Origin of the sequence: Psychrobacillus sp. FSL K6-2836 (assembly GCF_038003085.1) — a bacterium.
Taxonomy (GTDB): Bacteria; Bacillota; Bacilli; order Bacillales_A; family Planococcaceae; genus Psychrobacillus.
In genome coordinates this window covers 173,015-230,685 of the sequence record NZ_JBBOOM010000001.1, presented here as the reverse complement: position 1 = coordinate 230,685, position 57,671 = coordinate 173,015, and the positions used below count along the sequence as shown (strand labels likewise).

Here is a 57,671-nt window from a genome sequence, read left to right as displayed (position 1 = left end):
CGACAGATTTACCCTTGATCTCTTCACTGTAAAAGTCTAATGCCGCAACAGATAGGGCTCCAGCTGGTTCTGCTATAATTGCATGTTTGTTGTATAAATCTAAAATAGTCGTGCAAACTTTTCCTTCAGGTACAGGGACAAGATCATCCACGTATTTTTTACTTAGCTCATAGGATAGATTTCCAACACATTTTACTGCTGCACCATCAACAAATTTATCTATCGAATCTAATATAATAGGTCCATCGTTATTAAAAGCGGCTTTCATACTAGCGGCTCCAGCTGGCTCTACACCAATCACTTTGGTAAAAGGAGAGACATTCTTAACATAAGTAGAAAGTCCAGATATTAACCCGCCACCCCCAATGCTACCAAACAAATAATCTATAGGCTCTTCGATGTCATTCATAATTTCGACCGCAACAGTAGCTTGACCCGCAATGATTTCAGGATCATCAAATGGATGAATGAAAATTCGATCCTCTGCCTCTGCGTAAGCAGTCGCACTTTCCGCTGAATCATCAAAAGTATCCCCGGCTAGAATGATTTCAACAAATTCACGTCCAAACATTCTCACTTGATCAATCTTTTGGGAAGGAGTGGTTAATGGCATAAAAATTTTTGCAATGATTCCTAGTTGTGCACATGCGTATGCCACTCCTTGTGCGTGGTTACCTGCACTAGCACAGACAACTCCTTTTAACTTTGCATCTTCCTCGATTGTTTTGATCTTATAGTATGCTCCACGTAATTTAAACGAGCGGACATATTGTAAGTCCTCCCGTTTGAAATAAATAGATGCTCCATATTTTTCAGATAAATATTCATTTTTTTGTAAGGGAGTATGGTAGACGACATCTTTTAAAAACTGATGTGCAATAAGTACATTTTCGACTTGAATAGATTTCGTATCTGTTAATTGCATAATAGGGACGGTACCTCCATTTTTCTAATTGAAAAGATTACTATATTTTAACACACTACATCGCTAAATTGCCAGGATTTTCATAGATAATTCAAAATTATATAACAACTAATCAAAAGAAAATGTTCATTTCAAACATAAAATATTTAAAATGAACAAAATATATTGACTTAAACGATAATAACGAACATAATATGTTCATAGTAAACTTTTTTTATAAAAAGGAGAATTGTATGACTCCGGTATTAAGAAAGAAACGCATCATAGAAGAGCTTTCCGCAAAAGGTAAAGTAGAAATTTTAGATTTAGTGAATTTACTTGAGGTTTCTGCTATGACAATTCGTCGAGATTTAGATGAATTAGAAAAGCAAAAGAAACTTATAAGAACTCATGGGGGAGCTGCAATTCCCGAAGCTATTATTGCCGAACAAAGTTATCTACAAAAAATTTCAGAAGCTCACCCACAAAAGATGGAAATTGCTGAGGTAGCAACTAGATTAGTTAAAGATGGCATGAAAGTATTCCTCGATTCTGGGACAACAAATTTTGAAATTGCTAAACGTTTAAAACAGAAAGTAGATCTTACGATTGTTACAAATGATATCAAAATCGCTGCAGAATTAATGGATAGTAAAGTGGAAGTTATAATGCTAGGCGGAAAAATACAAAATGGTGTTGGAGCAGTTTTTGGAGCATATGCAGAAAAAATGTTAAAAGAAATTCATGTAGATATATTGTTTTTGGGTGCTCATGCGGTTCATTCTACACTAGGAATTACTTCTGCCACTTTGGAAAAAGCATCGATTAAGAGAGAGATGATTAATAGTAGTGAAATAGTTTATTTAGTTGTTGACTCACAGAAGTTTGGAAAGAAAGCGTTTGCGAAAATAGCAAATATTGACTCTGTGACGGCAATAATAACGGATCAATCCCTTCCAAAAGAAGTGGAAGAAATATACTGTGAAATGACTACCTTTATAAAGGGTGTGACAAAATGAAAGTTGGAATTATTGCAGACGATTTAACTGGAGCTAATGCGACAGGAGTGCTACTTTCTAAAAACGGTTTTAACAGTGCAACGGTAGTATTTGAAGGAAAGGTTCCAACAATTGGTGGATTTACCTCTATTAGTATAGATACAGATAGCAGATACTGTGCGCCCAGTTCGGCACAAACAAGAGTTTTAAAAGCGTACGAGCAGCTTTCAACATGGGGGGCAAGTGTGTTTTGCAAGCGTATCGATAGTACTGTACGTGGAAACCTAGGGGTAGAAACAGACATATTATTAGATGCCCTAGGAGAAAATAGTGTGGCAGTGGTCGTTACGTCTTATCCAGATTCAGGGCGTATCGTATCTGGTGGATACCTATTGGTAGATGGTGTACCTGTGGAAGCTACCGATGTTGCAAAGGATCCTATGAATCCGATTACAATATCCCATGTGCCAACTATTATGAGTGAACAAAGTCAGTATCCAGTTTCCCACATAGGACTAGGAAGAGTCTTAAAAGGGAAAAATAGTATTCAGTTAGAAATGATGAAACAAATAGAGGCTGGAAATCGGATTATTGTCGTGGATGCCGTGACCAATGAGGAAATCGATCATATAGCAGAATCGATGGCTGCAATCGAGGGTGTCGTTTTTGTACCAGTGGATCCAGGTCCATTATCCGCATCTTATAGTCGTTTGATGGCCAATCAGCATGTTTTGACGAATAAATTCATCGTGACAGTAGGTAGCATAACACCATTAACTGGAAGACAGTTAAATTATCTAATTGACAAGAAAAATGCTCATCCTGTTTATGTCAATACGGAGGCGTTGGCTTCAACTACTAGTACGTGGGAAGAGGAAATAGAACGTGCTGTGAAGGAAGCGATTATTAAATTAGAGGATCAAGAAGTTTTAATCATTACTACTTATGCACCAGGTGCGGGTAAATTAAATTTAACAGATATAGCCACTAAAGAAGGGGTAACGGAAGAAAGGCTTGCCAAACGCTTAACGGAAGGTTTGGCTAGGGTTACTCATAGTGTTATTGACCAAACAGAACATATAATTGATGGAATGTTTTCAAGTGGTGGAGATGTTACAGCTGCTTTATGTTCTGTCAGTGATGCGCAGGCTATCGGTTTGCAGGATGAAGTACTTCCTTTAGCTGCGTATGGTCATTTTATAGGAGGAGCTTTCGATGGCATTCCTGTAATCACTAAAGGTGGCATGGTAGGGGATAAATACTCTATCTATAAATGTGTAAGATTCTTAACAAACAAAAAAGAAGAAGGAAGTGTTTAGGAAATGACTACAGTAAGAGAAATTATCGCGATTCCTATGGGAGATGCGGCCGGTATTGGTCCTGAAATTACAGTGAAATCCTTAGCAAAAGAAGAACTTTACACTATGTGTAAACCGCTAGTAGTAGGGGATGCGAATATACTTCGTAAAGCAATCGAAGTAACTGGAGTAAATTTAAAAGTTAGTGTAGTTACGTCACCTTCTGAAGGTTCTTATGAATTTGGTACTATCGATGTTATTGATCTAGCTAATATCGATATGAATATTTTCGAGCCTGGTCAAGTTTCGGCACAAAATGGACAAGCAGCATTTGAATTTATCAAACGTTCAGTAGAGCTTGCGATGGCTGGGGAAGTTAAAGCAATTGCAACTACACCGATCAATAAAGAATCATTAAAAGCAGCAAAAGTTCCTTATATCGGTCATACAGAAATGCTGGAAGATTTAGGTGGTGCACCTGATCCACTAACAATGTTCCAAGTAAATGGGATGCGTATTTTCTTCTTAACTCGTCATGTGTCAGTAGCAGAAGCAATCACACAAATGACAAAAGAAAGAGTTCGTGATTATTTAAATAGATGCGATAAAGCTCTGCAACGTCTTGGTGTTGAAAATCGTAAGCTTGCAGTTGCAGGATTAAACCCACATGCAGGTGAGGGTGGACTATTCGGTATGGAAGAAGTAGAAGAAATTAAACCAGGTGTTGAGCTTGCAAAAGCAGATGGAATCGATGCTTATGGTCCTGTTCCCGCGGATTCAGTTTTCTTCCAAGCACTTAATGGTAAATATGATGCGGTTCTTTCTCTATACCACGATCAAGGTCATATCGCTGCGAAGATGACGGATTTCCACCGTACGATTTCTATTACAAATGGTCTTCCTTTCCTACGTACATCTGTTGACCATGGTACAGCATTTGATATTGCTTGGAAAAACATTGCTTCAGAAGTAAGTATGTACGAATGTATCAAACTTGCTGCTGAATATGCACCAAAATTTACTCGTGAATCATTGTAAGTAATTTAACAGAAGGAAAGTATTATACTTTCCTTCTCTTATAAATAGAAGATTGAAAGGGGTTACATGAGAATGACTTTAGAGATGCAAATGTTAATAGGCCTAGCAATTGGTATTACAGTTCTTATTTTACTCGTGTTAAAAACAAAAATTCATGCATTTTTAGCTTTAATCATTGCGGCATCCATTACTGGATTAATTGGTGGGATGGAGCCACTAAATGTTGTAAATTCGATTACATCTGGTTTTGGTAATACGCTTGCCTCCATAGGGATAGTAGTAGGTTTAGGAGTAATGATGGGTCGTATTTTAGAAGTTACTGGTGCAGCAGAAAAACTTGCTTATTCATTAATACGTTTAGTTGGAAAGAAAAAAGAAGAATGGGCAATGGCTATTGCCGGTTATATCGTTTCGATTCCAATTTTTGTAGATTCGGCCTTTGTTATTTTAAATCCTTTAGTTAAATCTTTATCACGTAAAACTGGAAAATCCGTTGTAACTCTTGGAGTTGCACTTGCTATTGGCTTGGTGGCAACTCACCATGCAGTTCCGCCAACACCAGGACCATTAGGGGTTGCCGGTATTTTTGGAGTAGACATTGGACAAATGATTTTTTGGGGTCTTATTTTTGCGGTTCCTATCATTATTGTAGGAGTGTTGTATGCCAAGTGGCTTGGTAAAAAAATCTATCAATTACCAGAAGAAGATGGAGAAGGTTTTGTTCGTAAAGATTCATCTGAAATGGTATATAATGATTTCTTAGCAGCAACGCGTGATCGTGAAAAAGAACTTCCTTCATTATTTAAATCTTTTCTACCGATATTATTGCCGATCATTTTAATATTCCTAAACACAACTTTAACTGCTTTAGAGATCACTGGTGGAGCATGGGACTATGTGTTGTTCTTAGGGCAACCGATTATTGCCTTGGCTTTAGGGTTAGTGGCAGCAATTTACGGCTTAGCGAATCATATGAAGCGTGAAGAAGCGTTGGAAAGAATGGAAGAAGGAATGACAACAGCAGGTATTATCTTACTTGTTACTGGTGCCGGTGGTGCTTTAGGTACAGTATTACGTGAAAGTGGTACTGGTGATTATCTAGCGGAAATCATTGCAGGATTACCTTTACCTGCAATATTAGTGCCATTTTTCATTGCCTCGATTGTACGTTTGATACAAGGTAGTGGTACAGTTGCAATGATTACAGCAGCTTCAATTTCCGCACCAATTCTAGCAAATTTAGATGTCAACTTAGCACTTGCTGCACAAGCAGCTGCTTTAGGTGCAATGTTATTTTCTTACTTTAACGATTCTATGTTCTGGGTAGTTAACCGTATGCTCGGTATTACTAAATTGAAAGAGCAAATTTTAGTATGGTCGGTTCCAACTACTTTAGCTTGGTTTACAGCATTAATCATGTTAGTAATTGCCAATGCAATCGTGAGTTAACAAATATTACTAATGAAGTGGGATCGCTAAACTATTAGCGATCCCATTTTTGATATCAAATGAATGAGCATACTCTCAGCATAATTTTAAACTATGGTGATATACTAACAATTGTGAGTAATATTAGATAATTTATAAAATAACAAAGAAATAGGAGATGTGCAGATGGCCATTAAAGTAGCAGCAATCATAGGAAGTAATAGAAAAGGCTCTTACAACTTAAAATTAGTAGAATATATGAAAAAACGTTATACGGAACAGTTGGACATACAAATCGTTTCTATTAATGATGTAGAAATGTTCAGTGCTGATATAGAAGATAACCCTCCTAAAGGAGCAATGGATTTTAAAATGAAAGTTCGTAATGCATCAGCAGTGCTTTTTGCAGTTCCAGAATATAACTTCTCTATTCCAGGTGCATTGAAAAATGCGATTGATTGGATGTCACGCAGTGGACATGATCTAAAAGACAAACCAACATTTATCGTAGGCTCTTCTATGGGCGTTTTAGGTAGCGTTCGTGCGCAAATGCATTTAAGAGAAATTATTTCTAATCCAACGCTCCAACCAAAATTACTTCCAGGCAACGAAGTATATATTGGTGCCATTCATACAAAGATAAATGAACAAAATGAAATCACAGATCAAGCGACAAGTGATTTCTTAGATCAGGTCGTAAATAACTTTGTAGAATTCTTTAACAAAGTTAAATAAGATTATACAGTCTGAAAAGAAAGACCTTTCAGTATGTAAGTTTCAAAAAGCATGAAAATCAATGAAAAGATTTTCGTGTTTTTTTGTTTTGATAAATTGTCACAAGATGATATTTAGAAGAAAACTATTTTAATAGATGGTTTGCTTGTAAAGGTGTATAGTGATGAGAGTATTTTATAGACTTGAAGTATTAACTGAAAGGAAGTAATAGGTTTGAATAACGTTTTAAAAAAGTCAACGATGCTTCTCTTGTTTTTAATTTTTGTTTGGGGAGCAAGTTGGCCGATATATAAACTAGCATTACCATATACACCACCTATATTATTTGCTGGAATGAGAGCAACAATTGGTGGGCTTTTGTTAGCAATAATTTTATTTAACAATAGAGAAAAAATAAAATGGCGAGAAAATTGGCGCTTTTATTGTATTTCCGCATTATTAAACACAACTTTATTTTTTGGAATTCAAACAGTTGGGTTAAATTATTTACCTGGCGGATTATTTTCCATCCTTGTTTACTTTCAACCAGTGTTGCTAGGTCTCTTTGCATGGATTTGGTTAGGGGAATTTATGACTCCTGCTAAGATTATTGGATTGTTTATTGGGTTTATCGGAATTGTCATTGTTAGCCTGGATGGGTTAACTTTTCATGTCTCAGTAATTGGTGTAATCCTGGGGCTACTTACTGCACTTTTCTGGGCATTAGGTGTTATATATGTCAAGAGAGTAAGTCATATGGTTAATGCATTCTGGATGGTTTCCATGCAATGTATGATAGGTGGATTCGTTTTGATAATATTCGGTGGTTTTTTCGAGGACTTTTCCGATATCGTTTGGAATATTAAATATGTCGGGGCATTAATTTATGGTTCAATTTTAGGGATTCCTCTTGCACAAATTGTATATTACAAGCTTATTAAGGAAGGTGAAGCTAGTAAGGTAGGATCTTTCACTTTTATGGTGCCAATTATTGCGGTCATCTTAGGAGCAGTATTCCTAGATGAACCAATTACTTATTTGCTCTTAATCGGCTTAGTTATGGTTGGTATTAGCATATTTATCGTAAATTATAGAAGTAAGAAGAAATTGCTAGATTATAGAAGCGTGGAAAATTCCTAGACTTATGTTCGGCTTTTTGTAAAACTAGTATAATTCCAGTGAAGTAATAAAGGATATAAAATATCCCGTGAATACTGGGTTTGCGAGACTTGAGAGAATGTTGAATACTACTGATTTCCGTTTCAGGTGGAGTATAATGGCTAAGTGCGCCACGTCGCGATCGCAACGCCTTCGTGACCAACATCCTGTTGGCCTCCGCAGGGTGAGCGATGAACCATCACCTACGCTTGCGCGTCCGCCTGTGATGTTACATCTGTCTCACTCATCCTGCTAGAGTCGCCACCTTTCACTACAATAAATATTGTGTGTAGTACTCAAGATAGGCTTTAACATAGCTCATCGCTATGATAATAGAATTGTTTCAGTAAATGTAATAAGAAAAGTTTTCTGAAATTGCTGTTGAATTAGGAATGCTATTTTTAACGAGGGAAGTAGAGTTTCTTTAATACTAGTGAAAATGAAGAGATAGTAAGTGTTTACTCAATAAAGAAGCGAAATAGCGCCAGAAATTGTATCTTCTGGCGCTTACACTATGAATAGAAAGTTTCTTTTTTCTAGTTATCCAAAAACGTACTAACCTGTTTCTAAAAGTTGTAGAAGTGCGACGGGGAGATAAAGTGAAACTTCAAACAGTGGGGCTTCTTCCCCCACTGATTGAAAAATTGAACTCAGCCAAATAACGCCGCGTCGTGCGGCAATGCCTGAGTGACCAACATCCTGTTGGCCCGAACCAAACGGGCTTTTACGGGCAGTTTTCTACTGCCCGTTAATGCTGGTCAAACGCCATAAGATAACCGAGAAAATAGAGGCTGATCGTGACTGACGTCACGATCAGCCTCTATAAAAAATCAATCGGTAATAATATAGCGACAAGTCTATCCAAAGCCTACTTAAAATGCTAGAAATAGGTTTTGAATTTAAAGGGCCGGTTTTTCTTAATTTAATAATATATCCACCGTCTTCAAACAGCCATTTTTAGGAGAATTTTTGTGCATACTTCCATTCAATGAAATCCTATTGATACTGCCCAAGTAGTGAGAAAAATTGAATGACAAAATCATGAAAAACCTTTTCTGAAGGGGAAAGATTCCGTGTAGCTGGGCTTATAATTCCAACAGTTCTTCGTATATTAGGTAACTCAATTGGAATTTTTTTCGTGAATCTTGGGGTAGAATCATAAAAAGTACTTTCAGGTAAGAGTGTAAGTCCTATCCCTGCGGCGACTAATCCTTTAATGGCATCCATATCTTCACCCTCAGAAGAAACTTTAGGTTTGAAGCCGACTGAATTACAAGCTTCAATTACTAACTTTTGCATGATGTAGCCTTCAGGAAAAAGTACAAAATTCTCATTTCGGAGATCAATGAGCGGTATTTTATCTTTTTTAGCAAAGGGATGGTTTGCATTCACTAGAATAGAAAAATTCTCCGTAAAAAGAATAGTGTTATTTAAACTACTCTCCTTAGGAGGTAGAGGACCTAAAAATGCCAAGTTAAGCTCACGCTGCTTCACAGCATCTATTAAATAGCTGTATGATCCCTGACGTAAATGAAAAGCAACATTTGGATGCTCTTTCTTAAATGCGGAAATTACTGTTGGTAATAAGTGACCGGCCAAACTTGTTGGAAATCCAATTTTAATAGTTCCTTTTTCAGGGTCTAAATATTCATCAATTTGTTTTTTCGCAAAGTCGATAGCTTGTATGGCAGAGACACTATGCTCCAAGAAGATCTTACCAATTGGTGTTAACTTTACATTTCTACCAATCCGTTCGAATAATTGAACCCCTAGTTCATCTTCCAAATTAGCTATTTGTCTACTAACTGCGGACTGTGCAACATGTAAATGGACCGCAGCCTCCGAAATATGCTCTCTTTCTGCAACTTCTATAAAGTACCTCAGTTGACGTAGTTCCATCGAATTCCCCTTATCTATCTCGATATTAGATGATTTATATCCAAATTATATATTGTTTATATTATTTTGAAAACATACAATATTCCTAACGAACTTTTTAGTTTAAAAGGAGGTATAAACATGACATTTCACCAATTACCACAAGCACAAGGTATGTATGACCCGTCTTTTGAACATGACGCGTGTGGGATAGGTTTATACGCACATATAAAAGGTAATGCAACACATGATATTGTAAAAAAAGGACTTGAGATGTTATGTCGATTAGAGCATCGTGCTGGCAGAGGCGGCGATGGCAAAACAGGTGACGGAGCTGGATTGATGGTTCAAATACCTGATATATTTTTTCGGGTTGTATGTAATGAATGGGATTTACCCGAAAAAGGCAAATACGGAGTCGGTATGTTGTTTTTTACAAACGACTCTAATGAACGTAAACTAATTGAACAAAAAATAAACGATTTGATAGTTGCCGAAGGGCAAGCGCTTATAGGCTGGAGAACAGTACCAATCGATGCAAGTGGATTAAGTGAAAAAGCGAAGGAAACGGCACCCTTTATTCGCCAAGTTTTTATAAAAGCAAATAATGAAATGGAATCATTAGCTTTTGAACGCAAATTATATATTATTCGGAAACAAGCAGAGCATTGGGCTGAAAGTCAAAGTCTTAAATTCTATTGTCCGAGTCTTTCCAGTCAAACGATTGTTTATAAAGGATTATTAACTCCAGAAGAAGTCGATTTGTTTTATGTCGATTTACAGGACGAATTATTCACTTCTGCATTTTCACTTGTACATTCCCGTTATAGTACCAATACTTTTCCGAGTTGGGAGCGAGCACATCCCAACCGTTATATTGTTCACAATGGTGAAATCAACACATTACGTGGCAATATCAACTGGATGAAGGCCAGAGAAAAACAATTTGTTTCAAAAGCTTTTGGAGATGACTTAACGAAGCTACTGCCAATAATCGATACAAATGGTAGTGATTCCTCTATGCTCGACAATGCATTTGAATTATTTGTTTTAGCTGGCAGAACGCCTGCCCATACCGCTATGATGCTTATTCCAGAGCCCTGGACAGAGAATCCGCATATATCGGAAGAAAAGAAAGCTTTCTATGCATATCATAGCAGTTTGATGGAGCCATGGGATGGTCCTACGGCTATTTCTTTTACAAACGGCAAACAGATTGGTGCTATTTTAGATCGAAATGGGTTGCGTCCTGCACGTTATCTAGTTACGAAAGATGACTATATTGTTTTCTCGTCCGAAGTTGGAGTAGTGGACATAGACGAAGAGAATATTTTATATAAAGAACGTCTAAGCCCTGGAAGAATGCTGTTAGTTGATTTGGAAAAAGGAAGAATAATTTCTGATGAAGAAATAAAAACAGAAATGGCAAAAGCACAGCCTTATCAACAATGGTTAACAGAAAATATGTATAAGCTTCCCGTTATGGAAGAAAAAGCAGAAGAGCTTGTTGATTTATTATTCCGTCAAAAAGTATTTGGTTATACATTTGAAGATGTGCATAAGTATATGATTCCGATAGCAGTGGATGGGAAAGATCCGATTGGGTCAATGGGGAATGATACGCCGTTAGCGGTCTTATCTGATCGGCCGCAGTCATTGTTCAATTATTTTAAACAGCTTTTTGCACAAGTTACAAATCCACCTATTGATTCGATAAGGGAACATATTGTAACTTCTACGATGACACTGCTTGGTTCAGAAGGAGATTTGCTACATCCTAATGCCTCTAACGCAAAACGGATTTTCTTAGACACACCTATCTTAACAAATGGCCAACTAGCACATTTAAAAGAGAATACTATAAAATATTTTACACCTGCAGTCCTTCAATTAAATATGTCTGAAGATTTAAAATTGGATTTAGAAATTCTATCTGAAAAAGTAGACGTTCTGATCGAACAAGGAACTTCACTATTTATACTTTCGGATAGACATATTTCAGAACAACAGCAAACAATTCCGGTATTACTAGCAGCAAGTCATGTTCACCAGCATTTACTGCGTAATGGAAATCGCACAAAAGTAAGTATTATTGTGGAATCTGGTGAAGCCAGAGAGGTTCATCAATTTGCTGCGCTTATTGGATTTGGTGTAGATGCTATCAATCCTTATCTTGCCTATGCAACGATTGGAGAAGCAATACAAGATGGTCATATAACTAGTACTTATTCAGAGGCAGTTGCAAAATATAGTAAAGGTATTGCGGATGGTGTAGTAAAAGTAATGTCCAAAATGGGGATTTCCACTGTTCAAAGTTACCGTGGCGCTCAAATTTTTGAAGCTGTTGGTATTAGTAAAGATGTAATTGAGCGTTATTTTACTGGTACAGTTTCACAACTTAGTGGAATCGATTTAGCTACAATTGCGAGGGAAGCTATTAATAGGCATGAACAAGCAGTTGTTGCATCAGGTAATTCATTAGAATCAGGTAGTGATTTCCAGTGGAGAAGTACGGGAGAACATCATGCATTTAATCCTAAAACGATCCATACGCTGCAATGGGCAACTAGAAGAGGCGATTATGGTTTATATAGACAATATGCAGAAATGGCAAACGAAGAACGCATTGGATTTTTAAGGAATCTACTAACGTTCGATAAAAAAGTTAAAAGTATTCCGCTTGAGGAAGTAGAATCCGTTGAGAAAATAGTTAAACGCTTTAAAACTGGTGCAATGTCATATGGTTCGCTAAGTCAAGAAGCACATGAAACACTAGCGATTGCGATGAATCGCATAGGTGGTAAAAGTAATAGTGGAGAAGGTGGCGAACATCCGAGTCGTTATGAACTAGATGCTAATGGTGATAACAGAAGAAGTGCTATTAAACAGATTGCATCTGGTAGATTTGGAGTAAAAAGTCATTATCTCGTTCAAGCAAATGAATTACAGATCAAAATGGCACAAGGTGCAAAACCAGGAGAAGGCGGGCAATTACCAGGCAACAAAGTATATCCTTGGGTTGCAGATGTACGTGGGTCTACAACTGGAGTAGGCTTAATCTCTCCACCGCCGCATCATGATATCTATTCCATTGAGGATATGGCTCAACTGATTCATGATTTAAAAAATGCCAATAGAGCAGCTAGAATTAGTGTTAAACTTGTTGCAAAAACAGGAGTAGGCACAATTGCAGCTGGTGTAGCTAAAGGCGCAGCTGATGTAATTGTAATTAGTGGATATGATGGTGGAACTGGGGCATCACCTAAAACGAGCATTAAACATACTGGTCTTCCTTGGGAGCTAGGACTTGCTGAAGCACATCAAACATTAATGTTAAATGGTTTACGTGAGAGGGTAGTATTAGAAACTGACGGGAAATTAATGACAGGTAAAGATGTTGTAATGGCAGCTCTACTAGGAGCAGAAGAATATGGATTTGCAACTGCACCACTAATTGTAATGGGATGTATTATGATGCGAGCTTGTCACCTAGATACTTGTCCAGTTGGAATTGCCACACAAAATCCAGACCTCCGTGATAAATTTACGGGAACTGCAGATTACGTAGTTAACTTCATGAAATTCGTAGCAGAAGAAGTAAGAGAATACATGGCATTATTAGGCTTTAGAACAGTCGAAGAAATGGTTGGTCGTACAGATGTGTTAGAGGTTAGTGAGCGAGCTAAAGCTCATTGGAAAGCAAAACAGCTAAATCTAGATGCCCTATTATATCAACCAGAAGGAACGAGAACATGGAGAACTCAGCAGGATCATAAAATTGATGATTCATTTGATATGAAAGTGTTACTGCCTAAGTTGAAAAAGGTGATTGATAGTCAGTCAAAAGCTGAAATGTACTTTCCAATATCCAACAGAGATCGTGTTGTAGGAACAATAATTGGAAGTGAAATCTCTAAACAATATGGTGCAAGAGGATTAACTGATGATTCTATAGTTTTAAGATTTACAGGCGCAGCTGGTCAAAGCTTTGGTGCATTTATACCAAAAGGGATGACGATGTATATTACAGGCGATGTAAATGACTATTTTGGAAAAGGATTATCTGGTGGGAAACTAATTGTAACAGCTCCTATTCAAGGTAAAGCGGAACAAAATGTTATTGCTGGGAATGTTGCTCTCTATGGAGCAACGAGCGGAACTGCATTTATAAATGGACGTGCTGGGGAGCGCTTTGCAGTTCGAAATAGTGGAGTAGATGTTGTTGTTGAAGGTATTGGTGACCACGGCTGTGAATACATGACAGGTGGCCGTGCTGTCATTTTAGGGGATGTAGGGAAAAATTTCGGGGCAGGAATGTCTGGCGGAATTGCGTATGTACTTGTAGATGACGTGAGCGGTTTTAAAGAAAAATGTAATACAGAAATGATTGGGTTTGAACAGATTCAAACTGCAGATGAACTACATGCTGTACGCCAATTAATAATGGATCATTATTATTATACGAAGAGTACAAAAGCAATGAATTTATTGGATAACTGGGATGAAGCATCTGGTCGATTTGTGAAAGTTGTACCGAATGATTATAAAATAATGTTGGAAAAAATCCAGTCGTTTAAATTACAGGGGCTAACAGATGATGCTGCTGCAATGCAGGCATTTCTGGGAACTTCAATCGTGAAGGATAAAAAAACAGAAGAACTAGCAAAAAAATAAGGAGAGGGGAGATACTCATGGGAAAACCTACAGGATTTATGGAATATACACGTGAAAAAGGTAAAGAGGTGGCCCCTCTCAAACGTATAAGCAATTGGAAAGAATATTCTTCCAAGCTAACGGATAAATCTTTACAAAAACAAGGGGCAAGATGTATGGACTGCGGAACTCCATTTTGCCATATGGGAATAGAAGTTAGGGGTGCTACTTCAGGCTGCCCTATAAATAACCTTATCCCAGAATGGAATGATCTTGTCTACAAAGGGAAATGGGAGGAAGCGCTAGAAAGATTGCTTATGACTAATAATTTTCCCGAGTTTACAGGTAGAGTTTGTCCTGCACCATGTGAAGGTTCGTGTACACTGGCTATTTCAGATCCAGCAGTTTCTATTAAAAATATTGAGCGGACTATTATCGATAAAGGCTTTGAAAACGGCTGGATAGTTCCACGAATTCCATTATCAAGAACTGGTAAGAAAATAGCTATTATTGGCTCTGGTCCTGCTGGACTTGCAAGTGCTGATGACCTTAATCAGGCAGGTCATTCCGTGACCGTTTTTGAGCGTTCAGATCGAGCAGGTGGTCTTCTAATGTATGGAATACCAAATATGAAACTAGAAAAAGATATTGTTGAACGTCGAATTCATTTACTCCAGCAGGAGGGTATTGAATTTATCCTGAATACTGAGGTTGGAGTGGATATTTCAGCGGAGCATTTAAAGGAACAATACGACGCTGTCATTTTATGTATAGGAGCGCAAAAACAACGAGTTCTTCATATGGAAGGCAGTGAATCTAAAGGGATACATCTTGCGATGGATTATCTAACTACAACTACAAAAAGTTTGTTAGATTCCAATTTCAAGGATGATCAGTTTATTAATACTAAAGGAAAAGATGTAATTGTCATTGGAGGTGGGGATACAGGTGCTGATTGTGTAGCAACCGCAGTTCGCCAAAAATGTCGAAGTGTTGTCCAATTTGGTAAGCATCCACAGCTTCCAGTAACTCGAGCAGACGATAATCAATGGCCGACTGACCCAACTATTTTTAAACTAGAATATGCTTATGAAGAAGCAGATGCAAAGTATGGAAAAGATCCAAGAGAATATTTAATCCAAACGAAGAAAATTATCTCAGATGACGATGGAAATGTAAAAGAACTGCATACGATCCAAATGGAAAAAATTCTTGGAGAAGATGGGTTTTACTTTTTTAAAGAAGTTCCAGGAACAGAGAAAGTATGGCCAGCTCAATTTGTATTTATAGCTATTGGTTTTGAAGGACCAGAAACAACTTTAGCAGATCAATTTGGTGTTCGGGTTACGAATAAAAAAATTGCTGCATCTTCAAAAGATTACTTAACAAACGTTGAGGGAGTCTTTACAGCTGGTGATGCTAGAAGAGGTCAAAGTTTAATCGTATGGGCTATTAAAGAAGGGCAAGAAGTAGCAAAACGTGTAAATGAATATGTAAGTAATAAACCGGTCATAGTCTCATGACCGGTTTTACTATGCTAGTGTACTAAAGTTTTTGTTTTATTTTTCTTCAATAGATGTCATAATAGTTACATAATGAATTTGGAGGCAATGACATGATTGGAATTATTGATTATGGAGCTGGAAATTTACATAGTGTATTAAAAGCGATTAAACAGTTAGGGTATAACACGAAACTCATTACGTGTGCAAGTGATCATACCGATGAGATTACTAAGCTAATCCTACCAGGGGTTGGAAACGCAAAAGTTGCTATGGATGTTTTGGATAGCACCGGTCTAAGTGATTATTTAAAAGCGAGAGTTTCAGAAGGGACGCCACTATTGGGTATTTGCCTTGGTATGCAGCTTTTATTGGAAACGAGCGAGGAAGGGAATGTGCCTTGTCTAGGGTTACTAAAAGGGTCAGTACCTGAATTTACCGATGAATCGGAGAAAATACCACATATGGGCTGGAACCAAGTGAAGGATGTTCAAAATCATTTTCTATTTAAAAATATTCCAGATGAAACGGATTTTTATTTTGTTCATTCCTTTTTTGCAAAACCTGAGAATCAGGAAGATATTTTAGGTGAAACAAATTATGGTTTAAATTTTGCATCGGTTATTGGTAATTTACAAGTAATGGGCGTACAATTTCACCCAGAAAAAAGTGGTAAGTACGGGGTTCAGCTTTTAGATAATTACTGTAAACAAGGAGATAAATAATATGCTAAGAAAACGAATTGTTCCAGCTATTGATGTATTAAATGATCAAGCAGTTAAATACGTTCAATTTAGAAATCCTACTATTATAGGTGATCCTGCCGAGCTTGGTAAAAAATATACAGAAGATGGTGCAGATGAGTTAATCTATCTTGACACTACGGCATCCTTGAAAAACCAAGATTTAAAACTAGAATGGATTCAACGAGTTGCTGAACAAGTAAATATTCCATTTTCTGTAATCGGTGGCGTACGGACAGTAGAGGACTTCAAAAATTTACTTAGAGCAGGAGCGGACAAGGTTGGAGTCAACTCGGCAGCTGTTCTACGTCCACAATTACTCAAAGAAGCAGCGGATATTTACGGTAAGCAATGCGTCGTTTTAGGTTTAGATGCCATGCCAATTTATAATGACAACGAAGAAATTATTAGATGGGAAGTTTACACACATTCTGGTCATGAGAAAACGGGACTGGATGTTGTTGAATGGGCACAGCAAGCCGCTGACCTAGGTGCCGGAGAAATAATTTGTACAAGTATCCACAAAGACGGCATGAAAAACGGTTATGATGTAGCGCTGATCAAGCTGTTATCTGAAAAAGTAAATATCCCAATAATCGCTTCGGGTGGAGCAGGAAAAATCGAACATATAGAAGAAGTCTTCACAGAGGGGAAAGCCGATGCAGCTCTTGTCGCATCAATGATTCACTACGGAGATTATACAATAGGAGAGATTAAATCTTACTTGCAAACTAAAAATGTAAATGTACGCCTTACTTAACCGAGTGACCTAGTCTTTTAGTGGCTAGGTCACTTTTTCTGATCGGTTGGCAATTAAGTAGAAAGTGTGCGATAGTCTAAAACTGTTAAACCGGTAGAATGTTTGTAAAAATCGGTAGAATATAAGTGTGAATCGCCAGAATATGTGAAAGAATCACTAGAATGTGTGAAAGAATCGCTAGAATCCGCGGAAGAATCGGTTGAATACAAGGAATAATTGATCAATCTTGAAATGCAATTGATCAATACTCATTAATAAACGATCAATGAGTCAAGGAGATTCCAATGATACCGTAGCCTAGTCCATAATCTCCCAGCCACGCTCTCTAGCTAGTTTTCGAAGCTTTTCCTCAGGTCTAACTGCAACAGGATTTCCCACTAACTTTAAAACGGGCAAGTCTGAAAAACTATCTCCGTATGCATAACTATTCTCCCAGTCAATCTGATGCCCATTCAAAGCTTCTTGAACCTTCAACGTTTTTTGTTCACCATTTACATGGGTAAGTACATTCTTGGTAAAGACTTTATCGTCCTTATAACATATATCCGTTCCAATTATATGATTAAACACAATTCCATCTGTCACACGCTCTAAAAATTGTGTATAAGCACCAGATACAAGTAAAACATGAATGTTATCATGCTGATGAAGCTTCAGTCTTTCTATCACTTTTTTGTTAAAATCTTGTTGCATTGTTGCTTTAATCTCCTCAAAGTATAAGTCCATTTCATGTTTTGTACGACCTTCAAATGCTTCTAAATATAATTGCATGGATCTTTTTTTCATTTTGCTAGCAGGATATATTTTAAGCTTGTTTGCTATGTACGGTGGGACAATTGCACGATAAAAGCGTTTATATGAGGATTGATAGATTGGATGTTCTTTTAGGTGTTTCATTAGTAATGTAAATGTTTCTTCTGCATAGATAGTTCCATCAAAATCAAAAATTGCTACTCGCATAAATTCCACCCATTTCTTCATTAATAACTAATATAGCTATTATACGTTATTAACAGAGAGAAACAATTGAATAAAAAATATCTCGCCCAAATGAATGGGACGAGATATAAAATTTAACTCATCATTTTTCCTTGAGCAGGAGCAAAGGAATTTAACAAAGCTTGCATACTTTGCTGATCCAGCTGTGGAACTTGATAATAATGATGTTTGTTTTGATAAATGGCAAGTTCATAAGCCATTTCGATACAGTTTGGAATTGAGTCGGCTAGCACTCGGCGAACAACGGGATTCGTTGTTTCTAATGCAGCGGAGGTTTTAATAGTAGCGGAGGCTTTTGCAGCGCCAAGAAGATATCCTGAAATGATTTCATCCGAAAGTTCATTGGCAGATTGGATCGGTTTTTTAGGTTGTGAAGGTTTAATGCCATATATAAAATCATTTCCAGTTTGCATTTTGTAGCTGGTAGTAGCGTGGGATGGATCTGTACCAGTTTTAAAGGATTCTACAGTAATATTATATTCATCTAACGCAAAAGCATATTGACGATCCAAAATATTTAGCAATTCTTGGTCTTTCACATGTGGACGGAGTAGCGTTTTTAAATTTAAACCAGATACTACTGTCGATAGAACTTCATGCACGTCAAAAAGTTCATGTCCACCATGATTCATATTTTGTGGGATATTACCTGTTTGCATATTTTGATGCGTTTGCCCTTGTCCTTGACCGAATGGGTTTTGTGTCATTCCAATTTTTCCTCCTTGTAGAAAATGTGATGAAACATCCTTTGTAGTTTGAGCAAAAGAATATAAAATATGCAAGCTATAAAAATAAAAACAATCCCAACTTATTTATATTGGGATTGTTTGTCGTTTATTTAATAGTCGAAACTAATTTAAAGATTAATGAGTATAATAATTGATAAACTTCTTCAATAGTAAAGGAATCATCGAAACCTTTTAAATAATTTATAGGTAAATTAATTTCCCATAAACCTTCATTACCAGCAAACATCATACTATATTGCATTTTCTCTGAGTTGTAGTGGTCATCTAAAAACGCTCTAATTTCTGATGAATATTTTTTTTGGATAAATAGACCGAACATTGCAGTGTAAACTTCAAATACTTCATCGTATTCAACTGCAATTGCATCAACGCTAACAACGTCCAAAACCTTAGTTTCTAAAAAAACATATTCTTGAATATTGTCTTTAAAATAGGAAACAGGTGTTTGTAAAAAAACTGTAGATTCTTTAGATATTAACTCATCCGTTTCTTTGATGTATCTTTCGATAATTGCATCGCTAAATAAGTTTTGTTCCATAACATTTAATCCTTCAGGTAGTAATTGATTTCTTTCTGCAAAATCTTTTTCCTCCATAGTTAACGCTATTTCATTGTTTGTTGCTTCTTCGATTTTTTTTGAGAGTTTGTTTGTAATCATAGAAATTGATTCCTTCCTTCTTCAGCTATTTCTTCTGCCACTACTTGGAGGTCATATGCATTAATGACGATTAATCGATAATCATTTTTTTCGGCATATTGCTCGGCTAATTTTTTGATGAACTTCGGTGAGCCTTCATTTTCCTCGTCGTATACGATTAACATTCCATCCGAATTACGAACAACGAATTTATTTCTCTCTATAAACTGCCAGGGTGCTTCATACGGCTTTTTAGTGACACTTGTATGGTAATCAGCTTGCATTAATAGTCGCTCATACTTTTCTTTCTTTTGCTCATTCCAATTTTTTTCTTGCTCTAAAAATGGAGTAATAATGGCATACTTCACATGTGGATACTCATCCTTAAGCTCTAAAATTAGTTCGGCAGTCCAAGTTTCTACACCTTGCCCGCCGCCTAATATTACCCACTCTAATCCTTCATCCAATAAAACACGTAGTTGAGTTTCTATTGCTTTTTTGATGATAGGAATTCCTTCATGGGATTCATTAAATATTCCTAATTCATGCGCCTTATAACCTGTTATTAAGAGTCTTTTAATCATTATATCACCCTACTTATCATAGCATGTTATTTGCCCTTATAAAATCATATCTCAAACGATAGAGAAATTTTTTGTAGGAAGAGGGAACTCCCTAATACTTATTTTTCTTTAACAATTTACAATTACCTTGTAGCCAACTAAGAAGGGAATGAAGTAACATGACTCAGTTATCCATAGAAACAAATGTTTCAGAAATTGTAAAAGAAGTACCACAAACCGGTGATTTGTTTAGAAAGCTTCGAATAGATTTTTGTTGCGGAGGGAAAGTACCTCTTAGAACTGCGGCGATAGATCAACAGTTAGATCCAAATGTGGTTCTGGAAAAAGTGAAAGTTATCCAATCGAAACAAACAGAATATCAGCAATTATTACCAACTTCTTTAGATGAGAAAGAGTTGATCGAGCATATACAAACAAAGCATCATGCTTATTTATGTGAAGAATTACCTGCTTTAACACCGTATATAACTAAAGTATCAAAAGTTCATGGAGAAAATCATCCTTATCTAATCAGAGTTAAAGAGATTTTCACCGTTTTAAAACGAGAATTAATCGATCATACGGATGACGAGGATAATGTTGTATTTCCATTAATAAATCAATTTATAGCAAACCCAACAGAAGAACATGCCAAACATCTAAAACCACATGTACTAGAATTAGAAGAGGAACATGAAAATGCAGGTAATCTACTGAAAGAACTGCGAGAAATTACAGATAATTTTACACCTCCAGAAAGTGCTTGCGGTACATTTAGATTGGTATATAAACGACTAGAACAACTTGAAAAAGACACGTTTGAACATATTCATCTAGAGAATAATATATTATTTGAAAATGTAAGGAAAGCAATCTAATAGAAAGGTCGCTATTTAGTCGAAATTACTTTGACAAACATAGCGACTATTTTTATTTAGATGTTTAGAAGCTATAATGATAGATAAGTAGGTAAGTTGGGAGGATATTATGAACAAATTTAGTAAAATAATCATCATGTGCTTATTAATCATTTCAGTTCTTGTAGCCTGCTCTAATACAAATGGAGAAGATTCAAAAACTGAATTAGTAATTTCTACCGCTTCTAGCCTAAAGGAAGCGATGGTGGATATACAGCATACATATGAAAAAGAAAACCCGCATATTAAACTACGATTTAACTTTGGAGGTTCTGGTTCTTTACAACAACAAATTTCACAGGGGGCTCCAGCAGATCTTTTTTTCTCTGCGGCTGAGGATAAGCTTCATTTGTTAGTGGAAGAGGGATTAATAGATGAAAAAAATGTTACTGATTTGTTAGGAAATGAGTTAGTATTGATCGTTCCGAATAGTACAGAAACTTATATTAGTACCTTTCAAGACCTCGACAGACAAGAAGTGAAGAAAATTTCAATTGGAATCCCCGAAACAGTACCTGCAGGGAAATATGCAAAAGAGACTTTGCAAAATTTGGGAATATGGAATGATATAGAACATAAAGTAGTGTTTGCTAAAGATGTTAGACAAGTACTATCATACGTGGAGACAGGGAATGTAGCAGCTGGAATCGTCTATCAAACAGATGTAATTTCCTCTGAAAAGGTAAAGATTATTACTTCAGTGGAGGAGCAAATACATTCCTCGATTATATACCCGCTTGGAATCATTAAAGACACCAAACACTATGAAGAAGCAAAAGATTTTTATGATTATCTTCAGAGTGAGAAAGGGTTAAAGGTTTTGGAAGATTATGGATTTATTATTAACTAATATTTCAATAACAGACTTTTTTAATCCTATTTGGTTATCCTTGAAAATTACGATTATCGCCAGCGTTATCGTAATTATTTCAGGAATATTAATAGGCAGGCTTTTAGCAAGAAATTCGTTCAAGGGTAAATCGATTTTGGAAACGGTGCTATTGCTACCAATGGTGCTTTCCCCTACTGTTGTCGGATTTTTGTTAATTGTCATATTTGGTCGAAATAGTATTTTTGGACAAGGGATCGAATGGTTGTTTAACCAACCAGTAATCTTTACATGGTGGGCGGCAGTCATTGCTTCAGTTGTAGTAGCTTTTCCCTTAATGTATCAATCGGCGAAGTCAGGATTTCAAGCAATCGATACAACAATAGAAGAAGCCGCGAGAGTGGATGGGGCAGGTGAATGGAATATTTTGTATTATTTATCGATCCCACTTGCTTCTAAATCGATTATATCTGGTGCTATTTTAAGTTTTGCGCGGGCGCTCGGTGAATTTGGAGCCACATTAATGTTCGCAGGGAATATCCCTGGTCAAACACAAACCCTTCCAACAGCAATTTATACTGCAATCGATTCAGGGAATATGGAACTTGCTTGGCTCTGGGTTATTTCTATTATATTTATTTCATTTATCATGTTGATGATTATTCAGCGAAAAGAGAATATTTGAATTTTAGACTTAAGCAAATTTGCTTAAGTCTTTTTTTGAAAGAAAAATACTGCTTGATAGCCCATATGTTTATGAATATTGCTCATAACCATATGGGATAAAAACTAGATTGAAAGCCCATTAGTTTTCAGAAATAGACCATAACTAAGCTCTCGTTTTCTCTATTAACCCCTTAAAATTTAGTTCTCTAGGGAAATCCCAGTAGTGATTAGGACTTTCCCTAATGTCGATTAATGTCACAGTCTTTCATAATAATAGTATAAGAATGAACAAGTAATTGATTCCCGTCATGCTAGTCATTCGAATAGGAAGGGTGATCGATACTAATGAAACGTAAATTTGGATTGAAGTATTTTAAGCCTACAGAAAAATATTCAGGAAGCTGGTCGATTCTTGAGCAAAAAAACCGAGACTGGGAAAATATGTACCGTGAACGTTGGTCTCATGACAAAGTAGTTCGTACAACACACGGAGTTAACTGTACTGGATCATGTAGTTGGAAAGTATTTGTGAAAAATGGAATTATAACATGGGAAAATCAGCAAATTGATTACCCATCCTGCGGCCCAGATATGCCGGAATTTGAACCAAGGGGATGCCCTCGTGGAGCGTCATTTTCATGGTATGAATATAGCCCTTTAAGAGTGAAGTATCCTTATATGCGAGGAAGACTATGGAGACTATGGAAATCAGCTTTACATGAACATCAAAATCCAGTGGATGCATGGGCAAGTATCGTAGAAGATCCAGAAAAATCATTTACGTACAAACGTGCTAGAGGTAAAGGTGGACATGTTCGAGTTTCCTGGCAGGATGCAATGGAATTGATATGTGCACAGCTAATTTATACAATTCGTACGTATGGTCCGGATAGAATAGCTGGATTTACACCGATCCCGGCAATGTCAATGATTAGCTATGCCGCCGGTTCGAGATTCATCAGCTTACTTGGCGGGGAAATGCTAAGTTTCTATGATTGGTATGCTGATTTACCACCTGCTTCTCCGCAAATTTGGGGGGAGCAAACGGATGTACCGGAATCATCTGATTGGTATAATTCAGGTTATTTAATAATGTGGGGTTCAAATGTACCGCTAACTCGTACACCGGATGCCCATTTCATGACAGAAGTTCGTTATAAAGGAACGAAAGTTGTTTCGGTTGCTCCTGACCATGCGGAAAATGTGAAATTTGCAGATAACTGGCTGGCTCCACATCCTGGAACGGATGCAGCTGTTGCTCAGGCAATGACACATGTTATTTTAGATGAGTTTTATGTTCAACGAAAAGAAGAAATGTTCATTAACTATGCAAAACAATATACAGATATGCCATTTTTAATCTTACTGGATGAACACGAAGGAATCCACAAAGCTGGACGCTTCTTACGTGCAAGTGATTTTGGAGATACTACGGAGAATTCTGAGTGGAAACCAGTAATTATTGATGAAATTACAGCTAAAATAATCGTTCCAAATGGAACAATGGGTCAACGCTGGGAAGAAGATAAAAACTGGAATTTGATATTAGAAAATGAAGACGGTACTAAAATTGACCCTGCTATGAGTGTTGAAAACTATGAAGCAAGTCAAACAGAAATAGTTTTCCCATTCTTTGATAATGTTGCAAATGGAACATTTAATAGACATATTCCAGCTAAACAAGTGACGTTGGCAGATGGAAGTACTCGTCTAGCAGTTACTGTGTATGATTTAATGTTAAGTCAGTATGGTATTAATCGTGGAGAAAGTGAATATAACGCAAATGGATATGATGATGCGGAATCATTCTATACACCTGCTTGGCAGGAAAAAGTAACTGGTGTTAAATCCTCAGTAGTCGTACAAGTAGCTAGAGAATTTGCACAAAATGCTATTGATACAGAAGGTAGATCAATGATTATTATGGGAGCTGGTATTAACCATTGGTTTAATAGTGATACAATCTATCGTTCTATTTTAAACTTAGTTATTTTGACAGCATCCCAAGGTGTTAACGGAGGTGGATGGGCCCATTATGTTGGACAAGAAAAAGTTCGTCCAATTGAAGGCTGGAGCACAATTGCGTTTGCCAAAGATTGGCAGGCACAACCACGTCTTCAAAATGCAACTTCCTTCTTCTATTTCGCTACCGATCAATGGAAATATGAAGAAATGGGCAATGATTCACTAAAATCTCCACTTGCCGGAGAGCTGAAGTACCAACATCCTGCAGATTATAATGTGTTAGCTGCACGTCTTGGTTGGTTACCATCCTATCCACAATTCAATAAAAATAGTTTACTTTTCGCAGAAGAAGCAGCTGCTAAAGGACAAACAACAAATGAAGAAATTATTAAAACGGCATATGATCAAGTTGTTTCAGGTGAAGTAAAAGCTGCAATCGAAGATCCAGATTCACCAGAAAACTTCCCGAAATCACTTTTTGTATGGCGATCAAATTTAATTTCAAGTTCTGCTAAAGGCCAAGAATATTTTATGAAGCATTTACTAGGTGCAAGTGATGGATTATTAGCGACTCCAAATGAAGATGAAAAACCAGAAGAAATCAAGTGGAGAGATGATGTAGAGGGTAAATTAGACCTTTTAGTGTCAATCGATTTTAGAATGACAACTACTCCATTATATTCAGATATTGTATTACCAGCTGCAACTTGGTATGAAAAAACGGATATTTCATCTACCGATATGCATCCATTTGTTCATCCGTTCAATCCAGCTGTAGATCCATTATGGGAATCGCGTTCAGATTGGGATGTATATCGTTCTTTAGCCGAAACTTTTTCAAAAATGGCAGAAGTGAATTTACCTGGAGTCTATAAAGATGTAGTTACATCTCCACTAGCTCATGATTCGAAAAGTGAAATTTCTCAACCAATGGGATTAGTGAAGGATTGGAAAAAAGGAGAGGTTGAACCGATCATTGGTAAAACAATGCCAAACTTTACAGTCGTGGAAAGAGATTATACAAAAGTTTATGACAAGTATATTTCTCTAGGACCTTTAACTGCAAAAGGAAAGATCGGAGCACATGGTGTAAGCTTCTCCGTATCCGAAGAATATGAAGATATGAAAAAAATAAATGGAGCACACTTTGACGACACGATAAAAAATGGACTTCCAATGATTCACTCAGCAAGACAGGCAGTAAATGCTGTACTTCACTTATCATCAGCAACAAATGGTAAAGTTTCGCAAAAAGCGTTTGAATCTGCAGAAAAAGATACAGGTGTGCAGCTGAAGGATATTTCTGCAGACCGTGCAGCAGAAAAAATTACGTTCCAAAATATAACCGTTCAACCAAGGGAAGTAATTCCAACACCAGTGTTTAGTGGTTCGAACAAATTAGGCCGAAGATATTCACCATTTACAACAAATATCGAACGACTTGTTCCATTTAGAACATTAACCGGTCGTCAACATTTTTATATAGATCATGAGATATTTTTACAATACGGAGAATCGTTGCCAGTTTACAAACCAACATTGCCACCTATGGTATTTGGTACAAAGGATAAACCTATTGTTGGTGGGAAAGATGCATTAGTTCTACGTTATTTAACGCCACATGGAAAATGGAATATCCATAGTACTTATCAGGATAATTTGCATATGCTCACATTATTTAGAGGTGGGCCAGTAGTTTGGATTAATAATGATGATGCAGCGGAGCATGACATTGAGGATAACGCATGGTTAGAAGTTTATAACCGAAATGGTGTAGTAACAGCTAGAGCGGTTGTTAGTCATCGTATGCCAAAAGGAACTATGTTCATGTACCATGCACAGGATAAGCATATCAACGTTCCTGGTTCTGAAATAACAGAGGAACGTGGTGGAAGTCATAATGCACCTACAAAAATTCATGTTAAACCAACGCAAATGGTCGGAGGTTACGCACAATTGAGCTATGGATTTAACTATTATGGTCCAATAGGAAACCAAAGAGATGGGTACGTAGCTGTTCGTAAGATGAAGGAGGTAAATTGGCTTGAAGATTAAAGCGCAAATAGCAATGGTGATGAACTTAGACAAATGTATTGGGTGCCATACCTGTAGTGTAACATGTAAAAGTACTTGGACAAATCGTGAGGGTGCCGAATACATGTGGTTTAACAACGTAGAAACTAAACCAGGTATTGGATATCCGAAACGCTGGGAAGACCAAGAAGTATACAAAGGTGGATGGCAAATGCGAAATGGAAAGTTGGAACTGAAATCTGGTTCCAAGCTTTCTAAAATAGCATTAGGGAAGATCTTCTATAATCCCGACATGCCGGAGATGAAAGATTACTATGAACCATGGACTTATGACTATGAAAAACTGACTAATTCACCAGAAGTGAAACATTCACCAGTTGCTCGTCCAAAATCAGTAGTTACTGGAGAATATATGGATTTAGAATGGGGACCAAACTGGGAGGATGATTTGGCAGGAGCACATATTACCGGACCAACTGATCCGAATATCCAAAAAATTGAGGAAGAAATTAAATTCAATTTTGAACAATCATTTATGATGTACCTACCAAGACTCTGTGAACACTGTTTAAATCCAAGTTGTGTGGCATCTTGTCCATCTGGAGCAATGTATAAGCGTGAAGAAGATGGTATCGTTCTAGTTGACCAAGAAGCATGTCGTGGATGGCGCTATTGTATGACTGGATGTCCGTACAAAAAAGTATATTTCAACTGGAAAACAAATAAAGCAGAGAAATGTACATTCTGTTATCCACGTATTGAATCTGGACTTCCGACTGTTTGTTCCGAAACATGCACAGGTCGTATTCGTTATTTAGGCGTACTTTTATATGATGCAGATCGTGTACTGGAAGTAGCTTCAACTCCAGATGAAAAAGATTTGTACAAAGCACAGTGTGGAATATTCTTAAATCCAAATGATCCAGAAGTCATTGAGCAAGCGAGAAAAGATGGAATAGCAGAAGAATGGATTGAAGGAGCACAAAATTCACCAGTATATAAACTAGCAATAGAATATCAGTTGGCATTCCCATTGCATCCAGAATATAGAACATTACCAATGGTATGGTATGTTCCACCTTTAAGTCCAATTATGAACTATTTCGAAGGGAAGGATTCTATCAAAAATCCTGATATGATTTTCCCAGCAATTGAAGAGATGCGTACGCCAATTCAATATTTAGCGAATATGCTAACTGCAGGAGATGCTCCAGCAGTTAAAGGTGCTCTTCAACGAATGGCAATGATGCGTTCTTATATGCGTGCTATGTCTTCTGGTAAAGAGTTTGATGAAAGTCGTTTGGAACGTGTGGGATTAACAGCTCATCAAACACAGCAAATGTATAGATTATTAGCAATAGCTAAATATGAAGATCGTTTTGTTGTTCCTACATCTCATCGAGAAGGATATATGGATCCTTACCGTGCACAGGGCTCAATGGGCTACGATATGGGTTGTGACGGATGTGGACCAGCATCTCCAAATCCAACACCAACTAAAACTGGTAAGGAAATTTATGAAGAGAATTTCTACGGGGGTATTTGGCGTGATTGATTTAGAAAAGCTATATAAACATAAACCGGCTTTCGGCTTTTTTGCGCAGCAGTTAACTTATCCAGAAAAACTAACCTTTCATCCAACTGCAATAGAAGAGTCATTTTCAACTGAGGACCCTGCTTACGAGTTAGTGAAAGGATACTGGGATGAAATTCATACGTATAGTTTAGATGATATACAGGAACTATATGTACAAACATTTGATTTTCAAAAAAGTGCAACCTTATATATGACTTATTTTAAATTTGAGGATGCAAAAGAAAGAGGTCAAATGCTTGCAAAGTTAAAAGTGATGTATGAAATGTTTGGTTTAGATATGCCAGCAGAGGAGCTTTCTGATTATCTTCCACTTATCTGTGAATTTTTATACGCAGCAGAATGGTTAGGTGATCCAAGAGCAAAAGATAGCTTTAATATACTATTCGCTGTACTTGAAGATGGGACATATCATTTGATTGAAGCATTGGAAAAATTTAATAGCCCATATCTCCGACTTGTAAGAGGTTTACGTGAGACCTTTAAAGCATGTATAGAAAGGGAGGCTGTAAATCATGAACATGATTGATCAGTTTTTATGGGTTATATTTCCTTATATTTGTATAGCAGTTTTTATTGTTGGTCATGTTTTTCGATACAGAACAGATCAGTTTAGCTGGACGGCAAAATCAAGTGAATTTATAGAGAAAAAACAATTAATGATCGGAAGCTTACTTTTCCACATTGGTATAATTCCAGTTATCATGGGTCATATCTCTGGATTAGCTATTCCAAAATCCTGGCTTCAAGCAGTTGGTGTAAATGATCATCTTTACCATATTGGAGCGATATACATTGGCGGATTCTTTGGATTTGTAACATTAGCAGGGATGATTATTTTAACTTCTCGCCGATTTACAAAGTCCACTGTTCGAAAATTGAGCAGTACTTCAGATTTAATAGTAAATGTGATATTATTATTTATCGTATTTATGGGAATGTATGCAACACTTGTTACAAATGCGGTTCAACCTGATTTTGACTATAGAACCTCCATTTCAGTATGGTTTAGAAACTTATTTATCCTACAGCCAGATGCATCCTATATGTTAAATGTTCCTATGTCATTTAAAATCCATGTAGTAACAGGATTTTTAATATTTGCACTATGGCCATTTACTAGATTAGTTCACGTATGGAGTGTACCATTAAATTACGTAGGTAGAAGTTACATCCTATATAGAAAGAATCGTTCAGAATAAAAAAAAGGAGACCTCGGTCTTCTTTTTTATCCATAAGGGGTATTTATATGAATAATGATATTGATTTTCAAAAAGTAATAACTGCGATTAAAGAGAAATACGAAGTCGATTTAGTGACATTAGCATTTATCCAACCCGCACAATTCGAGTATGCGCTTACATGGCAGTACGCGATCGGAAATATAAACAATCGATTGAAAAGAATTGTTCTACAATCTGGTAAAGGTATTGCAGGTCAAGTTTTTAAGTCTGGAAAACCTATGATTGTCCGAAATGTTTTTACTGAATATCCCGCAAATGATTTATTTAATTATCCAATAATTGTTTCGGAAAAGATTAAAAGCTTTTGTGCTCTGCCACTTTATAAAAAAAATAAAGTTCAAGGAGTAATACTATTGGGGTATAGAGAAGAGAATAAAATGACAGATGAGTTATTTGAAAAAATACTCTATAATATTCATATAGATTTTCCAAAATATTACGGTAGGGAGATGGCTAAGAGTTGACAAATAATATGCATTCAAATTTAGTTGATAGCTTAATAGGAATGTACGAAAACAGTTCTGAAGCCTTCTTCTTTTTTAACAAAGAAAATAAATTATTACATTTAAACCCTATTGCGAAAGAAATTTTGGATATAGATGCGATAAATGCAATGCTAGAAGGTCAGGAAAGATCGATGTGTCAAACTTGTAAAGGCTATACGAATACAACAGACTTAGTTTCCTGTGAAAATTGCTATTTCACCAATCCAGAACAAGATTTTAGTTCCTTTCAAGTATATTTAGATACAAAAGATAAAGGGGTTCTTCCCTATGTAGCAAGTTTTCATACTATTGATAGTGAAAAAGGAACAAAAGTTCTGATCTTGAGAAATTTAACAAAGTTACTTGAAACAAGAGAATTATTATTTAAAAATACAACGATTAAACAAATAATTAAAGCACAAGAAGACGAACGCAAAAGAATTTCAAGAGAACTTCATGATAGTGTAGCACAGGAAATATTAAGTTCATTAGTAGATTTAAGACTTATGAAATATTTGAAAAGTCCTGAGGAAGTCTCCCAGAAAGTTCAGCATATGGAAGCATCTTTAACAAGACTGCTAGATGAAATAAGGAATATGTCTGTAGAATTACGGCCTTCGTCATTAGATGATCTAGGAATTGAAGCAGCACTTAGATCACATTTTAAATGGATTGAAAAAAACTATGGATTAGTTGTCCATTATACTTCTGAAATCAGAGGGAAACGTTTTCTTAACGAAATGGAAACGGTTGTCTATCGAATATGCCAGGAATCAATTTTAAATGCACTAAAATATGCCGATGTAGACGAGGTCATGGTCGAACTGTATGAGAAAGATGATAATTTAATCTTAAAAATAGTTGATGACGGTATTGGCTTTGATACTTCACAAAGAGTGTTTAAGGGTACTGGTCTAGGATTGTTTGGTATGAAGGAAAGAGCTGAACTAGTAGGTGGTAAATTGTCTATAATGTCATCTATGGGTAAAGGGACTGAAATTCTACTATACATCCCACTAAAGGAGCGCTAATCGAATGAAAATTGTTATTGCAGATGACCATGCAGTTGTGAGAAGTGGATTTTCAATGATACTAAACTATCAAGAGGATATGGAAGTTGTTGCAACTGCGGCCGACGGAATAGAAGCACATTTGATGGTCGCAAAACATCAACCAGACATTCTTCTTCTCGACTTAAGTATGCCACCTGGAGAGAGTGGGTTAATAGCGACTGGGAAAATTAGTGAAGACTTTCCGGATACAAAAATTCTTATACTAACAATGTATGACGATCAGGAGTATATGTTCCATGTATTGAAAAATGGTGCTTCCGGATACATATTAAAGAATGCACCTGATGAGGAACTTTTGAGCGCCATACGTATGGTTTATAAAGGCGGAACCTATATACATCCCAAAATGGCAACTTCTCTCGTAAAGGAATTCATAAAGAAAGATCAAAATATTATAGACGACGATCCATTTAGAGTTCTTTCCAAAAGAGAAATAGAGATTCTGCCGTTAGTTGCAAAAGGGTATGGCAATAAAGACATTGCAGCAAAACTATTTATATCTGTAAAAACCGTAGAAGCACATAAAGCAAAAATAATGGAAAAATTAGATTTAAAAAGTCGTCCAGAGTTAGTAGAGTATGCATTGAAAAAGAAATTATTAGAATTTTAAAAAGTGAGGTCTTTAATAATGGTTAATGCTAATTTCCAAAGTCCAGTTCCTGCTATGAGAATATTAGAAAACGAACACCAATATTTAATGCATTTGATGAATGAATGGCATGCGATCGTTTTAAACTTTGAAAATGATGTCTATGAGGAAAAAGGGGCACATGAAGAGTTTTCGAGATTGCGAAAGTTATTAATCGATTTCTTAGAGCCTCTTAAAAATCATACTGATAAAGAAGAAAAGTTCTTTTTCCCGTTATTAGGGCATTATATTGGAACAGAACAAGGTCCAATAGTAACTATCGAAGCAGAGCATGAGGAAATAGATGCATATATCGGACATTTTTTACATCATACTAGGGCAGATATGGATAAATTGAGTCTAGATGATATGAAGCATATAGCAAAGGATGCAGGTGAAGCTTTCGAAGTGCTAATGGTTCATTTTGTAAAAGAAGAATCGGTTCTGTTTCCTATGACGGATAGAGTAATGAAAGCAGTCGACCAGGATAAGTTATTAGAACAACTGAATACGTTAATTATCTAAAATAACCTACTTATATTATAGGTTATTTTTTTTTATGCTCTAGGAAATTTTTAAAATTATATTGTGTGTATACCTTCCCAAACAATAGGAATCCACTTTTTATTAATAAACTCAATATAGATATACTTCGCCGTAAAGATCTCTAGAGGGTGACCGCTGGGATTTTCGCTGCAGTCGTACGCTTTCCGCCGGGTGAGCGATGAGCCATCCCCGCCGCTTTGGCGTACGTTGGGATGTCTCATTTGCCCACTCATCCGGCAGGAGTCGACGCCTGCAGCGAAAATCCAAAGAAATTGCTTGCTTATTTAGTATCGACTTGCTAAGAACAAAATCTTATACAGTTTTTCGACTGTGTGAATCTAGCAAATGGCTTAGGGTCATAAATCGTTCATTGAGAGCTATCAATTCGACAAGAAAGTAACTAGATTCCTGGTAAAAGCAACCGATTATTTAAATAGTATGTTTATTACTTGATGTGAAACGACTTTGATTTCGAACCTATACCGGGAACAATATGTCTTAAAGCTATGAACTCGCTAGCTAGCATCTGCTAGACCCTTTTGTAGCGTTCGGATGTACTTTATTACATTCGTAGGTTAATATTTAATTTCGATAAGGATAAGTAAGTATTTTTTCATTGATTTTCGCTGCAGGCGGCGACTCCAGTGGGATCAAGTGAGTAAGATGAGACTTCACAACGTACGTGCAAGCGGCGGTGAAGGCTCATCACTCACCCCACGGAAAGCGTCCGTCCTGCGGCGAAAATCTTAGCGGACACTTCATTCAACACACTACGACGCAGTATCCCTATAATGCACTTTAGGAGGCTTTGGAAATCAAGATACATTTACTGACCGTTAATTATTTTTTTCTTAATATTGTAGTCGAAAAACTACATGGAAATAATCTTAGGGAATCCCCCTAGCTATAAAGGGGAGTCCCCTATTAGAAACTATTTAAAATTTAGTTAAACTAATAGTAGGGAATCAATACGTGAATCATTCAATACCAAAAAGAAAAGGTGATATGAATGATAAAGAAAGTCCAATTGCCGTTACAGACAATGAACTTAGTATTAGGATTTATGATCTGGGTAATTATTTCTTCTTTACTTCCATTTATTAAAGAAGATATTGATATACCTGCAGACAAAATAGCTATTTTAACTGCTATACCTGTAGTATTAGGTTCAATATTGCGAATTCCACTCGGCTATTATGCCAATGTAATAGGTGCAAGACTTGTATTTCTTATTAGTTTTGTGTTATTAATGTTCCCCGTATTTTATATCAGTGAAGCTTCTAGTTATATAGATCTAATGATTGGGGGACTGTTTTTAGGAGTTGGGGGAGCGGTTTTTTCTGTAGGTGTTACATCATTACCAAAATATTATCCTAAAGAAAAGCATGGGTTTGTAAATGGTATATACGGAGCTGGTAATATTGGTACTGCGATTTCAACATTTGCAGCTCCAATGATTGCAACTCAAATTGGTTGGTCTTTAACGATAAAATTATATTTAGTTTTACTATTGGTGTTTATCGTTATTAATATCTTTTTAGGGGATAAACACGAAGTAAAAGTAAAAACACCTATTATTGAACAGATTAAAGGTGTTTGGAAAAATGATAAACTATGGTTTTTCTCATTATTCTATTTCATTACATTTGGCTCGTTTGTAGCGTTTACTGTTTATCTACCAAACTTTCTAGTTAGTAACTTCGAATTAGATAAAGTCGATGCAGGGTTAAGAACAGCTGGGTTTATAGCTGTTGCAACAATTTTCAGACCAGTTGGTGGTTGGTTAGGGGATAAATTTCAGCCGCTATTCCTTTTGATGGGTGTATTTTCGATCTATACAATAGCTGCAATATTATTAGCTTTCTCCCCATCCATAATGCTCTACACAATTGGATGTATAGTTATTGGTATAAGTGCAGGGATAGGAAATGGTGTAATATTTAAATTAGTTCCATTCTATTTCAATAAACAAGCAGGTATTGCTAATGGTATTGTTTCAATGATGGGTGGTTTAGGAGGCTTTTTCCCACCCCTATTATTAGCATCTATTTTCTCTATAACTGGACAGTATTCAATTGGATTTATGTTACTATCTTCTGTTTCCTTGGCAAGTTTGGTTTTAGTTGTATTCATGTACTATCAAGATAGATTAAAATTAGCACAGGAAGTATTTAAATCAACAGGGCAAGGAATTATGGTAACAAATACAGCAGGTACAATAGTTACAGTTAACCCATCGTTCACACAATTGACAGGATTTAGCGAGGATGAAGCTATAGGGAAAACTCCTAGAATCTTAAAATCTAATCGTCAGGAAAAAGCATTTTACGATGAGATGTGGGAAAGTATTCAAAAAAATGGAATGTGGCAGGGCGAGATTTGGAATACAAAAAAAAATGGGGAAGTATTTTTGGAATGGTTAAATATTAGTGCAGTTAAAGATGAAACAGGTGAAGATGTTAGATATGTTGGAACCTTTACTGATATAACTGAACACCGGACCAACGAAGGCAACCAATCGTAAAGATAGGGGGCCTTCCCCTATTTTAGAAGATAAGAAAGTATATGCTTTTTTCTCAGTATCTATCTAGCTCCTGCGCCTAGCCCCTCGAGTCGCTTCAGGATTTTAGAAAAGGCAAAGAACGCCTTTGCGTAAAATCCTTCCATCGCTAGTCGGGGCTTACATAGGCGCATGCGCTTTTCTTAAAAGGATGTGTTTAAATGGATTCGCGTTATTCAAGACAACTATTATTTAAAAAAATAGGAGCAACAGGTCAGAATCATTTAGGAGCTGCTGCTGTAGCAATTATTGGCTGTGGAGCACTTGGTTCAGCAATTTCTGAAACATTGGTAAGGGCAGGTGTTGGAACTATACATATAGCCGATCGGGATTATGTGGAGTTATCTAATATTCAAAGACAACAACTATTTACAGAGGAAGATGCAGAGGAAATGCTTCCAAAAGTAGTTGCAGCTGAGAAAAGATTAAAATCGATAAACTCTAGTGTCGTTTTGCATACTTATTTACAAAATGTAGATCATTTGCTAATAGAATACTTTGCAACTAGAGTGGATGTAATAATAGATGCAACCGATAACTTTGAAACAAGATTATTAATCAATGATGCAGCATATAAGCATAATATTCCCTGGATCTATGGTGCATGTGTTGGTAGCTCAGGAGTGGTTTTTCCCTTTATACCAAAACAAACGGCCTGTTTCAGATGCTTACTTCCAGTTTTACCCACTGTAAATGAAACATGTGATACTGTTGGAATAATATCTCCTGCAGTACAAATTACAGCAGCAACACAGTCTTCAGAAGTTCTAAAACTTTTAACAGGAAACCTTAAAGCTGTTCGTACTAAGGTTCATCATTTTGACTGTTGGAATAATACGTTTTTAGATATTGGTATTTCGAAGGTGAAAAATGAAACATGTGAAACATGTAGTGAACATGCGACTTTTCCTTCACTAGAAAGAGATCAACAATCACAATATGCCGTGTTATGTGGAAGAGATGCGGTGCAAGTTTTACCAAGTCCGGGTAGGAAAGTTACGTTACAAGACGCAGAAAAAATAGCGAAAAATATAAAAGCTTTCAAAAAAAGAACTCCTTACTTTGTAGAATTCCAGCGAGAACAATATAGAATGGTATTATTCGGAGATGGAAGATTACTAATACATGGTATTAAAGATGTAAACCTAGGTAGAAGACTATACACAGAAATTTTTGGATAAAATGATGGGAGACTGGAACGATTGTCAACTCAATTTGCATTAAATCGCACAATACACGCTGTAATTTTAACAGTAAGCGATACTAGAACAGAAGAAACAGATAAAGGCGGATTATTAATTTCTCAATTATTGGAGCAGGCATCTGTACATGTAGTGGAGAAGTTAATATGTAAGGATGAAATAAATGAAATTCAAGCTATACTCAAAGCCTGGACAAAAAAAGACAATATAGATGTCATTATTACAACTGGTGGGACAGGCATCGCGATAAGGGATTGTACAATTGAAGCGATACAACCTAGCTTTACTAAAGAGATTAGTGGTTTTGGAGAATTATTTCGGTTTCTAAGTTTTACAGAGGATGTAGGAACTAAAGCAATGCTTAGTCGTTCGGTTGCCGGAGTGGTAAATGATAAAGCTGTATTTGTTCTACCGGGTTCGGTCGGAGCTATCAAGTTAGCGATGAACAAGCTGATTCTCCCAGAACTTGAACATATCGTATTCGAATTAACGAAATAAAAACGAGAAACTAGAGACTAGTTTCCCCGTTGATAATCGCCATTTTTGCCACCAGTTTTGGATAATAGCATAGTAGATCCGATAACCATATCTTTGCCACCCGCCTTACACATATCGTAAATAGTTAAAGCTGCTGCGGATGCAGCTACAAGTGCTTCCATTTCAACACCAGTAGAACCAATAGTTTTTACTTCTGATTGAATATTAATGACATTTGAATCATTACTAGACCATTCGAATGTAATATTTATTCCTGACAAGAGAATTGGATGACACATTGGTATTATTGAAGAAGTATTTTTTGCAGCCATTATACCTGCTACTTGTGCAACTGCAAATACATCTCCTTTTTTATTGGTACCTTCGGTGATTTGGCTTTTAATAGTATCATTTACAGTGACAGAGGAAACGGCAACAGCGGTTCTAGTTGTTTCGTTTTTATCCGAAATATCTACCATCTTTGCTCGCCCTTGTTCATTAAAGTGTGTAAGTTCTGACATTATTTACATCCTTTCAAGTGGGATAAAGTGAAACTTCCATCAGTGGGGGGGTCTTCATCCCACACTGATGGAAAATGGAACTCAGGCAAATAACGCCGCATCGTGCGGCAATGCCTGAGTGACCAACATCATGTTGGCCCGAACCAATCGGGGATTTACAGGCTGTTTATCCCCCTCCAATTTTTCATTTTCTCTAAAAAAGTTGAGGGGTGTATTACAGCCTGTTAAACCGGGATAAACAAATTATAGCATGTGTAGTAGAAGGAGTTGTTAAAAATGGTAGAAATCAGAAAGCCAATTACGGTGAGGGATGCCATCGAACGAGTAATGGACAAGGCAAATGCTTTGCCAATAATCGAAATTACCCTTTCGGATAGTTATGGATACATTTTGGCAGAACCAATTATTGCAAAGCATGATGTACCTTCATTTAATAATTCTCCATATGATGGCTTTGCAATCCGTTCGGAAGATTCGATTGGTGCAAGCGGAGATAATCGTATTCAATTTAGAGTGAAAGATCATATTGGAGCTGGACAAGTTTCTAATCATGCTCTTGGCAAGTCAGAAGCAGTACGTATTATGACTGGAGCTCCTATTCCAAAAGGGGCAGATGCAGTTGTAATGTTAGAGCAAACGGTGGAAAGCGAAGAATCCTTTACTATTCGCAAGGCATTTAAACCGCTTGAAAACGTTTCTTTACAGGGTGAAGACTCGAAAAAGGGAGAAATGTTGATACCATCTGGAACTTTTATCCATCCAGGAATAATTGCACTTTTAGCAACTTTTGGGTATGCAAAAGTGAAAGTTAGGAAAAAACCTGTTGTTGGTATTCTTTGCACGGGGACTGAACTTCTAGGAGTTGAAGATGAACTAGAACCAGGAAAAATTCGTAATAGCAATGGACCGATGATTGAAGCTCAGTTAAAAAGACGGGGTATTGAATCTCGATATTATGGAATTCTTTCGGATGATTTAGAAAGCTGTTATCGACTAGTGAAAACTGCATTGGAAGAAACTGACTGTGTTATAACAACAGGAGGGGTTTCTGTAGGTGATTTCGATCATTTGCCAGAAATTTATCATAGACTACAGGCGGAAGTATTATTTAACAAAGTAGCGATGCGACCTGGTAGTGTGACAACTGCAGCATTTGCGAATGGTAAATTACTGTTTGGACTTTCGGGTAACCCTTCTGCTTGCTTTACTGGGTATGAATTGTTTGCAAAACCAGCCATTGAAAATATGATGCTAAATAATTCGCCCTATACTCCTCATACAAAGGCAAAATTGACAGAGGACTTTTTGAAGCCTAATCCGTTCACTCGATTTGTTCGAAGTGTGTATAGGTTCGAAGGGAATGAGGCAATTATAACTCCCGCAGGCTTTAACAAATCTAACGCAGTGTCTTCTATTGCAAGAGGAAATGCGTTGATAGTACTCCCAGGTGGGACCCGAAACTTTGTAGCAGGTGACTTAGTAGATGTTCTGTTATTGGGAAATGAAAATGGTATTTCAACATGGATGCCGTGAGTATTTTACAAGTTGTAGGGTATAAAAATAGTAGAAAGACAACTTTAATCGAAAATTGGGTAAAGGAACTCGTTTCAATAGAGAAAGAGGTTTCTGTTATTAAGCATCATGGACATGCTAATGGTTTAGACTTTCCAAGCGATAAAACAGATAGCATGAAGTTTTTTCATTCTGGAGCAACTTGCTCAATTGCAGTTGATGACCAATCAATTCAAATGCATCAATTAAAGAATAATTGGACGCTGAAGCAATTAGTACAATTAGCCGCGATTAGTAATCCCGAAATAATTATTATTGAAGGATACAAACAGGAAGACTACGACAAAGTAGTTATTATTAAAGAGCTAAAAGATTGGGAGACACTTCAACATCTAACGAATATCGTTTGTGTAATCGTACATGGCGAACTGAAAATTGATAATTATCCTATGATACATATAGAAAATACAGTTCTATTAAACGAATGGTTAATAGATTGGATTGGTGGAGATAAGCTTGAAACTATTTGAAATCGTTGAAACGGAGATAGATCCAGAACCTTATAGAAAAGCTGTGCTCCATGCTTCTGCAGGAGCAGTAACCGTATTTACAGGTCATGTTCGGGAATGGACAAAGGGAGTAAGAACTATTTATCTTTCTTATGAGGCATATATACCGATGGCCGAAAAAAAACTAGCACAAATTGGGAAAGAAATTGAAGAACAATGGCCAAACACAAAAGTAGCGATAGCACATCGAATTGGAAAATTAGAAATTTCGGATATTGCAGTCGTTATCGCAGTTTCATCACCACATCGGAAGGTCGCATATGAAGCAAATGAATATGCCATTGAGCGTATAAAAGAAATTGTACCAATATGGAAGAAAGAAATTTGGGAGAACGGACAGGAATGGATAGGAGACCAAAAACAAATGCCAGTAGTGGAAGGAGAATTGAAATGATTACAGTATTGTATTTTGCAGGTTTGAAGGAAAAGACAGGCGTAGATAAAGAAGAGTTTACATTTGCAGGAAAAACAGTGAAACAATTATTAGAGGAACTTCGACGTAAATATGAAGGACTGGCAGATGGAATAATTCAAGTAGCTATCAATGAAGAATATGCCTTATTAGATGATATTATTGAAGAAAAAGACATCATTGCCTTAATTCCACCAGTTAGTGGCGGATGATGGAAACGGTTGGAATTTTACTTGCGGGAGGTAGGTCCCGGAGATTTGGTTCACCAAAAGCATTTGCAAAATTGAAGGATCAGTATTTTTATGAATGGGCTTATGCAGCATTAGATAAAGTATGTGATGACGTAATTATCATTACGAGGGAAGAGTTATTGCCTTTATTTCCAAAGAATCTTTTTTTATCTACTGATGATCATAGGTTTTCTGGGGATGGACCTCTAGCCGGTATCTATACAGGTATGGACATTATAAATGCAGATCAATATGTAGTACTTCCGTGCGACATGCCATTTATAACAAGAAAAGAGTTAAAGCAGTTAACTCTTTTTCCATCTACTGGAGACATAAAAGCCGTAAAACAAGATGAAATATTTCATCCGCTTGTAAGTATATGGAATAGCAGTTTAAAAGAAAAAATATATCAAACTTTAATGAATAAAAACCTAAGTGTAATGCAGTTTATGTCAGCTGTAGATACAGAATGGATTTTAGCAAATCAGATTAGTGATAAACCAGCGACAGTGTTCCAAAATATAAATAAACCTCTATGAAAAGGAAGTGAAATGTATGTCGGTTAATATATTGCGAGATCAATTAAATAGGCCAATGAGAGATCTGCGAATTTCAGTAACCGATCGCTGTAATTTCCGTTGTTCATATTGCATGCCTAAAGAAATTTTCGGTGATGACTATGTATTTTTACCTCGAGAAGAATTATTAACGTTTGAAGAAATGGAAAGATTGGCAAAAATCTTTGAAAGTTTTGGTGTGAAAAAAATCCGCTTAACGGGTGGAGAGCCATTAATGCGAAGAAATATAGATGAGTTGGTTAAAAAATTACTCACTTTGAACAATATTAAAGACGTAGGTCTAACAACAAACGGAGTACTATTGAAGCAATATGGTCAAAAATTGAAAGAGGCTGGATTAACTAGACTCAATATTAGTCTGGATGCATTAGATGAAAACTTATTTGGAAATCTCAATGGAAGAGGTATAAAACCTTCCTTCATTTTAGAAAATATACAATTTGCCAAGAATCTTGGTTTTGAAATCAAAGTAAATATGGTCGTACAAAAAAATGTGAATGATCAAGAGATTATTCCAATGGCTAAGTATTTTAAAGAACAAGGAATTACACTCCGCTTTATCGAATTTATGGATGTAGGGAATGATAATGCCTGGAGTTTTGAAAAAGTGATAACGAAAAAACAAATTTTAACAATGCTTCAAGAAGAATTTGATTTGAAGCCTGTTGATAAAGACTATTTTGGTGAAGTTGCAGAACGTTATCAATATGCAGGAACTGAATCTCAAGTAGGTTTTATCACTTCTGTTTCAGAATCTTTTTGTTCGTCCTGTACTAGAGCAAGACTTTCATCGGATGGAAAGTTTTATACATGTTTATTTGCTACTAATGGATTTGACTTACGAGAGCTCATCCGAAGTGGAGCTACAGATGATGAGTTAGCGAAAGCTATCAAAAATGTGTGGGAGCGTAGAACAGATCGGTATTCTGATGAAAGAACAGAAGAAACCGCTAAAAATCGTACGAAAATAAATATGTCCTATATTGGGGGATAAAAAGGAGGATGAACATGACTAAACCAGGGCCAGCATTGAAACAACTACATTCACATCATGCAATTCATGAGGGTGGACTTTCTGGGGCAATACAAAAAACGAATAATTTTTTAGAATTATTGAAATCACGTGAGCTAGAAGCGGCAAATTTAGCTGCGGATGACTTATTAGATTATTGGGAGACAAGAGTTATTAGTCATGCAGATGCTGAGGAGTCAGGATTCTATCAAGAAAAAGTGGAAGAAAATCCTGCTCTAAGAGATGTTGTTATAAAACTAGAAAGAGACCATGATTTACTCCGAATTATTGCAAAAGATATTAAGGAAATTCGAAGTGAGCATGGTTTAAATGAGGCAGTGATTCAACGATTTTACGCACTTCTGACAGTCAATGAAATTCATAGTAGAGACGAAGAACGACTATTATTTTAATGTTGTAACGGCTTGAAAGTATAGTTCGATGTAAAGGAGATTAACAAATGACTGGTAGAAATGACCCTTGTCCATGTAATAGTGGGAAAAAATATAAAGCTTGCTGTTTAAATAAAGAAAATATCATTTCAATAGATGAAGAAGTAAATAAAGAATTAGAACAAGTGCTACTAAACTTTTTTCATGCTCACCCAACTAAACAGGAAACAAATGAAATTTATAGGTGGATTGGCGACAGAGAGGAATATTTATCAGATCGATTCGAAAATGATAAAGTGAGTGCGATTATGGGAGACTGTTATTACTTTAATCGTCGTGTAGATATTTGGGAATTGCATTTAGAACGAGAATCGGCTAAATCGAAAAGACCGAGAGTTCAAACTGTATTAGAAGGTTGGATGAAACCTCATGTAATACTTGGAACTATTTCACAAATCAATAATAATAGTGCAGAAGTTGTTGATGTATTTTCGGAAGAAAAGGTAGTAATAGAAATTCCAAATCCATTCGAGGGTGGTGTTGGAGACTTTATTTTCGGACATTTTCTTTTAGATTCCAGGCAACAAGAAAGATACTATAAGCTATTAAATTCTTTAATCGTATTCCCTGCGAAAGATGAAGCGCTAGTTGAGCGTGTGAAACTTTTGTATAACAACAGTAATAGTGAATCAGTCGCTGATTTTTACAATAAATATATAATAGAGTGTTATGTAATATTAGGAGATAAAGAATCTGCCATCGAGGAGTTATTTAATGAAGAAGAGCTAGAGCTTATTTCTATTTTACATACTAGTTTAGTAGAAATGGATATTAAAAGTGATAAGCTAATGTATATCTTTATCGAATATATCCAAAGAAGAGGAATTCCGAGGAGCATGCTGAAACCTACTGCATTAGTGGCAGGAGCATTGCAATTTGGTATGCTGAATTCAATCATTCCATATAGTTGGACAAAAAAAGAAATCTCATCGTTTTTAGATGTATCACCTAGTACAGCAAACAAATATGAAGGATTATTCACGGAGTTTTATGAGAATGAAATATCAAAAGAAAATTTAAACCCGAATCCTGTTTTTGCGTTTGAAGTTGGAACAAATGCAAACCTAGTAGAATTTTCAAACTGGAAAATGGGTATGCATCTCAGCAAAGTTTCGGTTAAAAACGAGAAAGAGATGAGTAGATATATTGATATTTATAAAGACAAAGAATTTAACCCAGCAAATGATAAAGAAGCATCGCAAAAGTATGCGTATGAAGCGTATATATCTACTGATTTGATAGAAAAGAGACGACTAGCTTCTCTTGCTTATGAGCTTGATCCACAAAATGTTGATGCGATATTGTTAAAAATAGATTATATAGAAGAAACAGAACAGTCTGCCCATTTCGAAGAAGCGATACGTATTGGAGAAAAGCAATTTGATCCAAATTTTGAAGTTGTATGGGGTTATTTGCCGAACAGACCTTATTTAAGAGCCTTGTTTAAATACGGAATATCGTGTTTTGAGCAGAAAAAATTCAAAGAGGCGTTTAATCTATTAAATAAAATTCTACAATTAAATCCATCTGATCATCAAGGCGCACGTTATCCTGCAGTTGCTACATTAATTGCATTAAACAAAATAGAGGAAGCAGAGAGTTTAATGAGTCATTACCAGGATTCAGATAATGCTTTTTTTAGCTGGTTCCGTTGGACAATAGAAAAAAAGAAAAGCTTCTTCTCGAAAGAAACACAGGATGCTTATGAAATGGCAATGGATGATAATTCATATGTAGCAAACTATTATCGTATAAAAGCACCCGTTTTACCATATCCAAATTCTATCGCTATAACTCCAGATAGTCCCGAAGAAGGAAAAGTAATTTGGACATTATTGCAGCCAATAATTTAGAGGCTGGGACAGAACCCCAAAACAGCATTTTTCTCTGTGAGAAAAATGCTGTTTTTTTTGCTGTGCACAAAATTGATTTCCATTCCAGGGACGCTTTCCACGGGCGTGGCCTGAGCCTGTAGTCTCAGGCGTCACGCTATTCCCGTAGGAGTCGCCCCTCCATTTCAATCAATTTTATTAAATATCCATTATTTAGTAAAGGTTTCTCCTTATCCAATAAAATTTCTACTTCTGTCCCAGTCTCTTTTTTTGTATAACCCATAAAGTGTTGAAAATAACCCATAAATATCTCTAAATAGTCCTTAAATTAAGCAAGATAGCCCATAAAAACTGCTTTAAGCGCCCATCAATTATCCATTCAAAACTTTATCAGACATGAATGTATGTACTTCGTCTTCTGTGTATCCAAGCTCCGTAAGTATTTCTTTGTTATGCTGACCAAGAAGTGGGGCGGCATATTTGAATTGTCCGGGTGTTTCGGAGAATTTAGCCGGAAACCCTAGAGTTTTCATTGCTCCTGCTACAGGATGCTCGTAATCTAATATCATATCTCTCGATAAAATATGTTCATCATTCAGTGTTTGATCATACGAATAGATAGGTCCAGAAGGGACGCCGCCAGCATCTAATAACTCTAGCCAGAATGAGGAGGGATGTTCTCCGAAAACTTCCTCTATTTCAACCTCAAGTTGACTAGCATTTTTTGCTCGAATACTATTTGTTAAAAATCGTTCATCTGTAAGCCATTCTGGTTTTTGGACAACATGTAGGCAAAACTTTTCCCAAAGCCTCTGATTTCCTGCACCAATAAGGATAAATCCATCCTTTGTTTTATAGCCTTGGTAGGGTGCAGAAACACGATGTGCCGTGCCATTTCTTTGGGGTACTTCACCTTTACCAAAATAAGCTGCAGCTTCCCACACAGTCCATGCTAGACCCGAATCTACTAAAGAGACATCAATATATTGTCCCGTGCCTTTTTTGAGGCGATAAATATAGGCGGATAAAATAGATTGGATGGCCGTTTGTGCTGCTGCAATATCATGTATAGCAATACCAACTTTGACAGGTTTTCCTCCTTTTTCTCCAGTCATATCGATCAGCCCAGAAAGCCCTTGGGCCATAATATCATACCCACCCTTATCTTTATAAGGGCCTGTTTGACCATAGCCGGAAATAGAACAATATATCAAAGCCGGGTTTAAAGCTTTCAACGTATCATAATCAATTCCAAGTTTCTTCGTAACACCTGGACGATAATTTTCGATAAAAACATCTGCCTCTTTAATAAGTTTATATAATACCTCTAAACCTTGTTCTGTTTTTAAATTTAGACAGATTCCGCGTTTGTTACGATTTACCATCATATACATATAGCTTTCTTCATTTATATACGGCCCCATGCTTCTAGTGTCGTCACCATTTGGGTATTTTTCTACTTTGATAACATCCGCACCCATATCTGCTAAAACCATCGTGCAATAGGGTCCAGCGAGAACCTGTGATAAATCCAGTACTTTCATACCTTTTAATGCTTGTTCCATCGTCTATCTACCACCTTATTTTTCCCTTAATCTTTTAATAGCTGAAGTTTCTTTACTTCCTCTAAATTACGAGCACCACTCAAGGAAATGGAAACTCTGGTCTCTTGTAGGAAATTCTCTAAAACACGTTCTACACCTTCTTGACCTCCAGCAGCTAAACCCCAAATTACTGGACGGCCTATACAGACTGCAGTTGCACCAAGTGCTAAAGCCTTTACTGCGTCAGAACCTCTTCTTATTCCACTATCAAATAAAACAGGAATTCGACCATTTACAACTCGAACTACTTCTGGAAGGGCATCGATGCTCGCAATTACACCATCTAATTGACGACCTCCGTGGTTAGAAACGATTACTCCATCTAATCCTTTTTCTATGGCAAGTTTAGCGTCCTCAGGATGAAGTATACCCTTTATCAAAATCGGTAAAGTTGTATGCTCGCGTAACTCTGAAATATTCGACCAATTTAAAGTAGGATGGTATATATTTTCTATAATATTATTAACGATGGTTTCTTGAGAATGATCGCTAAGCGATGCCATGAATACTGGATCTGATGCATAGTTTCCTTGTCCAAATCCTTGTTTTAATGGAGAGTATTGATTACGAACATCTTCCTCTCGCCAACCAAGCATCGTTGTATCAACGGTTACTACAATTGCTTCATAGCCAGCAGCCTCAGCTCTTTTTACCATACTAAAGGAGATTTCTTTATTTTGAGAGGACCAATATAATTGGAACCATTTTGAACTACCTTTTGTTTCTGCAGCAATTTCTTCAATAGAATAGCTAGACACCGTGCTTTGGATATAAGGAAATTCAAATTTTGCAGCTGCTTTAGATACCGCTAATTCGCCATCTTCATGGGCGATTTTATTTACCCCAACAGGAGCTATGAAAAGGGGATGGGGATATGTATGTCCTAAAATTGTTACTTCTGTATTTAAAGTCGATACATCCGTTAAAAAACGGGGGATAATCGAATACTTTAAAAAAGAATCTGTATTTTTTTTATAGGTTTCTTCACCACCAGCAGAAGAACGAATATACCCAAACGGACCAGGTTGTAATGCTCGTTTCGCCGTTCCTTCTAATTCGGCAAAATTAATTGGATAATGGACGTTTGACTCAATATTTTTTAATAATAAATCATTAGTGGACATATAGAACACCTCTTATGAGAAATTTGGTTTTCTTTTTTCTAAAAATGCTTGGATGCCTTCTTTATAGTCATCGGAGCTAAAGGACTCTAAGATAAGCTCCTCAATTTCTTTTGTTTCTTCATTATCGCCATCAATAATTGCTTGAATTACTTGTTTAATACCGTTATTAGCAACGGAAGACTTACGAATAATTTTATTGGCAAACTCGAGACATTTTTTCTCTAAATCTTCCATGGGATAAATATAGTCGATTAAGCCGATTTCTTGTCCTTCTTCAGCAGTGATTAGTTTTGCTGTATATAATAACTCTTTTGCTTTTGTAGTTCCGATGAGATTTACTAACCGTTTTGTACTAACAAGATTATAAATAATGCCTATGTTTGCAGCGGTGATACCAAGTTTACTACCCGAAGATGCGAATCGGAAGTCGCAGGAATTAGCAAGCTCCAATCCACCCCCAATAGCTAACGTCTTAATAAGAGCAATGGTAGGTTTAGGGAAACGATATAATTTTTCAATAGATTCAAGTGTTGCATCGTTATAATCCTTTGCTTTTTGGGAAGAGAAGCGATTTTCTAGAAACTCTGTTATATCGGCACCAGAGGAGAATGCAGTTTCATCCGCTCCTTTAAGTATTAAAAGTTTAACTTGCTGATCTTTCTCCAGTTCACTTAATAATTCACCTAATTGCTTAAACATAGCCAGGGAGAATGAATTCTTCTTATCCGCTCGATTAAAGACAAGCGTCGCAATAGAACCATTGCGCTCTACATATAATAGATTTGTCATTTTGGAGCCTCCTATTAATCTTTTTTAATACTAGCTGCGATACGGTTTCCGATAGATTGGATACTTTGTACAAGGATGATCAATATAAATACAGTCGCATACATCACGTCTACTTCGTATCTTAAGTGACCGAAACGATATGCTACGTCACCTAAACCACCTGCTCCAACCATACCAGCCATTGCTGTAGCACCGATTAAACTGACTGTTGAAATGGTTAATCCTAAAATAATAGAAGGGCGAGCTTCTCGAAGTAATACATTCCAAATGATGGCGCGTGTACTAATACCCATTGCGGTATATGCCTCAATTACTCCATTTTCCACTTCTAGTAAAGCTGACTCCATTAGACGTGCGATATAAGGTGCAGAATAAATTACTAATGGAACAATAACACCTTTTACACCAATAGATGTTCCAACTATCAACTTTGTAAAGGGTAGTATGAAAAAAAGTAAAATGATGAAAGGAACTGAGCGTACAATATTAATGATTAAATTACTAAATTGATAAATAATTTTGTTATCAAATGCCTGCCCAGGTCTAGTTAGTACGATTAAAATACCTAATGGAATCCCTATTAATACTGAGAAAAAGAGAGAAATACCAACCATTTGAAATGTTTGTACAACAGATTCGCCGATAATCGGCAGCCATTGTTCGATAAATTGATCAATTCTACTCATGTGATTGTCCCTCCAGTTCTTCTGTTGCTACACCTTGTGATTCTAAATAGTGGATAGCATTTCTAACCTGTTCTTTGTCGCCTATTAAGTGAACGACTATATTTCCAACAATGCCATTTTTCAATTCAATAATATTGGCAGTTAAAATATTAGGCTGGACATTAAATTTCTGACTAACTTCAGCTAATAATGGTTTTCCAGTGCTTTCCCCGACAAATGTTAAGCGAGTAACCGCACCCGTAACATTTAGTTGAGAAATCAATGAGGAAGATAAATTACGCTGACTAATTGTATTTAAAAACTTTTTAGTAGTAGGGTGGTTAGGTTTTGTGAAAAGATTAATGGCTGTATTTTGTTCAACAATTTCTCCATTTTCCATGACATATACATGATCACAAATTTTTTGAATGACATTCATTTCATGGGTGATTAATAGAATAGTGATTCCTAATTCCCGATTTATCTTTAGAAGCAAATCCAAGATGGAATCAGTTGTTTCCGGGTCAAGTGCGCTTGTTGCTTCATCACTAAGCAAAACTTCTGGTTCCTGCGCTAGTGCACGGGCAATGGCGACACGCTGCTTTTGACCACCAGATAACTGGTTAGGGTAGTTCGTATGTTTGTCAGTCAATCCAACTATTTCCAAATATTGTTCCACACGTTTTTTTACTTGCTCTTTATTATAGCCAAGTAGCTTTAGTGGAATGGCGATATTATCATAAACAGTAGCCGTTTTTAATAGATTAAATCCTTGAAATATCATGCCGATTTTATTGCGGGTTTCACGCAGTTTAGGAAAGGGAAGGGAAGTAAGTTCTACTCCGTTTATGAAAACTTTCCCTTCCGTTGGCTGTTCAAGTAAATTTACGCATCGAATCAGGGTACTTTTACCAGCACCACTATATCCAATGACACCGTGGATTTCTCCTTTATTTACCTGAATGTTCACTTGCTTTACTGCTTTTACTGTTCCACTTTTGCTATTAAACTCTTTCGAGACATTTTCTAATATAATCATTTACTATCTTCCTTTCTAAAGAAAACGCTACCGAAGTCGGTAACGTTTTCAAGTCCATTATTCGTCCCAGCTTGCTAATACAGAACCTTTAAACTCTTCTTCGATGAATTTTCTTACTTCTTCAGATTGATATGCTTTTACCAACTTTTGAATCGTTGGATCATCTTTGTTTTCCGCACGAACTACAATATAGTTCACATAAGGAGAGTTTGATGATTCAAGTAAAATAGAATCATCTTTTGGACTGATTCCAGCAGCCAGTGCAAAGTTTGTATTGATAGCAGCTGCATCTACTTCACTAAGTTGTTTTGGTATTTGAGCAGCTTCTAATTCAATGAATTCTAGGTTTTTTGGATTCTCTTCAATGTCATAAATACTAGCTGTCTCTCTTTTGTCTTCTTTAATTTTGATATAACCAGCTTCTTCTAAGATATATAAAGCACGAGCACCGTTTGTTGGGTCATTAGGTAAACCAAAAGTTGCACCGTCTGGCAGATCATCAATTGACTTGTATTTTTCTGAATATACACCCATCGGATTTAGTATTGTTTTTCCTACTGGTACTAAGTCAGTATTGTGATCCTCGTTAAACGTGTCTAGGAAAGGTTCGTGTTGATAGCTATTCGCATCTAAATCACCTTCTGATAATGCTGTGTTAGGTAGAATATAATCTGAGAATACTTGAAGTTTGACTTCTAATCCGTCTTTAGCTGCAACTTCTGCAGCCACTTCCACAATTTGTTCATGTGGTCCTGCAGTTACACCTACTACTATTTTGTCCTCGTTAATCGCTTTTGTTTGTGAATCTGCGTCGCTTCCACAAGCAGCAAGAGTACCAGTTAAAAGTACAGTTGATAACAATAGTCCTAATTTCTTCATTTTTCATTCCTCCGAATAATTATTAAGAACGTTGTATAAATATAAAAGCCTCTCTTCCATTAGAAAGAGAGGCGCAAATATACGTTTGTCCTCTCTTATCTATCAAAACAAAATGTTTTGCAGGATTTAGCACCTTTCCACATACTGTTAGTATGTGGATGGTTGCCGAGCTTCATCGGGCCAGTCCCTCAGCTACTCTTGATAAGAGATATCAGCTATTAAGTTTTCCAACAGTTCATAAAATATAATTTACTACATCAACTTATGAAAGTCAACACACTTTTTTTATTGTTGCATATAACATTCGAAATAGTTTATGTTTAATAACAATAAATAATTATACATTAGGAGTGTGTAAGCGTTGTCAAAAATTAGAGTAAATTTTGCGGTAGGACAGCTAGGGAAGGTTGTAGGTGCACGTTTGGTTTATGGAACTGACCTACTAGAAGGGATAGAGGAGTTGTGTAAAACAAATGGAATTAGTTCCGCTACTATTCTTAGCTGCTTTGGTAGTTTTCAAAGAAGTGGATTTGTTTATTTGATCCCAAACGAAGATTCGCCTATAGGTGTAGGCTACAATAATCTTATTGTAAAAGAGGGACCAATTGAATTTTTGCAAGGAACAGGGGTTGTATGCCAAAGAGATGGGCAGTTTGAAACACATTTTCACGGCTCGATATGTGACCAAAATGGTAATATTTTTGGTGGTCATTTTATAAAAGGCGAAAATCCTGTTATTACAGTAGACCTAGTATTAGCTGAAACTATGGAAATGGAGTTTCGAAGACAGTTTGACGAAGAAACAGGTGCGAATCAGTTTTACCCAGTAGAAACAAATAAAGAAACACCTAACCAGCTACTTAAGTGAATAAATGACAGAGACTGGGACAGAAGTAGAAATTTTATTGGATTAGGAGAAACCTTTACTAAATAATGGATAATTAATAAAATTGATTGAAATGGAGGGGCAACTCCTACTGGAATAGGGTGACGCTTGAGACTAAAGGCTCAGGCCGCGCCAGTGGAAAGCGTCCCTGGAATGGAAATCAATTTTGTGCACAGCAAAAAAACAGCATTTTTCTCACAGAGAAAAATGCTGTTTTGGGGTTCTGTCCCAGCCTCTTTTAAAATAAATTCAGTTTTCCAATACGTGTAATTGCTTCTTTCAAACGTTCTTCATCGACTAAAAGACCAACTCGAACATATCCTTCGCCGTAAGTACCAAATCCATTACCGGCAGCAACAGCTACGTCTGCTTCTTTCAAGAGTAAATCTGCAAAAGCTTCACTTGTATAATTATTGGGTACAGGTAACCATGCGAAGAAGGAACCTTTGGGTGCCTTTACCCGCCAGCCAATACTGTTGCAAGATTCGATTAGGGCATTTCTTCTACCTTCATATAAATTCACTAATTCTTCTACACATTCCTGACTTTCATTTAACGCAGCAGTGGCAGCGTCTTGAATAGCAGGGAAAAGACTAACAAATAAATGGTCTTGAATTATATTAATAGCTTCAATAATTTTAGCATTTCCTACAGCAAAACCAACTCTCCAGCCGGCCATATTATACGTTTTGGATAGAGTATACATCTCTATGCCAACTTCTTTCGCACCTTCTGCCTGTAAAAAACTTACTGGCTTCACGTCATCAAATCCGATTCCTCCATATGCAAAATCATGAACAATAGCAATATCAGTCTCTTTCGCTAACGTAACAGTCTCTTGGAAAAAGTCTAAAGTAGCAATTGCCCCAGTAGGGTTATTAGGATAATTCAAATACATCAGTTTGGCTTTTTGTTTTTGCTCCTCCGTTAAAGAGCTGTAATCAGGTAGGAAATTATTTTCCTCGATTAATGGCATCGTGTTAAACTCAACATTTGCAAGTCCCACCCCTGACAAATAATCAGGATAGCCAGGGTCTGGAAGAAGCATTAAATCATTTTCATTCATCAGTGCTAACGGAAGCTCGACTAAACCAATTTTAGTTCCAAATAAAATTGCCACTTCCGTTTCAGGATCAATGTCCACATTATATTCTCGTTTATAGAAATTGGCTGCAGCTTTTTTAAAATCCCCAGTTCCACGAAATGGACTATACTTATGATTTAGTGGATTAGCAGCAGCTTCTTGCAGTGCTTGTACAATATGAGGGGGGGTAGGCTGATCAGGATTACCCTGTCCTAAATTAATCACATCTCTACCTTCTAGAACTGCTTCTCCTACTTTTTTTACTAGTGTAGCAAAAAACTGCGAAGGTAGACTTTTTAAACGGTTTGAAAATTCCATATACGTAACCTCGTTTTCTAATTAGTTGCATTTGTTAGTCAAATCTTATAATCTTTTTATAATTATGTCTATAGGGGTGTCAAAATGAGGATTGCTTGTGTCCAGTTAAATATAGCTTTTGGGAATCCAAAAGAAAATTTTAGAAAAGTGGAAGAGAAGATTCGAAAAGCGGCGATGTTAAATGCAGAAATCGTTGTACTGCCTGAAATGTGGAATACTGGTTATGATTTAACACATCTTGAAGAAATAGCTGATATAAACGGGGAAGAAACCAAAAATCTCTTGACGGGGTTAGCAAAAGAGTTACAGATTCATATTATTGGTGGATCAGTTTCAACGAAAAAAGATAATCATTTCTTTAATACAATGTACATCGTAAATAATACTGGAGAGCTGATTGCAGAATATGACAAAGCTCATTTATTTAAATTAATGGATGAACATCTTTATTTAGCAGCAGGATCGAACAAAAATATATTCACCCTGAATGATGTCGAAATGGGTGGCGTTATTTGTTATGATTTACGCTTTCCAGAGTGGTTCCGGATGCATTCATTGGCTGGAGCGAAAGTAATTTTTGTACCTGCACAATGGCCAGCAACTAGAGTTGATCATTGGAAAATCTTATTACAGGCTCGAGCAATTGAAAATCAATGCTTCATCGTTGCAGTTAACCGAGTTGGAGACGATCCTAATAATTCATTTAACGGAAACTCAATGGTAATTGCACCATGGGGAGAGGTTCTTTGGATTGGAGCCGATGAAGAAACAATCGGATTAGTAGATATCAATATAGAGGAAGTGGAAGAAGTAAGAAAGAGAATTCCTATATTTAAAGACCGTAGAGTAGATATATATTAAAAGTTATATTGCTATCTGTATTGACGTACAGATAGCTTTTTTGTATGGTTTTCTAAAGGGGGAATTATAAATGGTAGAAAAAATTCACGCTATTCAAGATGAATACCCAGAGGATTTCGCATGGTGCTACGGTTGCGGGAGAATGAACAAGGAAGGACATCGCTTTCGTACGGCATGGGATGAGGAACAAACAGTGACGATTTACGAACCAAAGGAAGAACATATCGCTATACCTGGTTTCGTATATGGTGGGCTAATTGGGGCATTAGTCGACTGTCATGGCACAGGGTCTGCGTCACTTGCACTACACCGAAAGAATGGGTTTGAACCAGGTAGTGGAGAAATACCGCCACGCTTTGTGACAGGTTCTTTACATGTAGATTTCCTAAAACCAACACCGCAAAAAGTTACGCTAAAAGCAATTGGCAAAGTGGAGGAGATCCATCCTAAGAAATTCAAAGTCACTACTGAAGTCTTTGCAGGAGAAGAGCTCTGTGCTCGAGGTGAAGTTATCGCTGTATTAATGCCTGCAACTTTTGGAAAACAATAAAATATCTTGAGAACCTGCTAATAAAACATATTTTTTAATAGCAGGTTCTTTTTATTTTGGTTATGTTAATTGGTATTATGATACCAATCCTCTCCTTAATAGCTAAGAATCACCTAATGTTGAAATACGGATAAATTAGTCTCCCATGAAAATTAATAAACACTCAAATCCTATAAAATGTAAACGACCCATGCTTAGGATACTGGAATTTTCTGTTTAATTGTCCGCATTTTTTTCTTTGAAATATATATAAAGATGTTACTCTTGCAAGAAACATATATCCCTAAATCTACAGATTTTATGTCGCAATAGCATTAAACAATGTTTAATTTCTTTTCTTACAATTTTGTTAAATTATGCTATCATATCACTACATGACACTAGGAGAGGTTATATGAAATATGAAAAGGTTTTTAAAACCACGCTTGCAATCATTGGATTTCCATTAATGTTAGCAAATATGTACTCTAATAAGAAACATAAAGTAAGTGGATTAGGTAGTCTAGTGAAAATAAATGATAGATTAATCCATACTATTGATACTGGAAGAAATGATTCGAAATATACAGTAATTTTAGATGCTGGATTAAGTTGTTGTTCAATTGATTGGTATTATATTCAACCAAAAGTTTCTGAGTTTTCGCAGGTTATTTCATTCGATAGGGCAGGATATGGATGGAGCTCATCTGCAAAAGGAAAATATACAAGTGAAAACGTGGTTGAGGATTTGATAAAAGTTTTAGAAAAAATAAACGCAAAACCTCCGTACATATTAGTAGGACATTCATTTGGAGGTTTAAATATGCGATTGTTTGCTAGTAAATATCCAGAGAAAGTGGCAGCTTTAATTTTAATAGATTCAGTACACGAAAATAGATATTTAAGTAGTGAATGGGATGCAGAACGCAAGAACATTCATAAGAAAAACTTGAGGTTATTTAGATTAGGGTATATAACTTCAAGCATAGGTATTGCTAGATTACTTAAACAACCAGTTGGCAGGAAACGTTTTCCAGACCCTTATCAAAAATATATAAACTATATTGGGTATAATCCAAAATCATTCGAAGCTGTATATAAAGAATTTTTTTATAGTGAAGAATCTGCCTTTCAATTAAAAGGGTCAAAACCATTAAAAAAAGAACTACCAATAACTGTTTTAAGTTCTAATAATAATGATATTTCTTGGATAGAACATCAAAATCTTCTTTCAAATTTAACAAATAATACAATTCAAATTAAAGCTGACAATAGCCACTCAATTCATTTAGAAAATCCAGATATTGTAATAAATACTATAAAGGAAGTTATAAACGAACTAGATAAAAAAAGTCCTTTTTATCCTGACGAAAGCTTTAATTAAACAATGTGATCATTTAGGGGTTCTGTTTTAGGTTAAGAACATCAAGTGAATTTCGGACGTTCAGTGTGAGATGTTATACTCAAAAAAAGGCAGTAAAATACATGAGCTTGGAGATGCATTTTCCAGCTCATTTTTTATGTACATAAATATTTTCCGATGTAATATTTTATGTCCAAAATCGCCAAATAACTTTAATATGGTCTTCATTTTCAATGAAATTGCCCATACGATTAAAACATTCGAAATTTGGGAATAAAATGAAAAGGAGGTCGATAGTAATGGATACAATTTTATATTTTATATTTGCAGTTTTGTATATAGCACTATTAATCTGGGGACTAATTGGTATAAGAAAGTATGACTTAGCAAAATGGACAAGTGTTATCTATTTAGTCCTCCTGCCTTTGATTTATGATAACGGAATTCTAGCCACAGGTAAGTGGATTGGAGAAGGGGAATTATTGGAAAGACTTAACTTCTCTCGTTTTTGCTTACATGCATTATTTACACCATTACTAGTTTTGTATTCTATAGGAACTTTGCAGGAAAGTGGAATCGAATGGGCAAAGAAAAAGTGGTTAATTACCTTAGGTATTATTTATACGATTGGCTTAATGGTATTAGAATTTTCTATAGAGGTTGTAGGATTGGAAATTGAGGTAGTAAAGGAATACGGGGTCATTAGCTATTCAAATGTAGAAGAAGCTACTGGTCCTCCGATTATGGTGCTATTAGTTTCTCTAATTCTCATTGTAGCAAGTGCAATCTTATGGAAAAAAACAAAATGGCCAGTTTTTTTTATAGGTGCAGTGGTTATGACTGTTGGAAGTGCAGTACCTATTAATGTAGGTAGTGGAGCATTGACGAACGCATTTGAATTATTTTTGATTTTCACTTTGATTTGGACTAAACGACGGTTGATATCAAATCAGCTAAATACTAAATAGTTTCAGCATAGAAGAGGCTGGGACAGAAGTAGAAATTTTTAAGGAGAAACCTTTACTAAATAATGGATATTTAATAAAATTGATTGGAATGGAGTGGCGACTCCTACGTGAATAGCGTGGCGCCTGAGACTACAGGCTCAGGCCACGCCCGTGGAAAGCGTCCCTGGAATGGAAATCAATTTTGTTAACAGCAAAAAAACAGCATTTTTCTCACAGAGAAAAATGCTGTTTTGGGGTTCTGTCCCAGCCTCCTTGCAAATTTAAGTGTTCACTATTTCATCTACGGGAGGTGCCTCTTTTGGTTCCGGAACTCTCGATAATATGATAAAGCCAATGATGAATAAGATTACTAGACTAAAAACTCCATACGCAGAGTTTCCAGTTAACTGAGCAGTAACAGCTACTAATAATGGTCCCATAATCGACGCAAATTTACCGAAGATATTATAAAATCCAAAAAACTCGTTTGAATTTTCTTTTGGAACTAATTTACCGAAGTAAGATCTACTAAGCGCTTGTATACCGCCTTGAGAAGTTGCCACAAGCATTGCTAAGATCCAGAAATCTACTATAGTGTCTAAGAAAAATGCATAAGTACATACAATAATATAAACAATTATTCCAACATAAAGCATTTTCTTTTCAGAAAATTTAGTTGCTAATTTCCCATATAATAGAGCAAATGGAGCTGCTACAACTTGTGTGGCAAATAATACGATTAGCAAACTCGTAGAATCCAAACCTAAATCAGAACCATAAGCTGTTGACATGGAGATAATGGTGCCTACTCCATCAATATAAAAAAAGTAAGCTAATAAAAATAGAAACACAGTTCGGTATTGCCGTATTTCCTTGAACGTATTTCCTAATCGTTTAAAGCTTTCTTTAATTATATTTCCTTCTTTTTCAATAAAGTGAATTTGTTTCACATTTTTGAACATTGGGATGGAGAATATCACCCACCAAGCAGCCGTTATCACAAATGCAGCTCGGCTTGCGTTAGTTGTTGAAATTGGAATAATTTCTTTCCCGGCTAACAAAATAATAATGATACTAAGTAAAAAAGGAATAGTTGAACCTATATAGCCAAGACTATATCCACGTGCGGATACCTTGTGCATTCGTTCATTGGTTGTTACATCGACTATAAAGCCGTCATAGAAGACATTCGCTCCAGTTGCACCAAGTGCAGCAAGTGTATAAAAGATTAATAATAATAGCCAATTATCAAAAGGTACGAATGCTAGCATTGTAGTAAAGGTAACACCTAGTACAAAGAAAAAAGTAAAAAATTTCTTTTTCATACCACGATAGTCTGCAATTGTTCCTAAAATAGGTCCTATCATGGCAAGTATAAAAGTAAAAATGGCAATCGTATATCCGAGATAAGCTGTAGAATCTGCTGCATCTACTCCCCCAGCTTTTGCAGATTCCTTAAAAAAGATTGGGAGAACAGCTGTAGTAATGATGATTGAATAGGCGGAAGAGCCCCAATCATAAAGAGACCAACTATTCTCTTCTTTCGTGAATTTTTTCAAGATATTCATCCCTCCAACCATTGTTATTAAGTATTGTACATCAAATAAACCGAGGGTAGTATAATAATTCGGTAAAGTAACCTAAATTTTACAATGAAAAATTTACATACTTTTAACATTTTGCAAGTGATATTAGGAATAATATATATATATAGAGGAGTAGAAAATATGGAAACTAATAGCAAACAAAAAGCAATCATAGATATAGGGTCTAACTCCATACGACTTGTTGTTTATAGTTACAATAGATCAGTTGGCTTAATAGAACATCATAACTTTAAAATGGTCGCTAGATTAAGTATGCATATAGATATAAAAGGGAACTTGAGTGAAGAAGGCATACATATATTAATAGATACTTTATTGAAATTCAAAAAAATATTAAATGATATTTCAGTGAATGATGTATTTGCAGCTGCTACTGCCGCTATTAGACAGGCAAACAATCGTGACACTATTTTAAAAGAGGCTGAAAAACAAACGGGAATTGATATTACATTATTATCTGCAGAGCAGGAAGCATATTATGGGTATCTGGCTGTTATTCACTCCACGAATATTCAAACAGCAGTAACGATAGATATGGGTGGAGGAAGTACGGAAGTTACATACTTTGAAAACAAAGAAATAAAGTACTCACATAGTTTTCCCTTTGGAGCAGTTT

Annotated in this window: 53 protein-coding genes and 1 riboswitch (2 of these 54 running past the window's edge); of the genes, 38 read left to right on the top strand and 15 right to left on the bottom strand. The window is 36.3% G+C overall.

Translation table 11 applies throughout. The features are described from left to right. On the bottom strand, positions 1-925 hold the 5' portion of the coding sequence (gene ilvA / locus MKY37_RS01185) for a threonine ammonia-lyase IlvA (RefSeq protein WP_340772924.1). It extends 338 nt beyond the left edge of the window; the window shows 925 of its 1,263 coding nt (coding positions 1-925); it begins with the start codon at positions 923-925; its stop codon lies beyond the left edge, outside the window. 233 nt (positions 926-1,158) lie between these two features. On the opposite strand from ilvA, the gene MKY37_RS01180 reads away from it, so the two are divergent. The 6 genes from MKY37_RS01180 to MKY37_RS01155 all read left to right on the top strand — a co-directional run bounded on the left by MKY37_RS01180 (position 1,159) and on the right by MKY37_RS01155 (position 7,520). Continuing rightward, positions 1,159-1,923: a DeoR/GlpR family DNA-binding transcription regulator gene (locus MKY37_RS01180; protein ID WP_340772923.1), complete on the top strand. Its 765-nt coding sequence runs from the start codon at positions 1,159-1,161 to the stop codon at positions 1,921-1,923. Then, positions 1,920-3,221 carry a four-carbon acid sugar kinase family protein gene (locus MKY37_RS01175; protein WP_340772921.1) on the top strand — a complete coding sequence of 434 codons (1,302 nt, stop codon included), beginning with the start codon at positions 1,920-1,922 and terminating at the stop codon, positions 3,219-3,221. Before MKY37_RS01180 ends, MKY37_RS01175 begins: the two co-directional genes overlap by 4 nt. Positions 3,222-3,224: 3 nt before the next feature. Continuing rightward, positions 3,225-4,238: a 4-hydroxythreonine-4-phosphate dehydrogenase PdxA gene (pdxA, locus tag MKY37_RS01170; protein WP_340772919.1), complete on the top strand. Its 1,014-nt coding sequence runs from the start codon at positions 3,225-3,227 to the stop codon at positions 4,236-4,238. Between the two features lie 72 nt (positions 4,239-4,310). Then, positions 4,311-5,687 (top strand): GntP family permease, encoded by a 1,377-nt coding sequence (locus MKY37_RS01165; RefSeq protein WP_340772917.1) that lies wholly within the window; start codon positions 4,311-4,313, stop codon positions 5,685-5,687. Between the two features lie 165 nt (positions 5,688-5,852). Next, a complete protein-coding gene (locus MKY37_RS01160) occupies positions 5,853-6,401 on the top strand; it encodes an NADPH-dependent FMN reductase (protein ID WP_340772914.1) in 549 nt (182 codons plus the stop codon). A gap of 240 nt (positions 6,402-6,641) precedes the next feature. Next, complete coding sequence (locus MKY37_RS01155; RefSeq protein WP_340779815.1) at positions 6,642-7,520, top strand: DMT family transporter; 879 nt, start codon at positions 6,642-6,644, stop codon at positions 7,518-7,520. A 1,014-nt stretch (positions 7,521-8,534) separates the two neighbouring features. Here the strand turns inward: MKY37_RS01155 and MKY37_RS01150 are convergent. Next, on the bottom strand, positions 8,535-9,437 hold the full coding sequence (locus MKY37_RS01150; protein WP_340772909.1) for a LysR family transcriptional regulator: 903 nt from the start codon (positions 9,435-9,437) through the stop codon (positions 8,535-8,537). Between the two features lie 120 nt (positions 9,438-9,557). On the opposite strand from MKY37_RS01150, the gene gltB reads away from it, so the two are divergent. From gltB to hisF, 4 genes are all read left to right on the top strand, one after another. Continuing rightward, positions 9,558-14,090, top strand: a complete 4,533-nt coding sequence (gene gltB, locus MKY37_RS01145; protein WP_340772906.1) for a glutamate synthase large subunit — start codon at positions 9,558-9,560, stop codon at positions 14,088-14,090. A gap of 17 nt (positions 14,091-14,107) precedes the next feature. Continuing rightward, positions 14,108-15,592 (top strand): glutamate synthase small subunit, encoded by a 1,485-nt coding sequence (gene gltD, locus MKY37_RS01140; RefSeq protein ID WP_340772903.1) that lies wholly within the window; start codon positions 14,108-14,110, stop codon positions 15,590-15,592. Between the two features lie 92 nt (positions 15,593-15,684). Continuing rightward, the gene (hisH, locus tag MKY37_RS01135; protein WP_340772899.1) at positions 15,685-16,296 is read left to right on the top strand and encodes an imidazole glycerol phosphate synthase subunit HisH; all 612 of its coding nucleotides are present in this window, start codon (positions 15,685-15,687) and stop codon (positions 16,294-16,296) included. Between the two features lies 1 nt (position 16,297). Further along, positions 16,298-17,074, top strand: coding sequence for an imidazole glycerol phosphate synthase subunit HisF (gene hisF, locus MKY37_RS01130; protein WP_340772896.1), 777 nt, complete (start codon positions 16,298-16,300; stop codon positions 17,072-17,074). A 297-nt stretch (positions 17,075-17,371) separates the two neighbouring features. Here the strand turns inward: hisF and MKY37_RS01125 are convergent, their stop codons facing one another. The 4 genes from MKY37_RS01125 to MKY37_RS01110 all read right to left on the bottom strand — a co-directional run bounded on the left by MKY37_RS01125 (position 17,372) and on the right by MKY37_RS01110 (position 20,043). Continuing rightward, a complete protein-coding gene (locus MKY37_RS01125; RefSeq protein WP_340772893.1) occupies positions 17,372-18,055 on the bottom strand; it encodes an HAD family hydrolase in 684 nt (227 codons plus the stop codon). 92 nt (positions 18,056-18,147) lie between these two features. Then, the gene (locus tag MKY37_RS01120; protein ID WP_340772891.1) at positions 18,148-18,780 is read right to left on the bottom strand and encodes a spore coat protein; all 633 of its coding nucleotides are present in this window, start codon (positions 18,778-18,780) and stop codon (positions 18,148-18,150) included. Positions 18,781-18,907: 127 nt separating this feature from the next. Further along, positions 18,908-19,480, bottom strand: a complete 573-nt coding sequence (locus tag MKY37_RS01115) for a branched-chain amino acid aminotransferase (protein ID WP_340772888.1) — start codon at positions 19,478-19,480, stop codon at positions 18,908-18,910. Continuing rightward, positions 19,477-20,043, bottom strand: a complete 567-nt coding sequence (locus tag MKY37_RS01110; RefSeq protein ID WP_340772886.1) for a DUF1273 domain-containing protein — start codon at positions 20,041-20,043, stop codon at positions 19,477-19,479. Before MKY37_RS01110 ends, MKY37_RS01115 begins: the two co-directional genes overlap by 4 nt. A gap of 158 nt (positions 20,044-20,201) precedes the next feature. Between MKY37_RS01110 and ric the strand changes: the two genes are divergently transcribed. The 14 genes from ric to MKY37_RS01040 all read left to right on the top strand — a co-directional run bounded on the left by ric (position 20,202) and on the right by MKY37_RS01040 (position 36,263). Beyond that, the gene (gene ric / locus MKY37_RS01105) at positions 20,202-20,900 is read left to right on the top strand and encodes an iron-sulfur cluster repair di-iron protein (RefSeq protein WP_340772884.1); all 699 of its coding nucleotides are present in this window, start codon (positions 20,202-20,204) and stop codon (positions 20,898-20,900) included. Positions 20,901-21,009: 109 nt separating this feature from the next. Then, positions 21,010-21,789: a molybdate ABC transporter substrate-binding protein gene (gene modA, locus MKY37_RS01100; protein WP_340772882.1), complete on the top strand. Its 780-nt coding sequence runs from the start codon at positions 21,010-21,012 to the stop codon at positions 21,787-21,789. Next, positions 21,770-22,453, top strand: coding sequence for a molybdate ABC transporter permease subunit (gene modB, locus MKY37_RS01095; RefSeq protein ID WP_340772879.1), 684 nt, complete (start codon positions 21,770-21,772; stop codon positions 22,451-22,453). Before modA ends, modB begins: the two co-directional genes overlap by 20 nt. A 326-nt stretch (positions 22,454-22,779) precedes the next feature. After that, entirely contained in the window at positions 22,780-26,454 is a 3,675-nt protein-coding gene (locus tag MKY37_RS01090; RefSeq protein WP_340772876.1) for a nitrate reductase subunit alpha, read from the top strand. Further along, positions 26,444-27,988, top strand: a complete 1,545-nt coding sequence (gene narH, locus MKY37_RS01085) for a nitrate reductase subunit beta (RefSeq protein ID WP_340772874.1) — start codon at positions 26,444-26,446, stop codon at positions 27,986-27,988. The genes MKY37_RS01090 and narH overlap by 11 nt, the downstream gene beginning before the upstream one ends. Continuing rightward, a complete protein-coding gene (narJ, locus tag MKY37_RS01080; protein ID WP_340772872.1) occupies positions 27,981-28,556 on the top strand; it encodes a nitrate reductase molybdenum cofactor assembly chaperone in 576 nt (191 codons plus the stop codon). The genes narH and narJ overlap by 8 nt, the downstream gene beginning before the upstream one ends. Continuing rightward, positions 28,543-29,229, top strand: coding sequence for a respiratory nitrate reductase subunit gamma (gene narI, locus MKY37_RS01075; RefSeq protein WP_340772870.1), 687 nt, complete (start codon positions 28,543-28,545; stop codon positions 29,227-29,229). Before narJ ends, narI begins: the two co-directional genes overlap by 14 nt. Before the next feature lie 47 nt (positions 29,230-29,276). After that, positions 29,277-29,735, top strand: a complete 459-nt coding sequence (locus MKY37_RS01070; RefSeq protein ID WP_340772868.1) for a GAF domain-containing protein — start codon at positions 29,277-29,279, stop codon at positions 29,733-29,735. Next, positions 29,732-30,787: a sensor histidine kinase gene (locus MKY37_RS01065; protein WP_340772867.1), complete on the top strand. Its 1,056-nt coding sequence runs from the start codon at positions 29,732-29,734 to the stop codon at positions 30,785-30,787. Before MKY37_RS01070 ends, MKY37_RS01065 begins: the two co-directional genes overlap by 4 nt. 4 nt (positions 30,788-30,791) lie before the next feature. Next, positions 30,792-31,439, top strand: a complete 648-nt coding sequence (locus MKY37_RS01060; RefSeq protein WP_340772865.1) for a response regulator transcription factor — start codon at positions 30,792-30,794, stop codon at positions 31,437-31,439. Between the two features lie 18 nt (positions 31,440-31,457). Continuing rightward, positions 31,458-31,982, top strand: coding sequence for a hemerythrin domain-containing protein (locus tag MKY37_RS01055; RefSeq protein ID WP_340772863.1), 525 nt, complete (start codon positions 31,458-31,460; stop codon positions 31,980-31,982). A 1,030-nt stretch (positions 31,983-33,012) separates the two neighbouring features. Beyond that, positions 33,013-34,527 carry a nitrate/nitrite transporter gene (locus tag MKY37_RS01050; protein WP_340772861.1) on the top strand — a complete coding sequence of 505 codons (1,515 nt, stop codon included), beginning with the start codon at positions 33,013-33,015 and terminating at the stop codon, positions 34,525-34,527. A gap of 197 nt (positions 34,528-34,724) precedes the next feature. Then, the gene (locus tag MKY37_RS01045) at positions 34,725-35,744 is read left to right on the top strand and encodes a ThiF family adenylyltransferase (RefSeq protein WP_340772859.1); all 1,020 of its coding nucleotides are present in this window, start codon (positions 34,725-34,727) and stop codon (positions 35,742-35,744) included. A gap of 21 nt (positions 35,745-35,765) precedes the next feature. Beyond that, the gene (locus MKY37_RS01040) at positions 35,766-36,263 is read left to right on the top strand and encodes a MogA/MoaB family molybdenum cofactor biosynthesis protein (RefSeq protein ID WP_340772856.1); all 498 of its coding nucleotides are present in this window, start codon (positions 35,766-35,768) and stop codon (positions 36,261-36,263) included. Between the two features lie 17 nt (positions 36,264-36,280). Here the strand turns inward: MKY37_RS01040 and moaC are convergent, their stop codons facing one another. Further along, positions 36,281-36,763, bottom strand: coding sequence for a cyclic pyranopterin monophosphate synthase MoaC (moaC, locus tag MKY37_RS01035; RefSeq protein ID WP_340772853.1), 483 nt, complete (start codon positions 36,761-36,763; stop codon positions 36,281-36,283). A 276-nt stretch (positions 36,764-37,039) separates the two neighbouring features. On the opposite strand from moaC, the gene MKY37_RS01030 reads away from it, so the two are divergent. From MKY37_RS01030 to MKY37_RS00995, 8 genes are read left to right on the top strand one after another with little or no spacing between them, the layout of a single operon-like run. Next, entirely contained in the window at positions 37,040-38,296 is a 1,257-nt protein-coding gene (locus tag MKY37_RS01030; RefSeq protein WP_340772851.1) for a molybdopterin molybdotransferase MoeA, read from the top strand. Beyond that, positions 38,284-38,805, top strand: coding sequence for a molybdopterin-guanine dinucleotide biosynthesis protein B (gene mobB / locus MKY37_RS01025; protein ID WP_340772849.1), 522 nt, complete (start codon positions 38,284-38,286; stop codon positions 38,803-38,805). The genes MKY37_RS01030 and mobB overlap by 13 nt, the downstream gene beginning before the upstream one ends. Then, complete coding sequence (locus MKY37_RS01020) at positions 38,792-39,238, top strand: molybdenum cofactor biosynthesis protein MoaE (protein WP_340772846.1); 447 nt, start codon at positions 38,792-38,794, stop codon at positions 39,236-39,238. Before mobB ends, MKY37_RS01020 begins: the two co-directional genes overlap by 14 nt. After that, entirely contained in the window at positions 39,235-39,468 is a 234-nt protein-coding gene (gene moaD, locus MKY37_RS01015; protein ID WP_340772844.1) for a molybdopterin converting factor subunit 1, read from the top strand. Before MKY37_RS01020 ends, moaD begins: the two co-directional genes overlap by 4 nt. Next, the gene (locus MKY37_RS01010) at positions 39,468-40,025 is read left to right on the top strand and encodes a molybdenum cofactor guanylyltransferase (protein ID WP_340772842.1); all 558 of its coding nucleotides are present in this window, start codon (positions 39,468-39,470) and stop codon (positions 40,023-40,025) included. Before moaD ends, MKY37_RS01010 begins: the two co-directional genes overlap by 1 nt. Before the next feature lie 16 nt (positions 40,026-40,041). Further along, positions 40,042-41,058: a GTP 3',8-cyclase MoaA gene (gene moaA / locus MKY37_RS01005; RefSeq protein ID WP_340772840.1), complete on the top strand. Its 1,017-nt coding sequence runs from the start codon at positions 40,042-40,044 to the stop codon at positions 41,056-41,058. 14 nt (positions 41,059-41,072) lie between these two features. After that, on the top strand, positions 41,073-41,489 hold the full coding sequence (locus MKY37_RS01000; RefSeq protein WP_340772837.1) for a hemerythrin domain-containing protein: 417 nt from the start codon (positions 41,073-41,075) through the stop codon (positions 41,487-41,489). Between the two features lie 47 nt (positions 41,490-41,536). Beyond that, complete coding sequence (locus MKY37_RS00995; protein ID WP_340772835.1) at positions 41,537-43,381, top strand: SEC-C metal-binding domain-containing protein; 1,845 nt, start codon at positions 41,537-41,539, stop codon at positions 43,379-43,381. A gap of 350 nt (positions 43,382-43,731) precedes the next feature. Here MKY37_RS00995 and MKY37_RS00990 read toward each other — a convergent pair whose 3' ends face one another. The 6 genes from MKY37_RS00990 to MKY37_RS00965 are packed head-to-tail and all read right to left on the bottom strand — an operon-like array spanning position 43,732 to position 49,460. Continuing rightward, complete coding sequence (locus MKY37_RS00990) at positions 43,732-44,925, bottom strand: CaiB/BaiF CoA transferase family protein (protein ID WP_340772833.1); 1,194 nt, start codon at positions 44,923-44,925, stop codon at positions 43,732-43,734. Positions 44,926-44,951: 26 nt separating this feature from the next. Then, positions 44,952-46,088, bottom strand: a complete 1,137-nt coding sequence (locus tag MKY37_RS00985; RefSeq protein ID WP_340772832.1) for an alpha-hydroxy-acid oxidizing protein — start codon at positions 46,086-46,088, stop codon at positions 44,952-44,954. A gap of 12 nt (positions 46,089-46,100) precedes the next feature. Further along, positions 46,101-46,877 carry an enoyl-CoA hydratase/isomerase family protein gene (locus MKY37_RS00980; RefSeq protein ID WP_340772830.1) on the bottom strand — a complete coding sequence of 259 codons (777 nt, stop codon included), beginning with the start codon at positions 46,875-46,877 and terminating at the stop codon, positions 46,101-46,103. 14 nt (positions 46,878-46,891) lie between these two features. After that, complete coding sequence (locus tag MKY37_RS00975; RefSeq protein WP_340772828.1) at positions 46,892-47,563, bottom strand: methionine ABC transporter permease; 672 nt, start codon at positions 47,561-47,563, stop codon at positions 46,892-46,894. Beyond that, positions 47,556-48,581 (bottom strand): methionine ABC transporter ATP-binding protein, encoded by a 1,026-nt coding sequence (locus MKY37_RS00970; RefSeq protein WP_340772825.1) that lies wholly within the window; start codon positions 48,579-48,581, stop codon positions 47,556-47,558. Before MKY37_RS00970 ends, MKY37_RS00975 begins: the two co-directional genes overlap by 8 nt. 57 nt (positions 48,582-48,638) lie before the next feature. Continuing rightward, a complete protein-coding gene (locus tag MKY37_RS00965; protein ID WP_340772824.1) occupies positions 48,639-49,460 on the bottom strand; it encodes a MetQ/NlpA family ABC transporter substrate-binding protein in 822 nt (273 codons plus the stop codon). Between the two features lie 92 nt (positions 49,461-49,552). Continuing rightward, positions 49,553-49,668, bottom strand: a riboswitch (SAM riboswitch). A 153-nt stretch (positions 49,669-49,821) separates the two neighbouring features. Here MKY37_RS00965 and MKY37_RS00960 point away from each other — a divergent pair. Beyond that, entirely contained in the window at positions 49,822-50,328 is a 507-nt protein-coding gene (locus tag MKY37_RS00960) for a PPC domain-containing DNA-binding protein (RefSeq protein WP_340772822.1), read from the top strand. Positions 50,329-50,584: 256 nt separating this feature from the next. On the opposite strand, the gene MKY37_RS00955 is transcribed toward MKY37_RS00960, so the two are convergent. Then, positions 50,585-51,748 carry a pyridoxal phosphate-dependent aminotransferase gene (locus MKY37_RS00955; RefSeq protein ID WP_340772819.1) on the bottom strand — a complete coding sequence of 388 codons (1,164 nt, stop codon included), beginning with the start codon at positions 51,746-51,748 and terminating at the stop codon, positions 50,585-50,587. 84 nt (positions 51,749-51,832) lie between these two features. Here MKY37_RS00955 and MKY37_RS00950 point away from each other — a divergent pair, with 84 nt between their 5' ends. From MKY37_RS00950 to MKY37_RS00935, 4 genes are all read left to right on the top strand, one after another. Continuing rightward, positions 51,833-52,609 carry a carbon-nitrogen family hydrolase gene (locus tag MKY37_RS00950; protein ID WP_340772816.1) on the top strand — a complete coding sequence of 259 codons (777 nt, stop codon included), beginning with the start codon at positions 51,833-51,835 and terminating at the stop codon, positions 52,607-52,609. Between the two features lie 70 nt (positions 52,610-52,679). Beyond that, positions 52,680-53,159: a PaaI family thioesterase gene (locus MKY37_RS00945; RefSeq protein ID WP_340772813.1), complete on the top strand. Its 480-nt coding sequence runs from the start codon at positions 52,680-52,682 to the stop codon at positions 53,157-53,159. 394 nt (positions 53,160-53,553) lie between these two features. Beyond that, positions 53,554-54,522: an alpha/beta hydrolase gene (locus tag MKY37_RS00940; RefSeq protein WP_340772810.1), complete on the top strand. Its 969-nt coding sequence runs from the start codon at positions 53,554-53,556 to the stop codon at positions 54,520-54,522. Between the two features lie 278 nt (positions 54,523-54,800). Then, positions 54,801-55,469 carry a phospholipid phosphatase gene (locus MKY37_RS00935; protein ID WP_340772808.1) on the top strand — a complete coding sequence of 223 codons (669 nt, stop codon included), beginning with the start codon at positions 54,801-54,803 and terminating at the stop codon, positions 55,467-55,469. 260 nt (positions 55,470-55,729) lie between these two features. Here MKY37_RS00935 and MKY37_RS00930 read toward each other — a convergent pair whose 3' ends face one another. After that, the gene (locus MKY37_RS00930; RefSeq protein WP_340779814.1) at positions 55,730-57,010 is read right to left on the bottom strand and encodes an MFS transporter; all 1,281 of its coding nucleotides are present in this window, start codon (positions 57,008-57,010) and stop codon (positions 55,730-55,732) included. A 165-nt stretch (positions 57,011-57,175) separates the two neighbouring features. Between MKY37_RS00930 and MKY37_RS00925 the strand changes: the two genes are divergently transcribed. Beyond that, positions 57,176-57,671, top strand: the 5' end (the start) of a protein-coding gene (locus tag MKY37_RS00925; RefSeq protein ID WP_340772807.1) for a Ppx/GppA family phosphatase. Its footprint extends 1,046 nt past the window's final position; only the first 496 of its 1,542 coding nucleotides appear in the window; it begins with the start codon at positions 57,176-57,178; the stop codon falls past the right edge of the window.

Coding starts and splice junctions, on each gene's coding strand:
- MKY37_RS01160 (WP_340772914.1), top strand. CDS start 5,853: ATGGCCATTAAAGTAGCAGCAATCATAGGAAGTAATAGAAAAGGCTCT.
- MKY37_RS01115 (WP_340772888.1), bottom strand. CDS start 19,480: ATGATTACAAACAAACTCTCAAAAAAAATCGAAGAAGCAACAAACAAT.
- MKY37_RS01055 (WP_340772863.1), top strand. CDS start 31,458: ATGGTTAATGCTAATTTCCAAAGTCCAGTTCCTGCTATGAGAATATTA.
- MKY37_RS01125 (WP_340772893.1), bottom strand. CDS start 18,055: ATGAAGAAATGGGTGGAATTTATGCGAGTAGCAATTTTTGATTTTGAT.
- MKY37_RS01045 (WP_340772859.1), top strand. CDS start 34,725: ATGGATTCGCGTTATTCAAGACAACTATTATTTAAAAAAATAGGAGCA.
- MKY37_RS01180 (WP_340772923.1), top strand. CDS start 1,159: ATGACTCCGGTATTAAGAAAGAAACGCATCATAGAAGAGCTTTCCGCA.
- modA (WP_340772882.1), top strand. CDS start 21,010: ATGAACAAATTTAGTAAAATAATCATCATGTGCTTATTAATCATTTCA.
- MKY37_RS00990 (WP_340772833.1), bottom strand. CDS start 44,925: ATGGAACAAGCATTAAAAGGTATGAAAGTACTGGATTTATCACAGGTT.
- MKY37_RS01155 (WP_340779815.1), top strand. CDS start 6,642: ATGCTTCTCTTGTTTTTAATTTTTGTTTGGGGAGCAAGTTGGCCGATA.
- MKY37_RS00995 (WP_340772835.1), top strand. CDS start 41,537: ATGACTGGTAGAAATGACCCTTGTCCATGTAATAGTGGGAAAAAATAT.
- MKY37_RS00940 (WP_340772810.1), top strand. CDS start 53,554: ATGAAATATGAAAAGGTTTTTAAAACCACGCTTGCAATCATTGGATTT.
- MKY37_RS00935 (WP_340772808.1), top strand. CDS start 54,801: ATGGATACAATTTTATATTTTATATTTGCAGTTTTGTATATAGCACTA.
- MKY37_RS01030 (WP_340772851.1), top strand. CDS start 37,040: ATGGTAGAAATCAGAAAGCCAATTACGGTGAGGGATGCCATCGAACGA.
- modB (WP_340772879.1), top strand. CDS start 21,770: ATGGATTTATTATTAACTAATATTTCAATAACAGACTTTTTTAATCCT.
- MKY37_RS01175 (WP_340772921.1), top strand. CDS start 1,920: ATGAAAGTTGGAATTATTGCAGACGATTTAACTGGAGCTAATGCGACA.
- MKY37_RS01110 (WP_340772886.1), bottom strand. CDS start 20,043: ATGATTAAAAGACTCTTAATAACAGGTTATAAGGCGCATGAATTAGGA.
- MKY37_RS01010 (WP_340772842.1), top strand. CDS start 39,468: ATGGAAACGGTTGGAATTTTACTTGCGGGAGGTAGGTCCCGGAGATTT.
- MKY37_RS01090 (WP_340772876.1), top strand. CDS start 22,780: ATGAAACGTAAATTTGGATTGAAGTATTTTAAGCCTACAGAAAAATAT.
- mobB (WP_340772849.1), top strand. CDS start 38,284: ATGGATGCCGTGAGTATTTTACAAGTTGTAGGGTATAAAAATAGTAGA.
- MKY37_RS01070 (WP_340772868.1), top strand. CDS start 29,277: ATGAATAATGATATTGATTTTCAAAAAGTAATAACTGCGATTAAAGAG.
- hisF (WP_340772896.1), top strand. CDS start 16,298: ATGCTAAGAAAACGAATTGTTCCAGCTATTGATGTATTAAATGATCAA.
- gltB (WP_340772906.1), top strand. CDS start 9,558: ATGACATTTCACCAATTACCACAAGCACAAGGTATGTATGACCCGTCT.
- MKY37_RS00945 (WP_340772813.1), top strand. CDS start 52,680: ATGGTAGAAAAAATTCACGCTATTCAAGATGAATACCCAGAGGATTTC.
- MKY37_RS01050 (WP_340772861.1), top strand. CDS start 33,013: ATGATAAAGAAAGTCCAATTGCCGTTACAGACAATGAACTTAGTATTA.
- hisH (WP_340772899.1), top strand. CDS start 15,685: ATGATTGGAATTATTGATTATGGAGCTGGAAATTTACATAGTGTATTA.
- narI (WP_340772870.1), top strand. CDS start 28,543: ATGAACATGATTGATCAGTTTTTATGGGTTATATTTCCTTATATTTGT.
- MKY37_RS01060 (WP_340772865.1), top strand. CDS start 30,792: ATGAAAATTGTTATTGCAGATGACCATGCAGTTGTGAGAAGTGGATTT.
- MKY37_RS01165 (WP_340772917.1), top strand. CDS start 4,311: ATGACTTTAGAGATGCAAATGTTAATAGGCCTAGCAATTGGTATTACA.
- moaA (WP_340772840.1), top strand. CDS start 40,042: ATGTCGGTTAATATATTGCGAGATCAATTAAATAGGCCAATGAGAGAT.
- pdxA (WP_340772919.1), top strand. CDS start 3,225: ATGACTACAGTAAGAGAAATTATCGCGATTCCTATGGGAGATGCGGCC.
- moaC (WP_340772853.1), bottom strand. CDS start 36,763: ATGTCAGAACTTACACACTTTAATGAACAAGGGCGAGCAAAGATGGTA.
- MKY37_RS00985 (WP_340772832.1), bottom strand. CDS start 46,088: ATGTCCACTAATGATTTATTATTAAAAAATATTGAGTCAAACGTCCAT.
- moaD (WP_340772844.1), top strand. CDS start 39,235: ATGATTACAGTATTGTATTTTGCAGGTTTGAAGGAAAAGACAGGCGTA.
- MKY37_RS00970 (WP_340772825.1), bottom strand. CDS start 48,581: ATGATTATATTAGAAAATGTCTCGAAAGAGTTTAATAGCAAAAGTGGA.
- gltD (WP_340772903.1), top strand. CDS start 14,108: ATGGGAAAACCTACAGGATTTATGGAATATACACGTGAAAAAGGTAAA.
- MKY37_RS01000 (WP_340772837.1), top strand. CDS start 41,073: ATGACTAAACCAGGGCCAGCATTGAAACAACTACATTCACATCATGCA.
- ric (WP_340772884.1), top strand. CDS start 20,202: ATGACTCAGTTATCCATAGAAACAAATGTTTCAGAAATTGTAAAAGAA.
- MKY37_RS00975 (WP_340772828.1), bottom strand. CDS start 47,563: ATGAGTAGAATTGATCAATTTATCGAACAATGGCTGCCGATTATCGGC.
- MKY37_RS01150 (WP_340772909.1), bottom strand. CDS start 9,437: ATGGAACTACGTCAACTGAGGTACTTTATAGAAGTTGCAGAAAGAGAG.
- MKY37_RS00980 (WP_340772830.1), bottom strand. CDS start 46,877: ATGACAAATCTATTATATGTAGAGCGCAATGGTTCTATTGCGACGCTT.
- MKY37_RS01120 (WP_340772891.1), bottom strand. CDS start 18,780: ATGACACAAAACCCATTCGGTCAAGGACAAGGGCAAACGCATCAAAAT.
- MKY37_RS00950 (WP_340772816.1), top strand. CDS start 51,833: ATGAGGATTGCTTGTGTCCAGTTAAATATAGCTTTTGGGAATCCAAAA.
- MKY37_RS00955 (WP_340772819.1), bottom strand. CDS start 51,748: ATGGAATTTTCAAACCGTTTAAAAAGTCTACCTTCGCAGTTTTTTGCT.
- MKY37_RS00965 (WP_340772824.1), bottom strand. CDS start 49,460: ATGAAGAAATTAGGACTATTGTTATCAACTGTACTTTTAACTGGTACT.